Here is a 56,084-nt window from a genome sequence, read left to right on the forward strand (position 1 = left end):
CTAGATACCTTTAGTATAGGGCCTGGAGGTGTCTATGAAACCTGGGGCGATTCAAATTTCGATGTCGTGGATAGTGCGAATGCCCTTGCTTTGAGCATGCTTAATTGCTGATTCCGTGATCTTTCTCTTAAGTGAAAAATTTGTCATCCCGTTTGAGCCTCAGCGAAGGTGTTAGTCCCGGTGGACGCCTAAGCTTGGCGAAGTGGACGGCTCGTAGAGTCGTCCATTACAAATCCCAAATGCGCCAATATTGCGATTTTGGATTAGTAAATGCTGCGTCTGGTGTCCAACTCAAACATAGCGCTTCTATAGTGAGGCTTTCAAAAGATTATTAAGAACAATATCTTATAGCTGATAGGAGGTGGTGGGGCTTGGGCGCCTAAGGTAGCGCTAGCAGGATGGGGTTGCAAAGGTCGCAGGTTCGAATCCTGTCACTCCGACCAAACAGATAAAACGGTCACTTAGCTATTACAGCGGTGGCCGTTTTTTGGTTTTAAGCTTCATTCTGGATTAGCAATCATTAGCATAAGTTGTGAAGCTTACTGACATACTATGATTATTAATAGCCAAGCAGGTCTTTATAGGCCTAGCCTGCTAATAGACGCTGCGCGAGATAGCCTGTCGCAAAGGCGAGCCCGGCCGCAGCGCTACCCATGAAAAGAGTACGCAGGCCTGAGCGCCAAGCCGGTAGGCCGTAGACGGCGCTCTTGAGCATGCCAATAGCAAGGAATACGCCGCAAGCCAGCCCTAGACTGGCTAGAAACTGCGTCGTGGTTGCTATGCTAGGTATCGTATACGGAAGTAACGGTAGAGCGCCTACGATCAAAAAAGCACTAAAGGTAACTAACGCTGCTCGAAGAGGGTTAAGTCCAACAGATGAAAGCCCATGTTCTTCTTGTAACATAGTAGTCACCCATCTATCCGGTTCACGACATAGCGTTTCCACTACTTGTTCAAGTAGTTCTCCTTCGAAACCTTTAGCGTGAAAAAGTTGGCGAATCTCTTCGCGTTCGCCCTCAGGCACCAGGTCAATATGTTGCCGTTCGATACGCTCAGTACTGGCGATCTGAGCAAGCTGTGCCTGCCCGGCTTCGTAATTGCTTACTGCCATGCTGAAGCCGTCAGCGAGTAAGTTGGCGAAACCCAGTACAAGCGCCACCTGTGGTGAAAAACCTGCTCCAAATGCCCCTGATACAACCGCAAAAGTCGTCACGCAGCCATCGATACCGCCGAGCACAGCATCTGGAAGCGTTGATGCTTTTACTGGAGTCGCTAGCCGTTTACGCACTGCATCAGGGTGATGGTCGCTAAGTAGACTTTCACGGCTTGGGGTTGGCATATCAAGGCCTCGTACTTCCCTGGGGTAAGAGGGCCGTTGAATAATTGCTCACAGCCCTCAGGTTAGTCTAGCCACAGCTTACAGCTCACTCCATATCCGCTCGCGTATGTCTTCACTGAGTTCTGATACTTTGCGCATGCGGTTGAACGTTGCTTCTGTCATATCTTCTGCAGTGTTGTGGTAGCAAATTGCCATTGATGAGAGGGTTTGAGGCCCTTTAAAGCCGAGCATGCAGCAGGTTAGCTTGCTGTAGATTGGAGTCACCGCTGAAATAAAATCCAGTTCATGACGAAGTGCTTCATTGGCTGCTGCTAGCCAGATACGTTGTAGCTTGGCGGCCGAATGTGTGGTTTCCACCCAAGGCTGATACCAAAGCACCAGCATAGACTCGCTGCTGATGGACTTTGCTGTCAGATTAGGAAACAGTAACGTTGTCATTGTATTGGTTCCTCATGTGCCGTTTGAAATAGCATAGCCGTGCTTGGCATGGAGTTTGTTATTAATCGCGATTCATTTGACGCTGGTCATATTTTTTATTGACTGCAACAGTGTGATAATTCGATGTTATATTTTAAATGCATGTTTTTATTGATAAATAAATCAGTACTTTTTTATTAGATATTGTTTATTTAAATACTTAATTTGGATGAGTGAAAGCTAGTGCTAAAATATGATTCGTACTGTTATTGATGTCCTGTCTTCATGTTTTTTAATAAAGTTGACAAATGTCATAGAAGATAAATTTTGTTTCGAACTAAGATAGCGTTGTTCATAGTTCTATATACATTTAGCGCACAGAGAGAAACACGACATGGAAAAGATTGCATTTCCTAATTTTCTACCGTACGAGCAGCTCGATTTAGCGAATTCACATGAATCAATAGAACTTAATCGATATAGATGGTTGTCGCTTAGCTTTCTTACGGTTGACTCTTCTGTCAGCCGTTTAATGAGCTCAATTGGATTAGAGTGTGTACACCGTCTTAGTAAGCTGCATGAGGCTGCCTTGCAGTTAGGGCTAGGTGATTGTGTGATTGATTCTTCTACTTGGAAGCTCCCAAGCTTTTATAGAAATAACAGTCCTCACTTCTTTGTTATAGACAAACGTATGGGGAAGCATTTGCTTGAGTACGCTGAAGAGTCTGCTAGCGAGACTTGTGTTTTGTTTAATTACCTGTTGGAAACAAATTCTACCCCTGAACTGCATAAGACATTGTGGGATTGCGTTAAGCAAAAAAACAATGAGTTGAAGTTAATTAAAAAATACAAAAAATGTTGGAAATCTGACTCATTAGCACTGAATGCCGCCATATTAAATAAAATATAAGTTAATAAGTTTGTTTTTTATGAAGGGGGGAGGTCATGTTTTCATTTTGGAGTGCGTTAAGAACTATAAATCAGCTTGGTAGTGATGCTTTTATAACAATGGAGAATATGTTTGGTTTTTTCCCTAGACAAATGTTTTTCGTAAAAATTTTCGGGGAAAATAAGTTTATCATAATAGCAATAGACCCGTTTAAAAATGAAAAGTTAAGTTGCGAAGTTGAATATGAAAGTAAGCATCTTGGCCAGTTGTTTTCAAAGCCGGTTAGCGAAGAAGTAGTAGCAAGCTGTGCTCAATGTATAGAGGAGTGTACATCTGTTTGTTATGAACCGCCTGTTAAAAATATTTATGAGAAAAACCTGGAGGGAGGGAATCAGCTAATTTTAGTACCAATTTCTGATGCACAGGGTTCCCTGTCACATTTGCTTGGAATTATCTACGAAAAGAATCTGAAAAATACAGTAAATGAGCTAAATAAATATATTGAAAGTGAAGTGGAGAGGAAAGTCAAGGAACGGACTGCTAAATTAATGGCCACTAACGAGGAGCTTTTTTATCTAGCCAACCATGACTTTCTCACTGGCACATATAATCGCCGTTATCTTTTAGAGTTGGCTAGTGCTGAGTTTAAGCGTGTTCGCCGGTATGGACTATCTCTATGCCTAATGATGCTCGATCTTGATCATTTTAAGGTAATTAATGATAGCCAGGGCCACCCTGTTGGAGACAAAGCACTTAAAGAAGTCGCAAAAACTCTCCTTGAAACAGTACGGGATTGTGACCATGTAGGTCGATATGGTGGTGACGAATTTATAATTGTTTTACCAGAAACAGATGTTTCCGATGCTATGCTAATAGCCGAGCGATTGAGAGAGGTTTTAAATAGCGTTAAACTTACTATAAGTATTGGTGTTGCCAAGCTAGAGCGCGATGATGTGCATATTGAAACACTAATTCATCGTGCTGATCATTTGCTTCTGAAAGCTAAACGTAGCGGGCGTAATAGAATTGAGTCAATTGCAGTCAAGCATTCAGCTTAATTTTGGTCTTTTTTATATGCTTCGATGTGTTAGTTGATTATGCTTTTTCGGCTATGTCAGCTAATCCTCTAGGGTTTAATATCAAATACTCGTGGCCATTAGCCTCAAGTAGCCCCTCGTTTTCGAAGCGACTAACAATGCGGCTAACTGTTTCTGAAGCCATGCATAGATAATTTGCTATGTCTTGCCTCGACATGGGTAGCCTGAAAGAGTTAGGAGAATATCCTTGTTCACGAAATTTACTAGACATAGTAATGAAAAAATACGCTAATCTAGAGTCTGATGACTGACTTAGTGTGTGCCACAAGCGAGTGTGTTCATTACGCATCGTCTTACTTAAAATTTTTAATAACTGAATATGACTTGTCTTTGTTATTGGGAGATCTTCTATTTTTTTGAATTTTATTAATGATAGACCGGATGTTTCTATCGATGTGACAGAGCCATTATAATGTCCTTCACAAATTGAATCTAATCCTATCAGATCCCCCGGGAAGAAAAAAGATGTAATTATTTCATTTTCCGACGATTTTTTTAATTGGCTTTTTTTTAATAGTCCACTGTGGACAAGATATAAGCCTTTGAATTTTTCACCATCTATTATCAGTGTTGTTTTTTTACGTAGTGTAAATAAAGGTTGAGAGAACGTTAGAAGTAATTCTAGCTCACTAAGTGAAGGTGAAGCAAAAATGCTTTTATTGTGTGAAGAAGTAAAAGATGTATTCATTTTGGTAACCCCCCCTCTTTTTTTTGTAAAAATATATTATTATGTTGTAAATTGTTTTTGCAGGCTTGCTGGATTTTTTTTAATATAAATTAAAATAAGTAATTAGGTTTTTGATTTTTAATTATATAGGTAATATATTTTTAGGATTATTTTTTAATTTTATATTATTTTTTTAATATTTCAATATTTTGACCATTTCCTTTAGATTAATAGGAATTTTTCTTATTTGTTAGCTAAGCATGAAATATTGTTTAGCCATGTGATTTTTAATTTTTTTCTACTATAGATATGTTGTTTTCACAAATGTTGTGTAAGGCAATTTGCGAATCCGAGCTGATAACTAATCGCGTAGCATTATTTTCGATGTAGCAACATATTGATTGGCGAAAATAAATCAAAAAAACGTTACATTGAAAATATCTAATTTAAGGCACCGAAAATTTTTAGTTTAGCTAGATTGGCGTCTTTTTTGCGTTGCATCATCCTCTTGTTAGTTTATAGATACTAGTAGTGTTGCGGCGCAACAACCTGCGGTAAGCTGACCGTATAGTTAACAAGGGAGCTTATGGATGGAAAACCCTCAAATACCGGTGAAGCCTTCTCGAAAGTGGCATTGTGCCTCGATAGATCAAGCGCTGGCGTGGCAGGCCACTACTGCCGATGGCCTATCCACTGCAGAGGCTCTAGTGCGTATAGAGCGCTACGGGCCGAATCGTCTTCAGCAGGCTCAGGGACGTCCTTGGTATCGGCGTTTATTGGATCAGCTCAATAATATTTTAATTCTTATACTGCTGGTTGCTGCTATTGCCAGTTTCTTGCTTGGGCACGTCATTGATGCGGCGGCCATTGTGGGGGTGGTAGCCGTGATTGCGCTGATTGGTTTTATCCAGGAAGGAAAAGCTGAGCAAGCGCTTGATAGCATCCGCAATATGCTTTCTCCCCAGGCCAATGTCATACGTGACGGGAAGCGCACTACCATTCCTGCCGAAGCGTTAGTGCCAGGGGACATCGTGCTGGTGGAGAGTGGTGACCGGATACCTGCGGACGTGCGACTGATTGAAGCGCGGCGTTTTCGCACCGACGAGGCGGCTCTAACTGGGGAGTCGGTTCCTGTGGAGAAGCAGTCGCACCCAGTGGGCGCAGATGTGGATCTTGCGGAGCGAAGCAGTATGGCGTTTGCCAGTACAATTGTGGTGCAAGGCAATGCCCGTGGTTTGGTCGTTGAGACGGGGCGTTACACTGAAATCGGCAAAATTTCTGAACTTCTGCGTGGTGTGGAAAAAATTAAAACACCGCTGCTTCAGCAGCTTGATCGTGCGGGTAGGGTGCTGGCAATTTTTATCTTGGGTGCCGCCGCTATTACCGCGCTGTTAGGCACGCTTCTTCATGACCAGCCCGCTGCGGATATGTTTATGGCTGCTGTCGGTCTAGCGGTGGCCGCGATTCCTGAAGGTCTACCTGCCATTGTCACCATCGGGCTCGCGCTTGGCGTGCAAAGCATGGCGAAGCGCAACGCCATTATTCGTCGGCTTCCTGCTGTAGAAACGTTGGGCTCCATCTCGACTATTTTTTCCGATAAAACGGGCACATTGACGCGCAATGAAATGACGGCCCAAGCGATATGGCTGGGTGACGAGCAGTTCCTCATCGAGGGTATCGGGTTTTCACCCGAAGGATCTTTTTATCGAGTGAGTGCCAGCGGTGAACAAGAAACAGAATCTGTCGATATGAACCGTTCTTATTCGTTAAGCGATTTTTTACGTGCTGGCGTATTGTGTAACGACACTGAGCTGCATCAGCAAGCGGGACAATATCAGATTTATGGTGACCCGACAGAGGGCGCGTTAGTAGTTGCCGGGGAAAAAGCAGGAATAAAAACGTCAGAGGTGCGCCTGCAGTTTCCGCGGGTAGATGCGATCCCTTTCGAGTCAGACTTTAAGTATATGGCCACTCTACATGCAGAAGCTGATGGCCAGCGTGTCATCGTAAAGGGGGCGCCTGATCGTTTGATAGAAATGTGCGACAGCGTTGCTACCAAGCAAGGCACTGTCGCTATTGATCGTAATGAGTGGGAAAACCGTATTCACGAGCTTTCCTCGCGAGGTTTACGCGTACTAGCTATTGCGGATAAACCTGCCGCTGCAATCGATGAGCTTGATCATCACCATATTGAAGGTGGGTTGCGCTTACTGGGAATTATTGGCTTGCTGGACCCACCAAGAGAAGAGGCAATCGAGGCAGTTAAACGTTGCCAGCAAGCAGGTATTCGTCCCGTTATGATTACCGGTGATCATGCTTCGACAGCGCTGGCTATTGCTAAACAACTGGGTTTTGCGCAAACCCAGAAAGCGCTTACTGGGCGAGAAATTGAAGCGATGTCCGATCAGGCGTTAGAAAACATCATTCTTGAGATTGATGTCTTTGCTCGGGCGTCCCCTGAGCATAAGCTGCGCTTAGTAAAAGCGATGCAGGCGCGGGGCGGGGTTTGCTCCATGACTGGGGATGGCGTTAATGATGGGCCAGCCTTAAAACGTGCTGATGTCGGCGTTGCTATGGGAGTACAGGGGACTGAGGCGGCGAAAGATGCTTCTGAAATGGTACTGGCAGATGATAACTTCGCAACCATTGTCAGTGCTATTGAAGAAGGCCGCAAAGTCTACGATAACATCCGTAAAACGATCACCTTTATTCTGCCCACCAACGGTGCTCAAGGCTTGGCGATCATGCTAGCCGTACTATCCGGCTCGGTGCTACCGGTAACGCCGTTACAGGCATTATGGGTAAATATGGTGGTAGCGATTACGCTAGGTCTGGCATTAGCGTTTGAGACTGGGGAAAAAGACTTAATGGCGCGCCAGCCAAGAGATCCTAAAGCACCGCTGCTTGATCTGTTTTTATTATGGCGAGTGATTTTTGTGTCTGTGCTACTGCTTGTTGGCGTCTTCGGCATGTTCTCTTGGATACTCAACCAAGAGGGCAGCGAAGCGCTAGCGCGGGCAGGGGCGGTCAATATGCTGGTCACTGGCAGTGCCGCTTATTTAATCAATAGCCGCTTTTTAATTAATAGTACGCTGTCGTTTGCCGGCATTTTTGGCAGTCGGCCAGTATGGATCGCTATTATGATGGTGATGCTGCTGCAAATGGCGTTTACCTATCTACCCTTTATGCAGCTTATCTTCGGTAGCGAAGGGTTAAGCATTATGCATTGGCTAGCCATCATTTTAAGTAGCGGAATGATTTATCTGTTAATTGAGGCTGAGAAAATGGGCTGGCGCATACTCGAGGCTAAGCAGAAATAAGCCAATACCTATTTGTGAAAGATCAGCGCCACCTAGGGGGATAACAAATCATAGGTGGCGCTAATAATACTCACGTTAGCCTAGCACTCTATTTAGCCTTGTGAATGATGATCCGCAAGTGCAGCTGCAATGGCTTCTTCCCATTGGCCAGCGGTAATTTCCCAGTGCGCCATTTCGTCCTGATCCGGCACACCTTCTGAGGCGGCATTCAGCTCTTCAGGGGAGTAGCGTTCAAAGCAGTGCTTGGCGAATGCTTTGGTTTTTCCATCCCGAAGCTGATCGATCATTTCCATGCTGTTTATCCTTTCCTTGGTGGTGGTTTTCACCTTGCCATTAACGCCTAGGCAAGGAGTTGCGACTGCGTCATCAGTGTAGCGGTTTGACACTCTTTCTGCTCAGTGAGGCGGTCGTCATGGTTTAAAGTGCAGCATCCACAATAATTTTGACTGCAATGCCTGCTAGCAACAGCATGATGAGATTATCAAACCAACGGTGCGGTAGGCGTTTGCCGAGCTGTGCGCCGATGGGCATGGCGGCGAGAATGACGAATAGCGCTATGAAGCTGTAAAGCGTGCGTTCCAGTGTGAGTATTTCCGCACTCAGCAGCGCGGGTATTTGCACGCAGGTGATGGCAACAAAAAACACAGAGATAGAGCCGATAAACACGCGTCGCTCCAACTGCATTGCGTTTAGAAACGTTACAGACGCGGGTGCCGACATACCCGCCGCACCTTGCAGTACGCCAGCGAGCAAGCCAACAGGCAGTACGATGCGGTTGGCGGTCGCGAAAGGAAGAGCAAGCGTTCGCCTAGCTATTTTGATGACCAGATAGAGCACGATCGACGCGGCCACGCCGAGCGATAAAAGAGTGGGTGATAACACGACTAATCCCCATGTGCCCAACACAATGCCTAACCCACCTGATAAAGAGAAGGCAGCGAGAAAACGCAGTGGCAACAAATGATGCCGGTATTGCCAAACCTGTAAAACATTGCTGAACAAATTGGGGGCGATTAATACGGCAATGGCTAGCTTCACGTCGTAGAGCATGGTGAGAACAGGTACGACTATGACTGGCACGCCAGAACCGATGGCACCTTTGATGATGCCTGCTGCAATCAGCGTTAAAAGAGCAATAATCACGGTGAGTTTCCTGATGTATCAGGCGCAGCGCGGCTGGGTTGCGCCTGATAAAGACTGTGCTTGCTAAATTAGTTACTTGAGAACATAGCAGGGTGTATATGCTTGTCCATCAAGTTTCATGCGTCCTTGGGCGACAAATGAGGTTAATAGCTCGTCTAAGCGCTGCATGAGTTCTGGTTCAGCGGTTAACTCAAAAGGTCCATGGGCTTCAATTGCTCGAATCCCCGGCTCTTTAACGTTACCCGCCACAATGCCAGAAAAAGCACGACGCAAGTTGGCCGCTAGTTCATGAGTAGGCTGCTGACGGTGAAGCGCTAGACCGCGCATAGCTTCATGGGTTGGCTCGAAGGGGGCCTGAAAGTCACGTGCAATGGTAAGACGCCAGTTGTAGTAAAAAGCGTCCTGATGCTTGCGGCGGAAGTCTGCAATCTCGTCAATTTCTTCACGCATTTTGCGTGCGACAGCCACAGGATTACCGGTAATAATCGTGTAGTAGCGGCGGATATCCTCGCCCAGCGTATAAACTAAGAATTCATCGATTTTCTGGAAGTACTCGGCAGAATCAGCTGGGCCAGTAAACACGAGTGGGTAGGGAATATCGTGATTGCTTGGATGCAGCAGGATTCCCAGCAGGTAAAGAATTTCTTCTGCAGTACCCACCCCTCCGGGGAAAACAATAATACCGTGCCCTAAACGCACGAATGCTTCGAGCCGTTTTTCGATGTCTGGCATGACAACTAGCTCGTTAACGATAGGGTTAGGCGCTTCGGCTGCAATGATACCTGGCTCAGAAATACCTAAATAGCGGCCATCTTTAAGACGCTGTTTTGCATGGGCAACGTTAGCTCCTTTCATGGGGCCTTTCATGGCGCCAGGGCCGCAGCCGGTGCAGATGTCTAGATCCCGCAAGCCAAGGTGATAACCAACGTCCTTGGTATACTCATACTCTTCTCTGGAAATCGAGTGGCCACCCCAGCACACCACCAAACTTGGGTCGCGCCCAGGCTTCAGCGTGCCCGCCTTGCGCAGGATATGAAACACGGCGTTAGTTGTGCCTTCACCCGTGGTTAAGTCAAACCGCTTGTGGTGTTGGATTTCGTTGTAAACATAAACAATGTCGCGAAGAATGGATGATAAATGTTCACGTATACCACGAATCATTCGTCCGTCGACAAAGGCTTCGGCGGGAGCATTGGTTAGCTTCAGGCGGATGCCTCGGTCTTGCTGTAAAACTTCAATATCAAAGTCTTTGTAGGCTTCCATGATGGCCAAACTATCATCCGTTGGGCTGCCGCAGTTAAGCACCGCGAGTGCACAGCGGCGTAGCAGGTCATGCAGGCCACTTTTAGAGGTGCTTTTTAAACGGTTGACCTCATGCTGGGAAAGCACTTCGAGGCTCCCTTCCGGGGAAATAATGCTGGAAATGGTGGCGCGCGGCACTGGGAGTTGCGTCATTAGTCTGGCTGTCCCTAATCATATTGTTAACGAAACCACATACTATCATGGCCTTTACTAACTGAATTCAAGCAATAAGGGTAGTGCTGGTCCTTAGCGTCCGTTTAAGAGTCGGATTGTGCTACTCTGTGCTCTCGTTAAGAGCACACGGTGGCTAGTTAAGATGGCGCTTTATTATGTTTAATGCCCAGTATTTTCGGACGTTTATAACGTTAGTGGAAACGGGGAGTTTCACACGAACTGCGCGCCGTTTGGAGATGACGCAGCCTGGCGTCAGCCAGCATATCCGCAAGTTAGAAAGCTATTTAGATAAACCGCTGATAGAGAGAAAGGGCAGAAGTTTTACGCTAACGGAGTCTGGACGAAGGGCTTATGATTATGCGTTGAAGCTATTTGCCGAGCATGAGCAGTTTCGCCATGGTTTAGATGACGACTCGCTGGATAGCGGTGAATGCCGGATTGCATCCCCAGGAAGTGTTGGGTTGATGTTTTATCCTTTTATTCTTGGCCAGCAGCAGATGCACCCCAACTTAACGGTCAATTACAGTTTTGCTTTTAATCACGAAATCGTTAATGACCTGCTTGAAGGCCGCTACGATATTGGCATCGTGACTGAGCAGGTCAACCATACCGAATTGACCTGCACGGTATGGCACAAAGAGCCATTATGTTTAGTCGTGCCTGCTGATTTCGCTGGTAGCACGCTAACCGACCTGATGGGCATAGGCTTTCTTAATTACTACGACGGCATTAATCACGCCAACGCACTGCTGCGCGCCAATTATCCAGACGAATTTCGTTCAATGACGCACTTTCGACATCAGGGATTTACTAATGAAGTGAGCATGGTGCTGGATGCGGTCGCGCGAGGGCTAGGTTTTACCGTTGTCTCACGCCTGGTGTTAGAAACCTCCCCTTGGCAGCGCCAAGTAAAAGCGTTGGCGTTACCTCAAGGGATTAATGAAGTGCTTTATCTATTGCGCCGGCGAGATTCGGTCTTGCCGAAACGTTATGAAAAGCTACTGGAGGGGTTTCATCACCAACGCCTGCAAGAAAAAACGCCCCTGGTGCCCGAATAACGAGCGCCAAGGGCGTTTAAGAGACAGGGATGTCTTGTCGTCTAATAGCGTATGCGTTGAGTATTAACGGCGGTATTCGTCAATGCTAGGGCAAGTGCAGATAAGTTGCCGATCACCGAATACGTTATCAACGCGGTTAACCGCAGGCCAATACTTTGACGCAGCTACAGCCTCTGTTGGGAAGGCGCCCAGCTTACGGTCATAAGGGCGTTGCCACTCGCTATCCATCAAATCTGCTTGGGTATGAGGGGCATTCACCAACGGGTTATTATCCAGCGGCCAATCACCCTTTTCGACGCGCGCAATCTCTTCTCGAATCGCGATCATGGCATCACAGAAGCGATCAATTTCGTAGAGTGACTCAGACTCTGTAGGCTCGATCATCAGTGTGCCTGGTACAGGGAACGACATGGTCGGTGCATGGAAACCGTAGTCCATCAGACGCTTGGCAATATCTTCTTCACTGATACCAGAAGCACTCTTGAGCGGGCGAATATCGATGATGCATTCGTGGGCGACATTGCCGTTCTGGCCACGGTAGAGAATCGGATAAGCACTCTCTAATCGCTTGGCAATATAATTGGCATTAAGAATAGCCAGCTCAGTTGCTTCGCGAAGCCCACGTGCGCCCATCATCTTAATGTAAGCCCAAGAGATTGGCAGAATTGACGCGCTGCCAAATGCTGCAGCGGAAACCGCACTGTTTTCTGGGTTAACACCATTAATAGGCGTAACCACGTGATTGGAAACGAAGGGGGCAAGGTGAGCTTTGACACCAATCGGGCCCATGCCCGGGCCACCGCCACCGTGGGGTATACAAAATGTTTTGTGCAGATTGAGGTGCGAGACATCACCACCGAAGTCACCGGGCCGCGTCAAACCCACCTGAGCATTCATGTTGGCACCATCCACATACACTTGGCCGCCATGCTGATGTACTACCTCGCAAACCTTGCGAACATGGGACTCAAATACACCGTGAGTAGAGGGATACGTGATCATTACGGCAGATAGGCGATCACTGTGCTGCTCGGCTTTGCGCGTCAGGTCATCCAAGTCAATGTTGCCGTTGGCATCACACTCAACTACGACAACGTCCATGCTTAGCATGGCTGCAGACGCTGGGTTAGTGCCGTGGGCAGAGCTGGGGATTAAGCACACATCACGATGGGATTCTCCTTGTGCTGCCTGATAGCGACGAATGGCTAGCAGCCCCGCATATTCACCCTGGGCACCTGAGTTGGGCTGCATGGAGATATGGTCATAACCCGTCACTTCCACTAAGAAAGCGGCTAGCTCATCAATCATTTGATGATAGCCGGCCACTTGGTCGCGGGGGGCGAACGGGTGGAGGTGCGCAAACGCAGGCCAGGAGATCGGAATCATTTCACTGGTAGCGTTTAGCTTCATCGTGCACGAACCCAGCGGGATCATGGCATGAGCCAAGGAAAGGTCTTTGTTCTCGAGACGTTTCAAATAACGCAGCATCTCGGTTTCGCTGCGATAACGGGTAAACGTGGGGTGTTCCAAAAAGCTGCTTTCACGCCGATACAGTGGAGGAATGCCGCTGAGTTCGTCACTAATAACCTGTCCATCCAGCGCTGCGACGGACAAGCCGTGCTCATCGCCTAACAGCACATCAAACAGCGTCGCGACGTCGTGAGCTGTCGTAGTTTCATCCAGGCTAATGCCCACATCGCCATTGGCGAAGTAATGAAGGTTGATATCATGCGTCATGGCGCGGCCATGAATTTTTCCAGCATCTACTTGGGTCAGGCGGAGCGTATCAAACCAGCTGTCGTTCGCTAACATGACCCCACCTTGCTTAAGACCTTCCGCTAGCAAGGTGGTGAGGCGATGCACGCGGCCTGCAATTTTGCGTAGGCCTTCTGCACCATGGTAGGTAGCGTAGAAGCCAGCAATATTTGCTAGTAGTGCCTGAGCAGTACAAATATTGGAAGTCGCTTTCTCGCGGCGGATATGTTGCTCGCGGGTTTGCATGGCCATGCGTAATGCAGTGTTACCGCGGCTATCTTTGGATACACCAATAATGCGGCCAGGAATCGAGCGCTTTAGCTTGTCGGATGTGGCGAAGAAAGCCGCATGCGGGCCACCAAAGCCCATGGGGACACCAAAACGCTGGGAGTTACCGACGACGATATCAGCGCCCATTGCGCCTGGTTCTTTAAGCAGCACTAGGCTCAATAGATCCGTGGCGACGCACGTCATGATGCCGCGTTCTTTGGCAGCACTTAGTAGAGGAGAAATGTCCGTGATGTTGCCGCTGGCGGAAGGATATTGCACCAGGGCACCAAACACATCGTGTTCTGCCAGCGTTTCTGCTGGGCCACTGATTAGCTCAAAGCCAAAAAACTCCGCGCGAGTTTTGATAACGTCTAATGTTTGCGGAAATAGATCATCGGCAACAAAGAAAGCCGTTGACTTACTTTTCTTGTTGCTACGCTTGCATAGCGCCATCGCTTCTGCTGCGGCGGTCGCCTCATCCAGCAATGAAGCATTGGCAAGCTCCATACCGGTTAAATCCATAATGACCTGCTGAAAGTTGAGCAGGCCCTCTAGTCGGCCTTGAGAGATCTCAGGTTGATAAGGCGTGTAAGCGGTGTACCAGCCCGGATTTTCCAGCACATTGCGCTGAATGACTGCCGGCATGTGGGTGCCGTAGTAACCTTGCCCGATGTAGCTTTTGGCTACTCGATTTTGGCGCGCCAGCTGGCTTAAATAGTCTAAAGCTTCTGCTTCACTGCGTGGGTCGTCCAGGGCTAACTCACGGCCAAGGCGGATATCGCTTGGCACGGTTTGCTCAATAAGATCTTCCATGCGCTGCAAATTGAGCGCTTTTAACATGGTGTCGACATCAGCGGGGCTAGGCCCATTGTGGCGTTTGATAAAAGCATCATGGTCGGCCAGTTCGGCCAAACGGCGTGTTTCAAATGGCATGGGAGGGTTCCGAACGTAATGAGAAAACCGCGCAGGGTGAAACTAGAAAGCCTGCTTTACGCAGGCTTTCCGACTAATTAATCGTCTGAACTAAGTGTTGCCTGGTAAGCATCTGCGTCTAGCAACCCTTCAAGGGCTGTGTCTGTCAGGCGCACCTTCATGATCCAACCACCTTCATAAGGCGCTTCATTGACTGTCTCCGGCGAATCTTCAAGTGCCTCATTCACTTCGATAACTTCACCGTTAACCGGCGAGTAAAGGTCAGAAGCCGCCTTAACAGACTCGATAACGCCAAACTCTTGGCCTTTGTTGAGTGCCTGACCGACTTCTGGCAGTTCAACGAAAACAACGTCACCCAACGCTTCTTGGGCATGATCAGTAATGCCGATCGTGACGGTACCGTCTTGGTGGTCAAGTACCCATTCGTGGCTTTCGGCATAACGAAGATTGGCAGGAAGATTGCTCATGATGATTCCCTTTATGAAACAGTTGTCTGGACAGGAGCATACTAACGCCTGTCGTTCGCCTTGGCGACTATTGGCCAGTTCTAAGTCAGGCGATCTGTGCCATATGTTAACGTGTTTCCAATCGGAAACAAATTTCTTCAACACCCCATGGCGGCAAAAAAGCCACTTCGAGTTTCCTGATGCTTTACATCTGTTAGAATTTGTAAAAACAGATGCTTTCTCTGCTGAGTTGCGACATCACGATGGATGCGCACTAGGAAAATGGTGTAAAACATGCTGATCATGCGTTTTTTCAAAGCGTGAGACGCGCTATGGTGGAAATGTTTGATAACTCAGCAGCATTAAATAAGGCAGCTTGACTGCCCGGTACCCATAATAAACGAGCTAACGAACAGGGTAAGGAGAAGCGCGTGGAAATACTAACTAACCTCCTAGGGGCAATTAACGGTGTCGTTTGGGGCCCGATAATGTTGGTCCTACTGCTAGGTGTAGGGATTTACTTACAGATTGGCTTGAAACTGATGCCGATTAGAAAGCTCGGTGTGGGTTTCAAACTAATGTGGCAAGGCCGCGACCCTAAGCCTAGCAAAGCAGATGCTGACCAGGCGTCTGCTGACCAAGACGGTGAGATTTCGCCTTTTGATGCACTGATGACGGCGCTATCTGCCACGATTGGCACAGGTAATATCGCGGGTGTGGCAACGGCTATTGCGCTTGGTGGCCCAGGTGCGGTGTTCTGGATGTGGATCACTGCGTTAGTGGGGATGGCCACTAAATTTTCTGAAGCAGTTCTGGCTGTGCGTTATCGTGAAACCGATAGCACTGGCTACCATGTCGGTGGCCCGATGTTCTATATAAAGAATGGCCTCGGTAAGAAATGGCTCTGGCTGGGGGGGCTGTTCTCATTCTTTGGTGCGGTAGCAGCTTTCGGGATCGGTAACACCGTACAGTCCAACTCTGTAGCGGATGCTATGGATTCTACCTTTGGTGTTCCGCATTGGCTAACCGGCGTAATTATCATGGTGCTGGCGGGTGCTGTTATCCTCGGTGGCATTAAGCGCATTGCAAAAGTAGCCGGTAAACTAGTGCCCATCATGGGGATTGCTTACGTGATTGCCGGGCTGTTGGTATTGATCATTAATGCAAGCCAAATTGGTGAAGCGTTTGGTTTGATTTTCTATTACGCCTTTAATCCGATGGCAGCAGCGGGTGGCTTTGCCGGTGCGGCAGTAATGGCAGCTATCCGGTTTGGTGTAGCACGCGGTATTTTCTCTAACGAAGCAGGTTTAGGTAGTGCACCAATTGCACACGCAGCAGCGCAGACCAAAAACCCGGTTCGCCAAGGCCTCATCGCCATGCTGGGCACCTTTATCGATACCATCGTCGTTTGCACCATTACGGCACTGGTTATTTTGACCTCCACGGTATGGATTGATGGTGAGGCGGGTGCATCACTGACGGCGCTTTCGTTCGATGCTGCCTTGCCCGGTTTTGGTAACCAGATTGTTGCGATTGCCCTAGCTGTGTTTGCATTCACCACCATTCTTGGCTGGTCTTTCTACGGCGAAAAGTGCTGTCAGTTCCTGTTCGGTACACGTTCGATTATGCTGTATCGCGTGCTGTTCGTTCTGGCAATCCCGCTGGGTGCTATCGCGCAGCTTGGTTTTATTTGGCTGATGGCTGATACCTTTAACGCTATGATGGCCATTCCTAACTTGATCGCGCTGGCGCTACTTTCGCCAGTGGTATTCAAACTTACCCGTGATTACTTTGCAGGCAAAGATGTGCTGCCAGGTGAAGCGCTGGATCATGATAAGTAAGCCCTATTCAACGTAATATGGGCCGATAAGATGTAATAGAGCCGGGAAGCCAGTCATGGCTTCCCGTTTCTCTTTCTCGACCGAGGAAATCCCATGACCGACCTTAAACAGACGCCACTCCATGAATTGCATCTTTCGCTAGGAGCCAAAATGGTTCCCTTTGCGGGTTATGACATGCCGGTGCAATACCCATTGGGTGTCAAAAAAGAGCATGAGCACACACGTCAGCAATGTGGGCTGTTTGATGTTTCTCACATGGGCCAAATAGCGGTTTCTGGTGACAATGTTGCCGAAGCGCTTGAGTCACTCATCCCAGCAGACCTAGTGGGGTTAAGCAAAGGTGAACAGCGCTACGGACTATTTACCGGGACTGATGGCGGTATTATCGATGATCTAATGGCCGTCAATGCAGGTGATCATTTTTATCTGGTCGTCAATGCTGCTTGCAAAGAGCAGGATATTGCCCATCTGCGTACGAATCTTGCTGCTACTCATCACATTGAGGTACTCGACCGCGGGCTACTGGCTCTGCAAGGCCCGCAAGCACGCGATGTCATGGAACGTCTGTGCCCCCAAGCGTGTGAGCTAACGTTTATGCAGCATGGCCGCTTCACGATGGCGGGGCAGGAAGTCTGGATTAGTCGTAGCGGTTACACCGGTGAAGATGGCTTTGAAATATCAGTAGCTTCTGATGCATGCCAGGCATTTGCAGAGCAGCTGTTAGCTGAGCCCGAAGTTGAAGCGATTGGTTTGGGTGCACGCGACTCGCTTCGCCTAGAAGCAGGGCTGTGCTTGTACGGGCACGATATGGATATGACGACGACGCCTGTAGAAGCTGGGCTTATTTGGGCGATTGGTAAGCCTCGCCGACATGGTGGGGAGCGTCCGGCAGGTTTCCCAGGAGCGGATCTTATTCTGCACCAAGTAGCCGCCAAAGATCATACGCGTAAGCGGGTAGGGTTAGTGGCAGAAGGGCGTGCACCAGTAAGAGAGGGCGCGCTTTTAGTTGATGCAAATGGCAATGAAATTGGTGTTGTGACTTCCGGTGGCTTTGGGCCAAGTGTTGGTAAGCCAATTGCCATGGGGTACGTGGGGCGTGAATGGGAAGCGCCTGAGACCACTGTTTATGCGTTGGTGAGAGGTAAACAGCTGCCGATGGTGGTGACACCTACTCCGTTTGTGAAGCCAGGCTATTATCGCGGCTAATACCGCCATTGTTCATGAAAAAAGCCCCTGAAATTCAGGGGCTTTTTTACGTCATCTTAATACTTGTCGAGGATCAATCGGTTTGCCACCTTGACGCAGGTCGAAAAGCAAGTCGTAGCGCTGTGTCGCACTGCTTTGGCCGACATCACATAGCGGGTCGCCTGTACTCACTTGCTGGCCGACACGGACTAAAATGCGTTCGCACAGCGCGTAGACGGTTTGTAAGTTATCCGCATGATGAATAATGACAACTTCGCCAAGCTGGCGCATTCCATCTGCAAAACGCACTTCACCTGGCGCGACTGCTTGGGCTTTGGCACCTGCTTGGGTGGCCAGTAGCATAGGTTGAAGCGTACCACGGCTATCGGCACCAAAACGGCGCACAATCCGGTAATCCTCTAAGGGCCAAGGCCAACGACGTGCAGATGCAGGTAGGCTTGCGTTTGGCGTCGGTGCCGCCGCTGGCCGGCTTACGCTAGAACTGCTGGCGCTGCTTGAGGTGGTGCTGCTACTAAGCGGTACACTGACAATTTGGCCAACTCTGAGCGCTGTGGGAGAGGCGCCAGGATTGGCACTCTGTATACGCCCTGATGTGGTGCCAAAATGGCGCGCGATACTTGAGTAGGTATCGCCCGGCCGAATTTGGTAGCGATAGGGCCCGCCAGAGGGCGCTCGCTCTTGCTGGGTAGGTATTAATAAACGCTGTCCAACGTTTAAGCGTTGAGCATTTGTTCCAGGGTTGAAGCGTTCAAGACGTTCTAGTGGAACATTTGCTCGGTTCGCAAGTTTTCCCAGCGTATCGCCGCGCTGTACCTTTACCCATTCACCATTTATTTGACCGGCAGTACTACTGGGGACAGGGTTATTTTGATCATTTGAAGAGGGAGAGCCAGCACATCCCACTAACAACGTTGCTAGCACACAGACCGCTAACCACCGAGCTAGTCGTGGTTGGTTTGCTTGGCTAACAAGGCGTCTTTTTCCTGCCAGAGTGAATTGATCCATGCGTGGAACCGTTCCTTGTGCTGCTGTTCTTCGTGATAGTTGGCTTCGTTCATCCATTGGGGAATAGCGAGTTGCCTTGCGTTAAGTGTAATGCAAGCCTCTTTTCCGCATAGAAAACCCCAGAAAGTTGGCGTTGGATTTTCATAGCTGATGGTTACATCCAAAATGCCATCCAGTTTGTCACCAAGCAGGCTAAGCACTTGAGAGACACCGCCAGCTTTGGGTCTCAGTAAGTGCCGAAATGGGCTTTGCTGTTTTTCCCGTTTTGCTACGGTAAAGCGTGTCCCCTCGACAAAATTAAATATTGCAATGGGGGCATTTCTAGCTTGCCGGCAAACGCGCTCAGTTGATTCACGGTCGATAGTGGCGAGTTTAGGGTTTTTTGCAAGTTGCTCACGACTGAAGCGCCGCATAAAAGGGAATTCTAACGCCCAAAATGCCAGCCCGACGATAGGAATCCAAATTAACTGATGTTTCAAAAAGAACCGAGGCATTGGAATGCGGCGATGCAATGCCATAAACAGAATGAAGATATCTGTCCAACTGCGGTGGTTTGAAATAACCAGCCACCATTGATGTGGACTGAGTGAGTCCGGAATGCTGATATTGACATCAGGCTTGATCCACCGGCGCATCCACCACAGATTTGCGCCAATCCAATTGAGCGCAACGCTGCACAGGCCATCAAGAATTCTCTGTTTTTGATGTCGTCCTGGGGTGATGACTTTTAACAGCGTTAACAAAATGAGTGGCACGCCCCAAAACAGCGTCGTTAGCGTCAGCAACAACAGGCTGACGACTCCTTTGGCAGTAGACATACCACAGTTCCTTTTACGTATGATGACACCAGTGGTGCAATTCTAGCGATAGGTGACCAATTTAAAGGCAACCCCGCGTAAATGCTAAAGGATCACGCCCCCGCTGCCCAGTATATTACCAAACCTTAGCATGCTTAACGGATGTGCTAGGGCGTCAGTGTCGGTGTGTTGATACCTTCGATTAGCACTTTACTCAGTGCCTGTGCCGCGACAGATAACTCATGATGCGTCAGTATCCCAACTCGGCAGGCAATGCCTGGTGAGGTTAAGGGAACGCAACGAGCGCCGAGTTGGTGCATTTGCTGAATACACATTGAAGGCACGGCACTTACACCTAAGCCATCTGCCACCATTCTACCAACGGTTGAGAGCTGATGGCTTTCAAAAGCGACCGGTAAGTCAATGTGTTGTTTGGCAAGTCCCTGCTCTAACAATCTACGCACCATTGATGGGCGTTGAAGGGTAATAAAATCCTGTTGTAACAATGTGGCCCAGCTCAGTGTGTTGGCCTGGGCCAAGCCTGATTCGGGGGGGACAACAGCGATAAACTGATCTTCAAAGAGTGGCGTAAACGTTAAGCTGCCGGTTCCTTCGGGTAAAAAGGCAATGCCGATTTCCACTTGGCGAGAGCGCACCATGTCGATGACTTCTTCGTTGATAACATCATGGACAGTAATATTAATTTTAGGATATTGCCGACGAAAGGTAACCAGAGCGCTGGGAAGCAAATTACACGCAAAAGAGGGCATGGCTGCTACGCTTAAACGGCCAAGTTGGAGAGTGAAGCGTTGGCGTAGTCGCTCTTCAGTATTATCCCATTGAGCAAGTAAGTGCTTCGCCAGTGGGATAAGGGTTTCACCTTCAGGTGTGAGTCGAACGCTACGGGTACTGCGTATCAGCAGTTTTCCCCCCAGCGAATCTTCAAGCCCTTTGATGGCCAAGCTGAGTGCTGGCTGAGACAAGTGCAGGCGCTCACAGGCTTGGGTAAAGCTCAGAGTTTGGGCTACCGCCAGAAAAGCGCGAAGTTGCTTAACGGTCATACAGACCCTTTAATAAGTTTTTTATATAAATTGATAAGAAAAACAAACTTAACAAATATATCATCTGGTACAACACTGGCTATACAGATCCAACCGCATCATAACGACGCGTGCAACGTACCACCGATAATAATGCGAGGCATAACAATGGCAGGATTTGATAAGCGTGTATCTTCCTATGAGGAAGCGATGGAAGGTATCGAAAGCGGCATGACCGTTATTGCTGGCGGTTTTGGCCTTTGCGGCATTCCTGAGAATTTGATCGCTGAGATTAAACGTCGGGCTGTCACTGACCTCACGGTAGTATCTAATAATTGCGGTGTTGATGGTTTCGGGCTAGGTGTGCTGCTCGAAGATCGTCAGATTCGTAAAATTCTCGCTTCTTATGTTGGCGAGAACGCAATGTTTGAACAGCAAATGCTTAACGACGAAATTGAAGTTGTGCTAACACCCCAAGGCACGCTGGCCGAGAAAATGCGCGCCGGTGGTGCGGGTATCCCCGCATTTTATACCGCCACAGGTTACGGAACACCTATTGGTGAAGGTAAAGAGGTGCGTGAATTTAACGGCCGCCACTATATTTTAGAAGAAGCCATTACCGGTGATTTCGCGATTGTTAAAGGCTGGAAAGCGGATCGCTACGGCAACGTCATGTATCGGCATACGGCACAGAACTTCAATCCCATGGCAGCCACCGCTGGAAAAATAACGGTTGTAGAAGTTGAGGAAATTGTTGAACCAGGCGAATTGGAGCCAAGCCAGATCCATACCCCCGGTATCTATGTGGATCGCATTATTCAAGGCTCATTCGAGAAGCGCATCGAAAAACGCACGGTACGTAGCTGATCGCTCTCTGGTTTAGACATTTTCACTCAATAAGAGGTATACACCATGGCTTTAACACGTGAGCAAATGGCACAGCGCGTTGCGCGTGAACTTGAAGATGGCTTTTACGTCAATTTAGGCATCGGCATACCCACGTTGGTTGCCAACTATGTGCCTGACGGCATTGATGTCATGCTGCAGTCCGAAAATGGTCTGCTGGGTATGGGGCGTTTTCCCACTGAGGAAGAAGTTGATGCTGATATGATCAACGCCGGTAAGCAGACGGTCACCGCTCGTCCTGGGGCTGCTATTTTCTCTTCAGCAGAATCATTTGCTATGATTCGTGGCGGTCATGTGGATCTGACCGTGCTGGGTGCTTTTGAAGTGGACCAAGAGGGAAATATTGCGTCATGGATGGTGCCAGGCAAGCTCATCAAAGGGATGGGCGGCGCGATGGATTTGGTTGCTGGCGCAGAAAACATTATCTGTACCATGACGCACGCCTCGAAACACGGTGAGTCCAAGTTACTAGAAAAGTGCACGCTTCCTCTAACAGGGGCAGGTTGCATTAATCGTGTATTGACCGACCTCGCTTATTTGGAAATTAAAGACGGTGCTTTTATTCTCAAAGAGCGTGCACCGGGTGTCAGTGTTGAAGAAATTATTGAAAAAACAGCTGGCAAACTGATTGTGCCCGACCACGTTCCTGAAATGACGTTTGACGCGGAATAACCCTTAGTCGACTACTTTTAGCAGGCGTGAGCTGATCAGCTCACGCCATTTCACAGCGGGTGTGGAAAGGTAGCAGGATTTCAGCAATACGCTCATGGTCGTCGCCGACATGTTTTTGCACGAGTGCTAGTCCCCCCAGACAAAGGCGATGCTCATCGCCTGAGCTGAAAACGGTCTTTAATGGCATTGCAGGATAAAATCGATGCTCAATTAGCGGTGACACGGCAAATACGCCGTTTTGTTGCCCCTCAAAACTGGGCATGCCGCATGCTTCAAGCTGACTATGCAAGGTGTCTAGGGGCTCGCCAATCGTTGAGCAGTCGAAACCTGCGTGATGCAGTCTAGGGCCCATGATCGCTAGCCAGGCAGCGAGGGGGTGTGCCTGTTGTAATTGCTGATAAAGTGCCCAAGAGGGCATTGGCCATGGGCGTCCTCGGCATAGTAAATTTTGCCCTTGGCAATCGGCCGGATGACTTTGTAGCACGAGCTGCGTTAGTGCTTCGCGGGGTGCTTTTGAAAGCGCACCCAGCTGCAATTCTGCTAATACCAGCCAACTGCTACTGTCATTAGGTGCAAGTAAATGCACCAAAAGGCCCTTATCAGCCATAGCGTAATGGCCAACTGATCGGTAGCCCATATGTGCAAGGCTGGTGTTGAGCTCGCTAGCAGCAAAGGGGCCATAATTTAGCGTCACCAAGGTCAAATACTCGGCTGACGTACTTAGCGGCCACAATCTTAGTCCGCCAAGGTCTGGGTGTGTATGCACGTAGTCCAGCCAAAGCTGTTGAACAAACTCCTCTCGCTGCATTGGGATACCCTCGCCGCCTAATCGAACGCCACATGAACTGTCATATAAACTGTGATACTTCAGTATAGGCAAGCGAAGATTTGGTTGTTCAACGGGTGTAAACGTCAGTTTTAACGCCTGGGTTAAGAAGCCAGCAGCTGCTGTTGGCGCACAAAATGGTCGAACTCAGTAAAACCACCGATGTGCTGTTGGTCAACAAACACTTGGGGAACGGTATGAATAGGTTTGCCAGCCGTTTTTGCAATATCTTCCTTGGTAACGCCTTCTGAAGGCATATCAACGTAGCGGTAGCCTTCTATCTTTCCGTTACTTTCTAAATGCTCTGCGAGATGCTTTGCGCGTACGCAGAAAGGGCATGACATGCGGCCAAAAATTACCACAAACATCGTAGAAACTCCTTTAGGATAAAGATCTATTAGAAATGGGTTGCCTATTGTGGCGTAGCTCATGCAGTTTGGCTAATAGCGCTACACTACACGCTTCATTAAGCTGTGTTATGGGCGAATGTTTAATAATTTGGAAGAACGTATGCGAACCTTAGCTGCCCAAGAATACGCGCGCTTAGCTGAATTAGCGTTGCATTATCGAGATGCGCATCTGCGCTCAATGAAGCAGGCGGATCATTATAACCCTCGTCTTGGAGTTGATGCACTGTGCTTCCAGCCTTGGGAAGAGGAGCATGCGTCACTACTGGTCGGTGCGTTAATAACACCTTGTGCGATGTGGCTAGTTGCTGTGCCATGCCTGAATCAGCATGGTCCCCTGGGAAATGCATTGCGTCTCAACCTTCCTTCTGGCCACTATTCGCTCTCATGTGAACAGTTACCCAACGGCAGCGAGCTTTATAAGCGCGTCATTCTGGAGGATCTAAGTGATCTGGAAAGTATGCAGGAAGCTGCGCGACTAGCCCAACGCATGATGATGCAGCTAATGGTGTCTGATAAATCTTCTTCAGAGGTTGGTTAGGCAGAAACGTCTACCTCTATCTACACTGTTGTTTTTACATTTTTACTCTGAATAATCTCAGCAAAAGGAACGTTTATGTCCTCTGAAAAAGCTGTCACACCCCGTGTTGCTGTGGTCACTGGCACTAGCAGCGGTATTGGTGAAGCGGTGGTGAAACATTTCTGTGAGCAGGGTTTTCAAGTGTTAGCAGTAGACTTTAACCCGGCTGGAAAAGAAGTGGCTGACGCGGCTGGCGCAGCGTTTTATCAGGGGGATTTAACCGACCCCGACGCGTGCCGTGGAGCGATTGCTGATGCGGTTAAACGCTTTGGTGGCGTCGATATTTTGGTTAATAATGCAGGTATTCAGCACGTCGCTTCTATTGAGACGTTCCCTGAAGAGAAGTGGCGTCAAATCATTGATTTAATGCTGACAGCGCCGTTTTTGCTTACCCAGGCAGCATGGCCACATATGCGTAAAAAAGGCTGGGGACGTGTGATTAATATTGCGTCTGTTCATGCGCAGGTGGCTTCGCCTGGCAAAGCCGCTTATATCAGTGCCAAGCACGGCATGATCGGGCTAACGAAAACCGCCGCTTTAGAAGGTGGCGAGCAGGGGATTACCGCCAATACTATTTGCCCTGCCTATGTGAAAACACCGCTGGTAGATAATCAGATCGCCGACCAAGCCAAGCTACATGGGATGGATGAGCAAGAGGTGATTGAAAAAATCATGCTGAAAAACGCAGCGGTTAAGCGCTTGATCGAGCCTTCCGAGGTTGCTCAACTAGTTGCTTACTTAGCTTCCGATGCGGCAGGCGCTGTAACGGGCGCAAGTTGGAACATTGATCTAGGATGGACCGCCCAATAACATTAAGTTGACGCCCACTCTTTGCGTCGTTGTTGCGCAAAGAGTGGGGGGATTACCGACGTACCGGGCGCTTCTGTAATTTGCGTTGTAATGTGCGCCGATGCATGCCGAGTGCCCTAGCCGTGGCTGAAATGTTGCCATCATGCTCTTGCAACACCTTTTGAATGTGCTCCCACGTTATACGGTTGATAGAGGGAGGATTGTCGGCTAGTTCAATATTTGGATCGCCATCCTGATGGTCAAAAGCTGCAATAACATCGTCGGCATCTGCTGGTTTACACAGATAGTTAACGGCGCCAAGTTTGATGGCTTCTACCGCTGTGGCGATGCTGGAATACCCCGTTAATACCACAATGCGGCAATTCGGTGCGCTTGCCAGCATGTCGGGCAGTAGCTTAAGTCCGGAGCTATGCTCAAGTTTTAGATCTAGTGTTGCCATCGTTGGCATGAACTGCGTGATCAGTGTCATTGCTTGATCAGCATCGTGGGCAACTTGCACTTCAAAACCACGACGCGAAAGCGCTCTGCTTAGTACGTGACAAAACATTTCATCATCGTCGACGATTAAAAGGCGTTGGTCTTGCGTCTGCATGATGTCCTCGATTTTCTGGCGAATGCTCTGCGTCGCTGTTACTTATCAGGGGCGGAACAAAGCGGCAGAGTCACTTCCGTTAACGTACCGCCTTCAGGATGATTGTACAGGCTTACTCCACCACCGAAACGATTAATGGTGGCATGGGTTAAAAACAGCCCGATCCCCATGCCTTTGCTTTTGGTGGAAATAAACGTATCGCCTAGCTGGTCAGCAATCGACATGGCGATGCCGGGGCCGTGGTCGCGTATATCAATAACAACGCTTTCATCTTGCCAATCCAAGCGAATAGCAATGTGCTCTGGATTAGCGTCGGCAGCGTTATTCAGCAAATTGGTTAGCGCTTGATCTAATGTGGCATCGACGGCCAACCAGGGACGGCCGCGTTTCTCGGCAACATCAAAAAAGTGGCTAACATCTGGCCTGATAACGAGCCAACGTTGCACAACGGTGGCTAACCACAGTTCAGCATCTAGTATCTCTGGTTCTGCCATGCGCCGACGATCAGCCGTCGTGACAAGGTGTTGTAAGCGTGATTTGCACACGTCTACCTGCTGGCGAAGAATGGCTATATCTTGTTGCAAGGGGGAGTCATTAGGCGCGTCTTGGTACATTTCATTTAGCAGTACGGCCATGGTTGAAAGCGGCGTGCCAAGCTCATGAGCCGTACCAGCGGCCTGAGTAGCAACGGCTAATACCTGTTCATTGCGCAGGGCCGCTTCTCGCGTGCGAGATAGTGCTTTATCTCGATTACGCAGTGCGTGGGCCATTTTGTAGATAAAGAACGTGACAAGCCCGGCTGATAAGCCGAAATTAAGCCACATACCCAATACGTGCAGGCTTAGTGGGCCGTCGCTGTTAATGTGGCCCAGCTGAGGTATCGGGTGATAAAAGAACATCAGGTAGGTGTAACCTGCCATTGAACACGCGGCGATGATCCAAGCATGCCGCCAGGGAAGAGTTGCGGCGGCAATAGTGACAGGCACTAAATAGTAAGTAATAAAGGGATTTGTTGAGCCGCCTGAAAAATAAAATAGCAGCGTTAAGCCTGCAATATCGGCCAATAAGTGGGCAAGATATTCGAAATGATTAACCGCTTTTGGTCTGCCTAAGCGCCACCATGTGACGATATTCAGTATCCCCATGGCAATCACAACACTGACGACTGCGGTCACTGGCAAGTCGAAAGCGAGTAGCTCTATGCCAACAATAATGGCCAGTAAAAAACCGGTCCAGGTGATACCTCTGACGATCGTTAATCGAACGAGGTTACGGTTTGGCGTCGAAAGCGGGAGAGGTAGGGCGGTAGGCATAGCGTGCTTATTTGCTCGATGCTTTCACGTTGTGAATAACATATTTTATAAATAACGTCATAACGAACGTCAGCCATCCCGCCGAAGCAAGCAAGTTGAATAGCAGCATTTTAGGAGGTAGCCAGGCACTGCCCAGTACAGCCTCTAACATGATATGGAAAAACATAGCGAGCAAGAGTGGCAGTGCTAGCGTATGAATCCACATGTCAGTACGGCGCTTACGTACGTGATAGCGTTTCAACAGGTAGCGCAATGGACGGTGCGCCCAACCGAATAGCACGAGTGCACCAACAACGAATAGGACAGCCAGCGTCGGTTCGGTACTCCCAAAATACATTGAAAAGGATATCGACCAGGCAAGACCAAGCCATAATAATCCTTCAATACTGGCGATAATGTCCGCATAGCGACGCACATTCTGCATAAAAAACTGAGTCCTTGATCTTACAAAGTGTCGCCATGATACGACACTTGGGAACGACTGTGGGATGGATAGGGGAGATTTATCCCTTACCCGTATTGGGTATACTGTTCTGACCCTTTTACTTAATTCATTTCTGCACAGGACTTGCCGTGGACGCTATTACGTTGACTCGCCCCGATGATTGGCATCTTCATTTACGTGATGATGAGGCGCTAAGCGCTGTGGTAGGTCATACCGCCGCCCAAATGGGGCGTGCGATTATAATGCCTAATCTAAAGCCGCCGATAACCACTACCGCACAAGCACTAGCGTATCGGCAGAGAATTTTAGCAGCGTTGCCCGAAGGGAGTTCTTTTGAACCTTTGATGACGCTCTATTTAACAGACACGACGCCCCCTGAAGAAATTGAGCGTGCTGCTGAAAGTGGTGTCGTGAAAGCCGTGAAGCTCTATCCCGCGGGCGCTACCACTAACTCTGCATCGGGCGTCACCGACATTGCGCACTGCGATGACACTATTGCGATGCTAGCAAACGTTGGTATGCCGCTGTTGGTGCATGGTGAAGTTACCGATCATGAAATTGATATTTTTGATCGAGAAGCGGTGTTTATTGAGCAGGTTATGAAACCGCTTTTGGCTAGACACCCTAATCTTAAGGTAGTGTTTGAGCATATTACGACCCAGCAGGCTGCCGAGTTTGTCGCTGCTGCGCCTGATAATATTGCTGCCACGATCACAGCCCATCATCTGCTGTTTAACCGCAACAAAATGCTGGCAGGTGGTATTCGTCCGCATTATTACTGCTTGCCCATACTAAAGCGTGAGCAGCACCGTCAGGCGTTGTTAAAAGCGGCGACCAGCGGCAGCCCTAAATTCTTTTTGGGCACCGATAGTGCGCCTCATGCCCAGGGTGACAAAGAGTCTAGCTGCGGCTGTGCAGGGGCATATACAGCGCCTGCTGCCATTGAGCTCTATGCAGCTGCCTTCGAGGAAATGGGTGCCTTGGACAAGTTAGAAGCGTTTGCCAGCCTCAATGGACCACGTTTTTATGGATTACCGGCTAATGCTGATAGCGTGACGTTGGAGCGTCGTTCATGGAGTCTGCCAGCGCATTATCCCTATACGGCTGGTCAGCATATTATTCCATTAATGGCGGGTGAGAGCTTGGCATGGAAGCTGAAAGCGTAGTTCGTATAGCTGGATAGCAAATCATAAAAACGGAGCCAACTGGCTCCGTTTCTTTAACGCTTTAAGCACTCTTTTTTAACGTCTATTTCTTGTTCTTACCAAGCTCGATCAGCATCTGATCCACCATCCGTGATGAATGGTCAGCCGCGATGTCTAAAAATTGCTCGAATGACAGGTGGTTGTCACCGCCGCCGGGTATATCAGACAGCGCGCGAATGACCACAAATGGGCAGCCATAAAGATGACATGTTTGTGCAATAGCGGCGCCTTCCATCTCGACGGCTAGCATGGTTGGAAACTGTTCACGGGTAGTCGCGACACGAACAGGATCGGCCATAAAGGCATCGCCTGTGGCGATGAGCCCCTCACGTACATTGACTTCACCTAATGAGGCAATGGCGTTGCGGGCAATATCACGAAGTTGTTTGTCTGCTTGGTAGGCTGCCGGCATTCCAGGTACCTGACCAAGCTCATAGCCAAAGACCACTGCGTCAACATCATGATGGCGAACTTCATCCGAAATAATCACATCACCAATAGCAAGGTCGCTTGCAAAGCCGCCTGCGGAACCGGTGTTAATGATCGCATCAGGCTGGTGTCGCTCAAGTAAAATCGCGGTGCCTACCGCCGCATTGACCTTGCCTATCCCCGACTGCAGCACAATAATTTCCAAGCCGTGACGTGTGCCCGTATAAAAAACGAAGCCAGCATGCTCGTAGCGTTCAGCGCCTTCTAGCTGTCCTGCCAGTATGTTCACTTCCTGCGCCATCGCGCCGATGATTCCAATACGTTGCACTCGTGATTACTCCTTAAGAAATCGTTAACGGCAGTGGTGTGTGTAACACTACTGCTCTAGGCCTTTGTCGTGCCGTTCAGCGGCTTCTAGCGTGTTTTCAAGTAGCGTGGCAACGGTCATCGGCCCAACGCCGCCAGGCACGGGTGTAATGAAACTGGCACGCTCTGCCGCGGCTTTAAAATCAACGTCACCAGTGAGCGTGCCGTCGTCTTGGCGATTAATGCCAACATCAATCACGATGGCGCCTGGCTTGATCCATTCCCCTTTGACAATACCGGGTTTGCCGACAGCGACAACAAGCAAGTCAGCGCGGCGCACATGAGACTCAAGCTGTAGCGTGAAGCGGTGGCATACCGTGGTGGTGCAACCTGCCAGCATCAACTCCAACGCCATCGGCCGACCGACAATGTTGGACGCGCCGACTACAGTGGCATCTAACCCTCGTACGGAAATGCCGCTATGGGCAAGCATGGTCATAATACCTTTAGGTGTGCAGGGCCTGAGCGAGGGCATACGTTGCGCCAGACGACCAATATTGTATGGGTGAAAGCCGTCGACATCCTTGTCTGGGCGAATGCGCTCAAGAATAGGACGAGAGTCTAAATGCTCTGGCAATGGCAGTTGAACAAGAATGCCGTCAACCGTTGCATCGTTGTTTAACTGATCGACCAGTGCTTCAAGTTCATGCTGCTGCGTATCAGCGGGTAGCGCATGTTGGAAAGAGTGGATGCCTGCCTGCTCACAGGCGCGGTGTTTGTTGCTGACATAAACATGGGAGGCTGGGTCTTCCCCGACCACAACAACAGCTAGTCCAGGTGCCCGCGCGCCAGCTTGCTGGCGCGCGCTGATTTTCTCGGCAACTTGCTGGCGGACATTAGCGGCGATGGCCTTGCCATCGATAAGTTGGGCGGTCATGTAATAGAATCCCTGTGAAGGTTAGAAACGAAGCTGAGTGACTATGTCTAGGCCGTGGCGTTTAAAGTATGGGAGGGCGGCGCGTGAGCATCGTACCCGAACCTCTGTTGAACACCGATACTTAAACCTCGCTATCTATAACTCAGCACCTAGAATTGTGTGGCTGAGCGCAGGAGGTCACTGGCTTTCGAGAAGGGCTGATTTTCGCATGCTAGGGCGACAAGGCAAAGCTTCTAACGAATCAATCACTTTAGGTGTTGACTTTAAACTCAGAAATAGTAATATATGCCTCGCTTGAGACGGGACATGCAGCAGCGTCTAAGGTAAGAAATCGGGATGTAGCGCAGTCTGGTAGCGCGCCTGCTTTGGGAGCAGGATGTCGGGGGTTCGAATCCCTCCATCCCGACCACATACCTAGCGCGGAAGGTGGTAACTTGCTTTTCCGAACATTGGTTGTGGTCAAGTGCTCATCAGTATTCAGTCTCTTAGAATGCTTTATGTGCGCCCATAGCTCAACCGGATAGAGCAACGGCCTTCTAAGCCGTAGGTTGCGGGTTCGAGTCCTGCTGGGCGTGCCATTAAAGCTTTTTAGTGGACGCATTCGGTAAGACATGTAAGTCAGTACTTCATCAATGGTGGATGTAGCTCAGTGGTAGAGCCCCGGATTGTGGCTCCGGTGGTCGTGGGTTCGATCCCCATCATCCACCCCATTTGATGACACGTATTAATTATATGCAATTCTAGTTTTAGGTTGTGGTGGATGTAGCTCAGTGGTAGAGCCCCGGATTGTGGCTCCGGTGGTCGTGGGTTCGATCCCCATCATCCACCCCATTAACCTTGATATTTATCCTCAAAAAATCCTCTCCCATTGTCATTGCTTTTCCCCTTTATTAATTATTTTGTTTGAAACCAAGCTGACCTATGTTCGGTTTTTTTGCGTTTTTGGTCGCTCGTGTTTTAAGCCTCTTTACCTTATTTGCTACGCAATGCCTTTCCTAGGTTTTGTCCTTTGATTCATTTCTGGCCCGAAAAATTACTCTCTATCTGAAATTGCTGCGAAATTTCCCTAGGCTTCTTATCGCGATGCCGCCTTAGTAGAGGAGCAGGCCTGCGCTTGATGAACCGCTTAAAAAGGTCTTTAGTAAGAAGCGCTGGTGCATTTTGATGGCTTTGGCGATACGTGTAGTGAAGTCATCTATATTATTTTTTGATGCGATATTTGTTGCTGCTTTTTGGTCTAAAAACAGTTTTTTAAGCTATGTTAATGCTGTTTGGTTAGTGATATTTTTTAATGAGTTGTTTGTTGAAAATAATCATTTGAACTGTAGGCAGTATTTTCTTTTACGGAGTGCAACGCAATGGCGCGTCAAACGGTGGTGTTAGGGGCAGGTATGGTCGGTGTCAGCATTGCATGGCACCTGCAGCAGCGTGGTCATCAAGTAACGCTGGTTGATCGTCGCCAACCTGGTCGTGAAACCTCTTTCGGCAATGCTGGCATTATCCAGCGCGAAGCGGTTCGTCCTTATGCTTTCCCGCGGGATATGAAAACCATCCTGAGCGTGCTGCCAAACAAGCGTGTTGATATTCGTTATCGGCCTGCAGGCATGATTAATGCTGCTTCGCCGCTGTTGAGCTACTGGCATAACTCTTCTAGCCGACACTATAAAAAAATAGTGCCTGAGTATGCGTCATTAATACAGCTCTGCTTGAAGACTCACGGCCCCATGATTGAAGCGGCAAATGCTGATCATTTGGTTCGCCGGGAAGGCTGGTTGGAAATTTATCGCACGCCTGAAGAGCTAGCAAAACGCGTAAAAGAAGCGCAAGACGCCCGTGACAATTTTGGTGTTCAGTTTGACGTTTTGGACCGCGCTGCATTAGAGGCTAAAGAGCCAGATTTAGGTAGCGATATTATTGGTGCTATTCACTGGCTTGACCCTTGGACAGTTGCCGACCCAGGTGGGCTGGTTGCCGCTTATGCCGATGCTTTTGTCCAGCAGGGCGGACGTATCTTGCAAACTGATATTGAGGGGTTGAAGCAACAAGGAGAGCGCTGGCAAGTCGATACGGCTGCTGAGTGCTTAGAAGCAGATGAGGTTGTCGTTGCACTAGGTCCATGGGCAGGTAGCTGGCTGAAAGGCTTAGGCTATCATTTCCCGACCTTTGTTAAGCGTGGCTATCACATGCACTACGCCACACAGCCCTCTAAAAAGCTTCATTACTGGTTAATGGATGCGGAGGTGGGTTACTTGCTTGCGCCTATGAATGCAGGCGTCCGGTTAACCACCGGGGCTGAGCTTGACCGGCTTGAGTCGCCAGCAGATGAGCAGCAGTTAGCTGCTGCAGAAAAAGTTGCACGCACGATATTTCCCCTCGCTGAGCGTCGCGACGCCTCTGCTTGGAAAGGCGCGCGACCATGTTTGCCTGACATGAAGCCTGTTATAGGGCCGGCTCCCAAGCATCGTGGTCTGTGGTTAGCTTTTGGACATGGGCATCAGGGATTTACCCTAGGTCCTGCTACCGGGCAATTACTGGCGGATATGATAGAAGGTAAGCCGACAGAGATTGATATGGCGCCTTTCAGAGCTGACCGTTTCTAAATCAGTGGGTAGCTGTTGGCTTAGTACTGTTGGATAAGTACTGTTGGATAAGTACTGTTGGATAAGTACTTAATGGGAAAGGCTGCTTGGTAGTAAAGCATGATGTTTGCTATCTTGGTGCAACATATCGCAATCGTGAGGTGAAAGATGGATGTTGCCGTAAGCAACGCAGTGAGCACCGCACTCTATATGAATCAAGCACAATCTGCTGAACAAGCACAGATGCAGCTTTTTAAGCAGTCTCTTGATATGCAAGCACAGCAAGTGTCGGAAGTACTTGCCTCTGCCAACATGGGGGCTCAGCCAGACCTTGCCCAAGATGGCAACGTGGGGACTCAGGTCAATACTTACGCCTAGCCAAATAAACGTCAGTACGAAAAAAGCGCCGACAAGTTCGGCGCTTTTTTTCAATTTCCCTTTACTACCCTTTTAGCGGTTGCTCTAGCTCCTCTTTTTACGACGCTAGTGCCTATATTCTTGATTCCCCCTTTGCTATCCATGGTATGCCGCAGCCGCCTAGTTGCGTTACCATATATCCATGTAAACGCCGATATTTAAGGCGCCATCCCAGTCATAACGTTGCACCATTTTTAGAGAACTCCATGTCTGACGCCAAATTAGCGCGCGAAGCAGAACTACGCCGTACGTTTGCGATTATTTCGCACCCCGACGCTGGTAAAACAACTATCACCGAAAAAATGCTGTTATTCGGAAATGCTATTCAGTTAGCTGGCTCTGTTAAGAGCAAGCGTAATGATCGCCATGCCACATCAGACTGGATGAAGATGGAGCAAGAGCGCGGGATCTCGGTCACGACGTCGGTGATGCAGTTCCCTTATGGTGGGCGTATCGTGAACTTGCTGGATACGCCGGGGCACGAAGACTTTTCTGAAGATACTTACCGTACATTAACCGCGGTGGATTCCGCGTTAATGGTGATTGATGGTGCGAAAGGTGTTGAGGATCGTACTATCAAGCTGATGGAAGTCTGCCGTTTGCGCACCACGCCTATTTTAACGTTCATCAACAAGATGGACCGCGATATCCGCGACCCCATCGAAGTCATGGATGAGGTAGAGACCGTACTGAATATCCAGTGTGCGCCGATGACATGGCCGATTGGCATGGGGCGGCACTTTAAGGGCGTGTATCACCTCTATAATGACGTTATTCATCTGTATACCCAGGGGCAAGGCAGCCGTATTCCAGATGACAAGCGAATTGAGGGTTTAGATAACCCGGAAGTTGACGCTGTACTTGGCGAAGAGCAGGCCGAAGAGTTGCGCATGGAAGTCGAGTTGGTGCGCGGTGCTTCCCATGAGTTTGATCTTGATGCCTATCGCCGTGGTGAGCTGTCGCCCGTGTACTTTGGTACCGCAATGGGTAACTTCGGCGTACGAGAGATGATGGATGGGTTTGTTGAGTACGCGCCTCCGCCCCAGCCACGCGAGACAGACATCCGCGAAGTAACCGCTCAAGATGATCGCTTTACTGGATTCGTGTTTAAAATTCAGGCGAATATGGATCCGAACCATCGTGACCGTATTGCCTTTTTACGCGTCTGTTCCGGTAAGTACGAAAAGAATATGAAGATGCGCCACGTGCGGATAGGCAAGGATGTGAAAATTGCCGACGCTCTAACGTTTATGGCGTCAGACCGTTCTCAGGTAGAAGAGGCTTGGCCAGGCGATATTATCGGCTTGCACAATCACGGCACGATTCAGATTGGTGATACCTTCACCGTTGGTGAAGATATGCGCTTTACCGGCATTCCTCACTTTGCGCCAGAGTTGTTTAAGCGTGTTCGTTTAAAAGACCCGTTGAAAATGAAAGCGCTGCAAAAAGGGCTCCAGCAGCTCTCTGAGGAAGGCGCTACGCAAGTCTTTATTCCGATGGATAACAACGACCTGATTCTTGGTGCTGTCGGTACGCTGCAGTTTGACGTTGTTGCTCACCGTTTGAAGGAAGAGTACAAAGTTGACTGTCTATATGAAGGGGTCAATGTACAAACCGCACGTTGGGTCTATTGCGAAGACGCCAAGATGTTGGAAGAGTTTAAGCGTAAAGCGAGCTCCAACCTTGCTATCGATGGTGGCGGCTACCTGACATATATCGCACCAACGCGGGTCAACCTGCAGATGACCCAAGAGCGCTGGCCGGATATTCGCTTCCAGCCCACTCGCGAGCACTGATCGAGCCATCCTTGCTATGTTGATTGATGCCCACTGCCACCTGGATTTTGAGGCGTTTGACGATGATCGCGATGCGGTCATCGAAAATGCCAAGGCGGTGGGTGTCGAACACTTTGTAGTGCCAGCAACGACGCGTTCCCTATGGCCTAATGTGCTGGTGCTTAGTGCGCGTAAGGAGATAAGTATTTGTGTTGGCCTTCACCCTTACTTCATCGATCAACACGCTAACCACGATTTAGTCTCCTTGGAGCAGCTTTTAGCTGAGCAGAAAGTCGAAGCCGAAAAACGCGTTGTAGCAATAGGTGAGTGCGGTATCGATGGCCGTTTTACTGAGTCGCTAGATAAACAGTGGGCCTTTTTCGATGCGCAGCTAAGTTTAGCAAAACAGTTCGCTTTACCTGTTGTGGTGCACTGCGTAAAAGCGAATGATCAGATAAGCAAACGTCTACGCCAGCTGGCGCTTCCCAGTGGTGGGCTTATCCATGCGTTCTCAGGCTCTTATGAGCAGGCCGCTAAGTTTCTCGATCTAGGCTATACCCTGGGGTTGGGTGGAGCGATTACCTACGAGCGCGCACAACGACTTCGTAACGTGGTGTCACGCTTACCTGACGATGGCTTTGTGTTAGAGACTGACAGCCCCGATATGCCGCTTAGCGGCTATCAGGGGCAACGTAATGAACCATGCAGGGTAGCAAAGGTAGCTGGCGTGGTGGCAGCACTCCGGCATCAGTCATTTGAAACAATAGCGGCACTAAGCAGTGCAAATGCTATTCGGTTATTTCAGCTGCCACATTTCAACGCCCGTTAGCCATTTAGGCTGCTGGACAGCTGTTCAGGATCCAGGCGCTCAACGGTATAGGGCAGGTCGCAGAGAGCTATCGGATGTCCTTGCCAATAAAGGGGCGAGAGCGCTTCAATCGCTTTAGTATTTGCAACGGCGAGCATCTCAATTTGCTGGTCGCCACTAAATGCGCTGCTAACGATTTCACCTACGGTTTTATCCTGCCCATCCACTAGCGTGTCACCGACCTGGGGTAAGCTGTTAACACTGGCAGTAATGCGCACTAAGCGTTTTTTCACTTGGCCCCGGAAATGCGCCCGTGCGACGACTTCTTGTCCTGTATAGCAACCTTTTTTAAAGCTAATTCCCCCCAGCGCTTCCCAGTTCAACATTTGTGGGAGGAAGTGATCTTGCTGTGGGGCTGTTAACCACGCCAAACCACTGCGGATATCTGCTAATTGCCACGTATTAAACGCCTCTTCATCATCATTTATTTCAATGGCATTCTGTTCAGCAGAATTTTCTATACTGATTAGCCAACGCCCGTGATCTGGCTGGCATAGGGCTGTCGCTTGGTTATTGCTGTGATGGGTATAAGGTTGATCAGGAAGCGCTAAACCAAACGCTTGAGCAATCTTGTTGGCACTTTCGCTGGCGCCTACGATAAGCATCGATGTCTGAGCCTGCAATTCGACGCGATAAAAAGCGGCAAATTTGGCTAAATGACTGGCGAGCATATCGATCAATGAGGTGCTCAACAGTAGCCTATAATGGTCGTTGCTGATTTTCAGTAATTGAGCATTGGCCAGCATTCTTCCCTTTGGTGTGCAAAAGCAGGTAAGAGGCGCAAAAAAACCATTGGCTAAACTAACTTGTGCGCTTGTTTGCCCTTGTAGGAATTTCTCAGCATCTGGACCTTTGACATCTAAGGCGGCGAGGTGAGGCAAACGGACGCAGCCATTCATCTTGAGTAACGAAGAGACAGTCGCCATATAGACTCCATAAGGGAAGATAGGGTAAACGTAACGTAATCGCATTTGTATCAAAGGTGCGGGCACTGCGGGTAGATTGCAAGGGCTCTGGCGCGTGCTAGACTTCTTTGCCTGTATCAGTTTTGCATAGTTTTCAATAGCGTACTCACTTCAATTCAGCGTAGAAAAGGGCAAGGAATGGCATATCAATCATTAACGTTCCAAGGTGTCACAACAGTAGATCAGGTGAATAAGATTACCACGGCGCTGATGATGCTGGATGGCGTCGATAGTGCTGAGGTAGGGCGCCACGGAGCAGAAGTAGAAGGGCGAGCTAAGCGTGAAGCGCTTATAAAAGCGGTCGAGAAGTTAAACCTCGGTATAAAGGTTTCCTGATGCATAAGCCAATCACGATTATTAGTGAGCGTAACCATACATTTCGTCAGCGTATTGAAGTCGATGGTTTGGAAGACCTCTATGGGGACGTACCGCCGGTAGTCGGAGGAGACGGTAGTGCACCAGACCCGCATGACTACTTCGATATTGCCCTAGGTACCTGTAAAGCCATTACTGTGCAAATGTATGCTAGGCGCAAAGAGTGGCCGCTGGAAGGCATCACCGTTAAGGTCCAGCGCGATGATAGTGAGGAACGAAAAGGTGTCTATAAGTTAGCTGTGACGATGACTTTCCACGGCATTGATGATCCTGAACAGCGGGCAAAGCTAGAAGACATTAGCCATCGCTGCCCGATACAGCGGTTGATGACCCAGGCGACGGTAGAAATTTCCACGTTTACCGAGTAGTACACTGCCTTTTTAAGGAGTAATGATGAGCAAGGAATTCCGGCTGCAGTCCAAATTTAAGCCCGCTGGTGATCAGCCCGCCGCGATACGCAGTCTGATTAGTGGGCTTGAGTCGGGGCTTGCCCATCAGACCTTGTTAGGGGTGACTGGCTCGGGTAAAACGTTCACTATGGCAAATGTTGTGCAGCAGCAGCAGCGCCCAACGATTGTAATGGCGCCCAATAAGACGCTAGCTGCCCAGCTATATGGTGAGTTCAAATCGTTTTTTCCGGATAACGCTGTCGAGTATTTTGTCTCTTACTACGATTATTATCAGCCGGAAGCCTATGTCCCTTCCTCAGATACCTTTATTGAGAAAGATGCCTCGATAAATGACCATATCGAGCAAATGCGCTTATCTGCTACGAAAGCGCTGCTGGAACGCCGTGATGCGCTTATCGTTGTCTCGGTATCGGCAATCTATGGTCTCGGTGATCCGGATCAGTATCTCAAGATGCGGCTGCACTTTACCCGTGGTGAGCTAATTGACCAGCGTGCCTTTTTACGCCGCTTAGCCGAGCTGCAATATACCCGCAACGATATGGATTTTCGTCGAGGCACCTACCGGGTACGGGGCGATGTGATCGATATTTTCCCTGCGGACTCTGACGAGGAAGCGGTGAGGGTCGAGTTGTTTGACAACGAAGTTGATTCTATTCGCCTATTTGACCCATTAACTGGCGAGGTGCGTACCCATGTGCCTCGCATGACCATCTATCCTAAATCTCACTATGTTACTCCGCGAGAAACTATTTTAGGTGCTATTGATGCGATCAAGGCAGAGCTTAAGGAGCGTCTTGAGTGGATGCGTAAGCACGAGCGTTTAGTTGAAGCGCAGCGCTTAGAACAACGAACCCTTTACGATATTGAAATGATGCTAGAGCTTGGCTACTGCAACGGCATTGAGAACTACTCGCGCTATCTTTCAGGCCGCGCGCCTGGCGAGCCACCCCCGACGTTCTTCGACTATCTGCCGGATGACGCGTTACTGTTTATTGATGAATCTCATGTGAGCGTACCCCAGGTTGGCGGTATGTATAAGGGCGACCGTTCTAGAAAAGAGACCCTGGTTGAATATGGCTTTCGGCTACCCTCAGCGCTAGATAACCGCCCAATGAAATTTGAAGAGTGGGAGTCTATTTCGCCACAAACCATCTTTGTGTCGGCAACGCCAGGCAAGTATGAAGCAGAGCATGCCAGTCAAATTGTCGAACAGGTGGTGCGCCCAACGGGATTGTTAGACCCAGAAATAGAGGTTCGCCCCGCCAGCACTCAGGTTGATGACCTGCTCTCAGAAATTGGCTTACGCACCGCCGTAGGTGAGCGTGTTCTGGTGACGACGTTGACTAAACGCATGGCGGAAGATCTGACCGAATACTTTGATGAGCACGGTATCCGCGTGCGCTATTTACATTCGGATATTGATACCGTTGAGCGGGTTGAAATTATTCGCGACCTGCGTCTTGGTAAGTTCGATGTTTTAGTCGGTATCAACTTACTTCGAGAAGGCTTAGATATTCCCGAAGTGTCGCTTGTTGCTATCCTGGACGCGGATAAAGAGGGCTTTTTACGCGCTGAACGCTCACTGATTCAAACCATTGGCCGTGCAGCCCGTAACGCCCATGGTAAAGCTATTTTATACGGTGACAAAATCACCGATTCAATGCGCAAAGCCATCGATGAAACCGAACGTCGCCGCGCCAAGCAGACCGCTCATAACGAAGAGCATGGCATCACGCCAACCACCGTGACGCGCTCCGTGGCGGATATTCTTGAAGCCGCCCAGGCACCAGGCAAGAAGAGCAGTCGTCGGCGTGGCAACGAGCGCAAAGTGGCAGAGAGTGCTGCTGAATATGATGTGGCCACGATGAGCAAACACGATCTGCTCGAGGCTATTAGTAAGCTAGAGGACGCCATGTTTGAAGCCGCGCAGAACCTGGAGTTTGAAGAGGCGGCAAGGCTTCGTGATCAACTTCATCAAATGCAAGAAAAACAGCTGGCGCTGGGGTAAACGATGCCTGAAGGCCCTGAAATCCGCCGTGCAGCAGATAAAATTGAGAAGCAGATAGGTGGCAAACATCTTGATGATGTGTGGTTTGCATTTCCTGAACTCGCCGTGCAAGCGGATTCATTGATTGGTCAACGGGTTCAGGCAGTTGATACGTGGGGCAAGGCCATGCTAATCCGTTTTGCAGACCATCGTGTGCTGTATTCCCACAATCAGCTTTATGGCGTATGGAAGCTACATAGCGAGAGTAGGCCGCCAAGCACGAAAAGGTCATTACGAGTTCGGCTGGTTGCTGAGGGCAAGGTGGCTAGTCTTTATAGCGCGTCTGATATTTCGCTCTGGCATGAGAGTGAGTTGAGCCATCACCCTTTCTTGTCTCGCTTGGGGCCTGATTTATTAAGTCAAAACGTATCGGCTGATGATGTGAAACAACGCCTGACTGATCCAGCGTTTATGCGCAGAAGCCTGGGTGCATTGTTACTTGATCAAGGGCTTGTCGCTGGGTTAGGAAATTACTTGCGCTCTGAAATTCTTTTTTTATCTAACGTTCACCCTAAGAAGCGCCCATGTGACTTAACTGAAAATCAGTTAGACCTGCTCGCCACTATGATTGTGGAAACGACGCGTCAGGCGTATTTGGAAGCGGGTGTTACTAATCGTGAGGGATGGATTAAACAGGCCATTGCCTCCGGTGAGCCACGCCGACAATGGCGTTTTAGTGTGTTTGAACGCGCTGGCCTTTCCTGTCATCGCTGTGGCTCAGTTATCGAACGCATAATGGTTGGCTCTCGCCGTTTATATTTATGTCCAACGTGCCAGCACCTATAATTTTATACCGTTATCTTGTATGTTCTAATGAACGTCAAACTAATGCCCTAGTTATCATACGTAGGTTAACCGTAGTTGTGGCTGCCGCATAAAGGTCAATACGGTATACTTACCGATACATCTAGACGGCCATTAAAAAGGCCGCAGCCAAGACGATAACCGAGGAGCTGTTAGTCCATGACCGTGATTCGCCAGGACGACGTCATTCAGAGCGTTGCCGATGCTCTACAGTACATCTCTTACTACCATCCTAAAGATTTCATTGATGCAATGTCAGCTGCTTACGAGCGTGAAGAGAACCCCGCTGCGAAAGATGCGATTGCACAAATCTTAATTAACTCAAGAATGTGTGCTACGGGACATCGTCCAATTTGCCAGGATACGGGCATTGTGACGGTATTCGTTCACGTGGGTATGAACGTCACTTGGGACGCCGAGCTAAGCCTCGATGACATGATTAACGAAGGCGTGCGCCGTGCGTATCAATTGCCTGATAACGTGCTGCGTGCTTCTGTTCTCGCTGATCCCGACGGTAAGCGAGCCAATACCAAAGACAATACACCCGCGATTATTCACCATTCGATTGTGCCGGGTGATAAGGTCGATATCCACGTCGCCGCGAAGGGCGGTGGCAGCGAAGCCAAATCTAAGTTTGCGATGCTAAACCCATCCGATAGCGTTGTGGACTGGGTGATGGAGCAGTTGCCTAAAATGGGCGCAGGCTGGTGTCCGCCGGGTATGTTGGGAATTGGTATTGGCGGCACCGCTGAAAAGGCGATGATGATTGCCAAAGAAGCGCTGCTCGACCCTATCGATATTCAAGATTTGCAGGCCCGTGGGCCTAGCAACCGCGCTGAAGAGCTGCGTCTGGAACTGTTCGACAAAGTGAATAAGAGCGGTATCGGTGCTCAAGGCTTAGGTGGTTTAACCACCGTGCTGGATATTAAAGTTAAAGACTATCCAACCCATGCGGCCAATAAGCCTGTGGCAATCATCCCCAACTGCGCAGCCACGCGTCATGCGCATTTCACGCTTGATGGCAGTGGCCCAGTAGCGCTTCCTGCTCCTAAACTTGAAGACTGGCCAGAAATTACCCGCGAAGCAGGCGATAACGTCAAGCGCGTTAATCTGGATAGCGTCACTCCTGAAGAAGTCAAAACGTGGCAGCCGGGTGATACGCTGCTGTTGAATGGTAAGCTATTAACTGGCCGTGATGCGGCGCATAAACGCATGGTCGATATGATTGCCAAAGGCGAGCCATTACCGGTTGATATGAAAGGCCGCTTTATTTACTACGTGGGTCCTGTTGATCCGGTAGGTGACGAAGTCGTTGGCCCCGCTGGTCCGACCACCGCTACTCGAATGGACAAGTTCACCCGCACCATGCTTGAAGAGACCGGCCTGCTTGGCATGGTTGGTAAAGCGGAACGCGGTCAGACCGCCATTGATGCCATTCGCGATAACCAGGCGGTTTATTTGATGGCTGTTGGCGGCTCTGCTTACCTTGTTGCCCAAGCAATTAAAAAGTCACGCGTTGTTGGTTTTGAAGATCTAGGAATGGAAGCCATCTACGAATTTGAAGTTGAAGATATGCCGGTCACGGTTGCTGTCGACAGCCAAGGAACTTCCGTCCACCAGACAGGCCCGGCCAAATGGAAGGAGATCATCGCCCAAAAGGCGTAGCATACTGATGGCGTAGAACTGCAATCAGTGACAAATAAGCCCCGTCTCACGCGGGGCTTTTGTGCATTAGCAGTGAAATAATCTGATAAACAGCTCACTTCATAGCGAGGAATAGGCAATGACCTCATGGTTGCTAGGGACCGGCATTATGTTGATACATCTATTAGGTATCGTGTCAGCGGTCATGGCGCTTATGTCGAGCAGAACGTCTCAGGGGGCTATCGCCTGGATTATTTCACTATTAACGTTTCCTTATGTTGCGCTGCCTGCGTATTGGTTTTTCGGTCGCCCGCGTTTCTATGGCTATGTAACAGCAAGAGGGGAACGAGATAACGTATTACGTCGAGTGTTGGTACGTTATCGCCATAACATTAAGCCGCACCTTTCATCGCCGACTAGCATCGATATTCAGGCAGTTGAACAGTTGGCAATGATGCCGCTGACTAAAGGTAATAGTGCCGACTTGTTGATCGATGGTGAAGCCACCTTCACAAGCCTTTTTGAGGGTATTGATCAGGCAAAAGAGTATCTTCTGCTGCAGTTTTTCATTGTGCGTAACGATGCTTTAGGCAAACGATTGCAGGATCATTTAATCAAAGCTGCACAGCGGGGGGTGCGTGTTTATTTTCTATACGATGAAGTGGGTAGTCGGAAACTAAACGATGGCTTTTTAAATGAGATGATCAAAGAAGGTATCGAAGTAAAAGCTTTTCGTTCTTCTCGCGGATTCAAACATCGCTTTCAGCTTAATTTTCGCAACCATCGTAAAATAGCAGTCGTGGATGGTAAGCAGGGCTGGGTAGGTGGTTTTAATGTTGGTGTAGAATACCTTGGGCAAAATCCACAGCATGGCCCCTGGCGTGATACCCATTTAGCCCTCGGTGGACCGTGTGTGCTGGGTTTGCAGGAAGCTTTTTGGGAAGATTGGCACTGGGCAACAGGGGAAGTCATTACCTTAAACTGGCATGCCGAGAGTCATCCGCAAGATGATCATCATGTGGTTATTGTGCCATCTGGCCCAGCCGATAAACAGGACACGGCTAGCCTTTTAATTCAACAGTTAATTCATAGTGCTAATGAAAGGCTCTGGGTAACTAGCCCATATTTCGTACCAGATCAAGGAGTACAGGATGCGCTTAGGTTAGCAGCAATGCGAGGCGTAGATGTGCGGGTTATGATTCCCGAGCGCCCCGATCATTTGCTGGTGTTTCTATCTGCATTTTCATTTTTGCCTGATATGTTAAGAGCGGGTGTGAAAATATACCGTTATCTTCCTGGGTTTTTACACCAAAAGGTCATGCTCATTGACAACAACGCAGCGACTGTCGGCACAATAAACCTGGATAATCGGTCTTTTCGGCTCAACTTTGAAATAACAGCTTTTATACCCAGCACAGCGTTTGCCAGTAAAGTACACGCCATGTTAGAGCAAGATTTTGCTCAGTGTCGACGCGTTACAATTGACGAAATTAGCCAGCGCCCAATGTGGAAGAAAGTAGTTTCTCGTGCGGCATATTTAACCGCACCTATTCAGTAATCAATAATAACCCTGCACGCCGCTAACAACGATTAGGCAAAAGGAGTTTTGGGTGAATTTAGAAACAAAATGGCTCGAGGATTTCGTTGCATTAGCCAATACACGAAGTTTTTCGGCATCTGCCAGGCAGCGCCATGTTACTCAGCCTGCTTTCAGTCGCCGTATTCGTGCGCTAGAACAAGCGGTAGGGGTCATCTTAGTAGATCGTTCGACAACACCGATTGGCCTGACCTCAGAGGGCCAATTGTTTTTGATCACCGCACGCAACCTAGTGGAGCAATTGAACGAGTCATTGAGCCATCTCCGGGGAGTTTCTATTGCGAATGAAGCGCTTGATATCGTCGCGGCACACTCACTGGCATTAAGCTTCTTCCCACCTTGGATTTCTCGTTTACAAAAAGGCTTGGGTGAACTGCCTACACGATTAGTCGCTATGAACGTTGGAGAGGCGATCCATGTTCTGCGCGAAGGTAACTGTGATCTGATGCTGGCATATTATGACCCCTTTGCCACTATGCAGCTGGACGCAGAAGTCTTTCCCTCTTTCTCGATTGGCCAAGTGAAAATGTTGCCTGTTTCACTACCAGATGAAGAGGGCAAACCGCTTTTCTCGATTCAAAATGACAGTTCAATTCCCTATTTAGCTTATACGCAGGGCGCATTTCTGGGGCGGAGCGTACGCATGCTGCTCAAAAACGATCCATTACGACTGAAGCTGCGTACGGTTTATGAAACGGCCATGGCAGAAGGATTGAAAGGCATGGTACTTCAGGGAGTGGGAGTTGCTTGGATTCCTGATTTTTGTATTCGTGAAGAGCTCAAAACCGGCAAATTAGTAAGAGCTGGCGATGAAAATTGGGATATCCCTCTAGAAATTAGACTTTACCGCTGTTCGTTAGTCCATAAACCTGGCGTTGAGCGTCTCTGGCGCCAAATGATGAAATTGCCACGTGATTTTCTGCAGGCTTAGCCTGCAGAACGACTAGAAAAATACCTTAGATTTTAAAATGTGCCTAAATCTGCCGGCAATCCAAGAAAATTTTGAATAATGAAGAAGTGATCTTCAAACAAGCTTTCGGGTTCTAGATCAGCAAGGGCGACCCAGCGAGCATGATCGCCGCCCTTGACTGGCTTTAAACGGGGCAACTGCTGATCAGGTCTAAGAGCAAAATAGAAAGCTTCAGCTAACGTTCGTCCACGCCAACTGCGATGAGGTTCATCAAACAAGCGTTGTCCGCGTAGCGAGCCCTTTAAAACGGGTTCGGGCACTTTAAGCCTTAAGCGTTCACGGAGCTCCCTTAAACAGGCATCTAGTAAACGCTCATGGGGATTGATGAAGCCTCCGGGTAATGCAAGAAGTCCTTTACCCGGCGCAGCCATTCGCTTTACCAACAAAATATGGCCTGATTGGACGACAACCGCATTAACAGTCACAAAAATGGGCGGATAGGGGGCTTGTGCCCAGGCTTGTTTGTATTGATCGAGTAGCTGCTGCTCTTCCAGTAGGCCGTGGTAGGCAATACCTTTGCAAAACTTGTCAACGCTTTTGACGACTTCTGGTGGTAAGTCGTGGTATGCACCTGTACTCAAATAGTCATCGGTAGAACCAGGCGAGCGAAACAACCGCTCACGTATTTGACTCGCTGAAATACCTTCAACGAGTGGAACACTGATAGACTCCCATTGAGGAAAAAGCGATAAATAGTAGCTTGATTGTCCTCTGCTTGCGCCAATCAAACCAATACGGGGTAAGCGAGCGTTAGCAGGGGAAGTCAAATCACGCACTTTACGCTGCACATCACGTACCCACACATCATCGTTGTAAAGCGCGTCAAGTAGGGGAGTAATTTCCAGGCGTTGATTGTCTTGTTCATCAAACCCAGAACGAATCATTGCCTGTCGCTCATCGAACGTCCACGGGTTGCGTAAAGAGCGTGCCTGCCAAGCAGAGCCCACTAATACGATGACTTGGCGTGCCTGTTTTAACGCCTCTCGGATAATGGCAAGGTGGCCAAGGTGGGGAGGCTGAAAACGACCAATAAACACCAAGCAATCAAAGTCGTAAGCCGTAGTAGATTTAACAGCATCCGAATTCATAACGCTTCCTTGGTCGTGGGTGAGAAAGTAGCAGAGAAAAGAGAGCCATTATGAAGTGGGCAGTTAAGGTGCGCAATGCGCCTCCGCCTGCGCTCAACGTTTTAGTTCGGTATGATTGTTAGATGTATCTTGCGCTAGTGCTTGATAGGGACACTCTTTTGTTAAGGGAATGAATATGCTGAAAAAAACGATCATTTTTTGGTGGAACGTGGTTCAAGATGCAACGGCGTTATGGCTTGAACGAAATGCCTTCAGCTATGCCGGATCATTAGCGTTCTACACACTTTTCTCCTTAGCGCCTACCGTTATTATCGCGGTAACAGTGATAGGCGTGGTGCTGGGTGAAGATGCTGCCCAAGGTCAAATAGTTGCTCAGCTTCAGGACACGTTAGGCGCTGACGCAGCACTTGCGATTGAGCAGGCCGTTGTCCAATCACGTATAGAAGAGTCAGGTATCTTACCAACAGTGCTTGGCTTTGTGGCCTTGTTAGTAGGGGCCACGACCGTGTTTGCACAGATGCAATTTTCGCTCAATACCATATGGGGCGTTACTGCAAAGCCCACCTCCAACAGCGCTCTTATCTTTATAAAAAATCGTTTACTTTCTTTAACGGTCGTACTGTCTATTGGCTTCATCCTACTAATATCGTTAGTGTTGGCGGTTGCCTTGCGAGGGATGCTCCACGGAGCTGGAAATTTATTGCCCTATGCCAGTTTATTAACGACATCGCTTGAGTCATTAATTTCACTTGCGATGGTGGCATTGTTATTCGCTACTATTTTCAAAGTATTGCCGGATGTTGTTCTCCGTTGGCAGGATGTGTTGATTGGCGCAGTAGTAACCGCCGTACTGTTTACAATTGGACGCAGCGTTATTGCTATTTATTTAACATATACCGCCACAGCGTCTACTTATGGCGCAGCGGGGTCTGTTGTGATGATTCTATTATGGGTATATTACAGTTCATTAATTCTACTGTTTGGCGCCGCTTTTACTCGTTCCTTGCTACTTCGTCGTGGGCGGCCATTGGTGCCACGTAATAGTGCAGTGCTGGTGAAGCGAGAGTTAGTGTAAGACAAGAATTGGTTTAAAAAAGGTGGGTAAAAAGAGCCCTATAGAGAGCTCGTTTGAAAAGAGTGGATATCAACAGACTTCAGCCTGTCGATTTACCAGGCTGAAGTCTATAAATGCTATTGTATAAACACTGAGAGGACAGTTTATGTCTACTTGTTGTGTACGCGCCTATGTAACAGGAAAAGTGCAGGGAGTATGGTTTCGGCGTTCAACACAGGAACAAGCGCTTCAACAAGGGCTAACGGGCTACGCCAAAAACTTACCCGATGGACGGGTAGAGGTAGTGCTATGCGGTAATTCCACTGCCGTGGCTTCTGTTACTGAATGGTTATGGCAGGGACCCAAAGGAGCGCAGGTAACCCATGTCACTATTGAAGTGCTGGATGGCCACCGCGCTCCTGATCATTTCGCAACCTACTAATTGGCGCTTAATCCACTCGCCTCAGTTTGCCATTGCTTAATATTATCAGCAGTGAGCGCCACAATGTTCTGGCGAGCCTCAGGGGTAATCCAGGCATTGTGAGGGGTCACTATCAAATTAAGTGCCTCTCCTTCTGCTAATGCTGTTAATAGAGGATGACCTTCTTTCGGCGGCTCAGTGGGGAGCACATCAACCGCTAACCCTCCAATCTTGCCAGCACGAAGCGCCTCAAGTGCCGCTTCTTCATCGATGATGCCGCCCCGGGCACAGTTGACTAATAGCAGTGATGACTTAGCGTTTGCCAAGCGTGTGCGATTAATAAGGTGCTTGGTTGTTTCGTTAAGCGGGCAATGCAAGCTAATAATATCTGCCGTCGGTAATAAATCGTCGAGAGAGGGCCGCTTGTCGTTTGATTCATTGCCAGGACGAGCAGCAAATGTAACCTTCATCCCAAACGCTTCAGCTAAACGTGCCACTTCTGAGCCAAGCTCACCTTGCCCCACCATCACCAGATGCTTATTGGAAAGCTGCAGCGTCGAGTGAGCTTGTAAGCAAAAGAAATCGCTGCGCTGCCATTCGCCTCGTGCGATGTCAGCTTGGTAACGTGGCAATCGGTTTGCCAGTGTCAGCATTAACATTAATGTGTGCTGAGAAACGCTAGCTGTTCCATAGGCGGTGACGTTCTTTACAATAATGTTTTGGGCTTTAGCTGTGTCGAGATCAATATTGTTAAGCCCAGTAGCCAACACACAAATAAGCTTGAGTTTAGGCAAAGTTGATAGTGTTTCTGCGTTCAGTACAACCTTGTTGACGATCGCTATGTCCGCATCTGACAAGCGCTCACTTGCCTGTTCGGCAGTGCTTTGCTGATACACCTCTAAATGACTAACAAGGTCTCTAATTGCTGTTAGATTGATATCCGCGCCTAAGCTCTCGGCATCCAGCATTACCGCATTGGGCATTTTTCTTTTCTCCATTATCTGCCGAAAGGCACTTGGCCTTGCTCAGCAGGGGGCACAAAAGGGTATAATGTGTCGCTCTATCAACCGCAGTCTTGGAATTTATCCCAGCAGGCCACATATTCTTTGCCTGGCAAGCGTTGGATTTGCCACTAGTTTATACAAACTTAGCCTGTCGGAGTTGAGCTTTTCAGGAGTTATCAACATGCCCATCTATGAGTACGAGTGCAAGGCCTGCGGTCATCGCATGGAAAAATTGCAGAAAATCAGCGCGGATCCGCTTAAGGATTGTCCCGCGTGCCAGCGAGCCAGTCTTGAACGCTTGGTCTCGGCGGCTGGTTTCCGCCTTGCTGGCGGCGGTTGGTATGAAACCGATTTTAAAACAGGAAGTAAGAAAAACTTGGCAGCAGAAGGCCAATCTACTTCTAGCACTGGTGCCACAAGCGATACCAGTAGCGCATCAACGAAAAAGGGCGCCGCGGCTTAGCCGCGGTTGTCAGGGTCAGAACGGCCCACGACAATCTCATTGCCACGCAACAGAACAGGATTAGACATGCGCAGCCATTATTGCGGCCAGCTTAACGAAACTTTGGTGGAACAAACGGTCACTGTCTGCGGTTGGGTTCATCGCCGCCGTGATCATGGTGGGGTCATCTTCCTGGATATGCGCGATCGCGATGGTATCGCTCAGTTCGTAGTCGACCCTGATACCGCCGAGGCATTTGCTAATGCTGACCGTGCTCGCAGTGAGTACGTGCTTCGTATTACTGGCCGTGTCCGGTTGCGCCCTGAAGGAACGCAAAATCCCAACATGCCAACAGGCATGATTGAGGTATTAGCTAAAGAGGTGGAGGTGCTCAACACAGCTGCCACACCACCTTTTCAGTTGGATGAACACAACAAAGTAGGCGAGGAGGTTCGCTTAAAGCATCGCTATATCGACCTTCGACGCCCGGATATGATTGAGAAGCTACGCTTGCGTTCGCGTATTTCTCATAACGTCCGCGCTTACTTGGAAAACCAAGGCTTCCTGGATATCGAGACGCCGGTATTGACTCGCGCAACGCCGGAAGGTGCCCGCGACTACCTCGTTCCTAGCCGGACACATGCAGGCAGCTTCTTTGCATTACCGCAGTCGCCACAGTTGTTTAAGCAGCTGTTAATGGTGGCTGGTTTTGATCGCTACTATCAGATCGCTAAATGCTTCCGTGATGAAGATCTGCGGGCTGATCGCCAGCCTGAATTCACGCAAATCGATATCGAAGCCTCTTTTGTGGAAGAAGACGATATCATGGGCATTACCGAAGCCATGATTCGTCAACTCTTCCAGGAAGTGCTGAGCGTTGAGCTGCCTGAGTTCCCACGGATGACTTGGCAAGAAGCAATGGATCGCTTTGGCTCTGATAAGCCTGACCTGCGCATTCCGCTAGAGTTGACCGATGTTGATGACCTGATGCAGCAGGTTGATTTCAAAGTCTTCTCGGGACCTGCAAGTGCGGAAGACGGCCGCGTAGCGGCATTGAAAGTACCGGGTGGCGCCAAATTGTCTCGTAAAGAGATCGACGAATATACTAAGTTCGTTGGTATTTACGGTGCGAAAGGGCTGGCGTGGATTAAGGTCAATGAGCGTGCCAAAGGGCTTGAAGGTCTTCAATCACCCATTGTTAAGTTCATGGAAAATGTGGTTGAAGAGCTGCTTGATCGCGTAGGCGCTGAAGATGGCGATATCATTTTCTTTGGTGCGGATAAAGCGCGCATCGTCAATGAGGCCATTGGTGCATTACGCGTCAAGTTGGGTGCCGACCTTGAGCTTTACACCCAGGCGTGGGCGCCGTTATGGGTTGTCGATTTCCCGATGTTTGAAGCGGACGACAACGGTCGCCTCAGCCCGTTACATCACCCGTTTACTGCACCTTCTTGCTCGCCAGAAGCGCTTAAAGCTGACCCAGCAAAGGCCTTGTCGCGTGCTTACGATATGGTGCTTAACGGAACCGAGCTCGGTGGTGGTTCTATTCGTATTCACGATCAAACCATGCAAAGCACTGTGTTTGAAATTTTGGGCATTGGCCAAGAGGAAGCGCAAGAAAAATTTGGCTTCCTGCTGGATGCTCTGCAATACGGTGCGCCTCCCCATGGCGGTCTAGCGTTCGGTTTAGATCGTTTAGTGATGCTGATGGCTGGAGCTAAGACAATTCGTGAAGTGATTGCCTTCCCGAAAACCCAAAGCGCCGGCTGTTTAATGACTGATGCACCAGGTGAAGTCAGCGCGGATCAGTTGAAAGACTTGAACATCCGTCTGCGCCAAAAAGCGAAAGCAGAGACCGCCAGCGAGTAATTGCTCAGCTCTGCTTTATAGCTCAGCAACGAGAAGTTCGCCAACTAGTAGTTCAGCACCGACGTTTAGGCGTCGGTGTTTTTGTTTGAACCGCTCGCTACCAATAGGACAGCTGCCATGGATGAAAAACAGCCCGCTCCCGCGATTAGGATTTTGGGTATCGACCCTGGTTCGCGTATCACGGGCTATGGTGTCATCGATTTAATAGGTGTTAAGCCTCATTATGTCGCCAGTGGCTGCATTAGAACGACCGATGGCCCTTTAGAGCAGCGTTTGGCGCAAATTTATGCAGGTTTAAGCGATGTAGTGGGGCTGCATCGGCCCAATGCCGTCGCCGTTGAGCGAGTCTTTATGGCTAAAAATCCCGATTCAGCATTGAAGCTTGGCCAAGCACGGGGCACGGCTCTCGTCTGCATCGCGAATCACGGTCTGAACATTGCAGAATACGCAGCACGGCAGATCAAACAAGCCGTTACTGGCCAAGGCGGGGCGGAGAAAAGCCAGGTGCAACATATGGTCACCGCTATTCTGCAGCTCTCCTCAACGCCACAGGCGGACGCCGCGGATGCGCTAGCTATCGCGCTTACCCATGCGTATGCAGGACATGGCTTACTTGTTGCACCCTCTAAGGGCAGTCGTCGGCGCAGCACAGGGCGGTGGCGGCTTTAGTTGCTTACTGGTCATTTGTACAGAGTGTCTTTATAGTAAATGACTGCTTTTTATTATTGCGAGCATACCTATGATCGGTCGTATTAATGGTTTTTTGTTAGAAAAGCACCCCCCTTGGATTGTGGTTGATGTGCATGGTGTCGGTTACGAGCTTGAAGCCTCTATGAATACCCTAGTGGCACTTCCAGCCGTAGGAGAGAGCGTATCCATGTATACGCATCTTACAATTCGTGATGATGCCCATTTGCTTTACGGCTTTGGCCGTGAACAAGAGCGCGCACTGTTTCGTGCCCTAATCAAAGTCAACGGCGTAGGGCCAAAGCTAGCACTAGCTATCCTTTCTGGAATGGACGAAGCCGCCTTTATGCGCTGCGTCCGTGACGACGATAGCAAAGCACTGACGAAGCTTCCGGGCGTTGGTAAAAAAACCGCCGAGCGGTTAATTATTGAAATGCGTGATCGTTTCCCTGAATGGGAGAACGCGGCGGATGCGCCCCTCGCGTTAGAAGCGGCGAATGGTGAACCTGCTCCCCGTGACTCGTTAGCAGATGCGGAAGCTGCCCTGGTGAGCTTGGGCTATAAGCTTACTGAAGCCTCAAAAATGCTGGCTGACATTAATCCCAAGCAGTCAACCGAGGCGATTATTAAAGCCGCGCTGACAAAACGCATGACTGGGTAACAACGTGGGTTATTTCATGGAACGACTGATAGTGCGCACTTTATGTTAGAACATGACCGATTAATTGCGGCTGAGCCCGAACAAGGGGAAGGGCGTATTGATCATGCTATTCGTCCCAAACACTTAAAGGACTATATTGGGCAACCGCGGGTACGCGAGCAGCTTGAAATTTTCATGGGGGCCGCAAAGCTACGGCAGGAAAGCCTAGATCATACCTTGGTATTTGGGCCCCCTGGGCTGGGTAAAACAACGCTTGCGAATATTATTGCTACCGAGATGGGGGTAGGGCTGAAGTCAACTTCTGGCCCAGTGCTTGAGCGTGCAGGTGATTTAGCCGCCATGCTGACGAACCTTGAGCCAGGTGATGTGCTGTTTATTGATGAAATTCACCGGCTGTCACCCGTGGTAGAAGAGGTGCTTTATCCGGCAATGGAAGATTTCCAACTGGATATTATGATCGGTGAAGGGCCCGCAGCCCGCTCAATCAAACTAGATTTGCCTCGCTTTACCTTAGTAGGTGCGACAACGCGCGCAGGCTTACTAACCTCTCCATTACGTGATCGCTTTGGCATTGTGCAGCGCCTAGAGTTTTACAACCTTGAAGAGCTGACGGAAATTGTAACTCGCTCAGCCCGCTTGCTAGGTGTTGAAACGAGCCATGAAGGCGCAGTGGAAGTTGCCAAGCGTTCCAGAGGCACCCCGCGTATTGCCAATAGGCTGCTGCGTCGCGTACGTGACTATGCAGAAATAAAGGGCAATGGCGTTGTTGATGTTACTCTCGCTGATGCGGCGCTTAATATGCTGAATGTCGATCACCATGGGCTGGATCATATGGACCGGCGGCTCTTGCTGGCAATGATTGATAAGTTTGATGGCGGACCTGTTGGGATTGACTCAATCTCAGCCGCTATTAGTGAAGAACGCGGTACCATTGAAGATGTCATCGAACCTTACTTAATACAGCAGGGGCTGATGATGCGCACGCCAAGGGGGCGCGTAGTGACGCGGCAAGCGTGGCTACACTTCAATAAAACGCCTCACGAACATGCTATTGATCCAGAAGGAGAGCGGCGCCCATGAGCAATGGGTTCACGATGCCGGTGCGCGTATATATGGAAGATACTGACGCCGGTGGAATTGTCTACTACGTTAACTACTTGAAGTTTATGGAGCGCGCTCGCAGCGAATGGTTACGTACGCTAGGTCTTAATCAGCAATCTTTGCTAGACGATGGCACCCAGCTAGTGGTATATCGCTTGGCCTGTCACTACAGCAAGCCGGCACGCTTGGATGACGCACTTATTGTCAGTACAAATATTGAGAATGTTGGTCGATGCCGGATGACTTTTTTGCAGCAAGTGCAGCGAGATGAGGAACTCTTATGCTCTGCTACAGTCGAGATAGCCTGCTTATGCGCGCATAAGATGCGGCCAAAAGCATGGCCAAAAACATTGCAAGCGCTTGGTTGATTAGTACATCGAAACACGCATAAACCTATGACATGTGTAAACCTATGGAGTAGATAGCGCGATGTAGCGTGCGTACTTCATGACCTTTATATACCACCACTGTTCGGAAATTCCGACATTAATAGCTTGATGAGGGTAACTGTGAACGATAACACCATGTCCATCCCCCACTTGATAATGAGTGCCAGCACGGTTGTTCAGCTGGTGATGTTACTGCTGGTGGTGGGGTCAATCCTCTCATGGGTGGTTATTTTCCAACGTAGCATTGCCCTGCGCAGGGCAAAACAGGAATACAACCAATTTGAAGAATCCTTTTGGTCGGGTGTCGATTTAAACGAGTTATACCGAGAAATTCCTGCTGACGACCCACGCTATGGAGCAGAGCATATTTTCCAGGCGGGCTTTCGCGAATTTAATCGTTTAATGCCAAAAACCCGTAACCCCGACACCATCTTAGAAGGAGTGCAGCGGAGTATGCGAGTCGCCTGGTCACGGGAAGAAGATCGCCTAACGCAGCATCTTGTATTTCTCGCAACGGTAGCATCCGCGAGCCCTTACATTGGCTTGTTCGGAACGGTTTGGGGGATTATGGGGTCTTTCCAGTCCCTTTCTATGACACAGCAAGCTACATTGGCAACCGTTGCACCTTGGATTGCTGAAGCATTAATTGCAACAGCCATGGGCCTGTTTGCAGCTATTCCTGCGGTAATTTTCTATAACCGTCTATCGAATGATGCCGCTCGTTTGTTGGGCAAGTACGAAGACTTTGCCGAGGAATTTCACGCTATCTTGCACCGTAATTTGCAAGGTCGTGAAAGTAAGTCCAGCGCTAGCTAAGGGAGTACGCTATGCAAGGCCCGTTTAATCGCAGCGGCAATAAAAAGCCGATGGCTGAAATCAACGTAGTCCCCTTTATTGACGTCATGCTGGTCTTGCTGGTGATCTTTATGATCACCGCACCAATGCTCACTCAAGGGGTGCAAGTCGACCTGCCTCAAGTCACATCAGAGCCTATCGAAAGCCAAGACGAAAGCGATCCGATTATTATCTCTGTCGATCAGGATGGAGGCTATTTCATCACGCTTGGCGAAGACTCAACGGCTGTCTCTCTTGAGCAAATGGCAGAGCGAGTAACAGCGATATTACAGCGAAGACCTGAGACGCCTGTCATGGTTCGCGGCGATCGCAACGTTCCATACGGACAAATAGTCTTATTGATGAGCACACTGCAACGCTCGGGTGTCGCTAATGTAGGTCTGTTATCTGAGCCGCCACAAGATGGTTAAACGTAGCGCGCAAATGGCAATCAAACCACCCCGCGACCCACAGGATGTTGGCTATACGTGGCCTACTGTCCTGGCGGTTGCGGTGCATCTATTAGTTGTGCTTTTTAGTTTGGTTAGTCTGCCAAGCTCTACGGCAGAGCCAGACTCATCCTCTATTGTGCAAGCGACGTTCGTCAGTACTGAAACATTCACTGATCAAGCACAGCAAACGACGGATCAGCAAGCAGCTCTCAATAGTTCAACCGACCCCGATGAGGCTGAGCCAGCACCTGAGCCTGATGCAAGTGAGCAAGAAGCATTGCAGCAGCAGGCAGACGAAGCCGCTGCGAGAGAAGAAGCTCAAGCGCGAGCAGAAGAGCAAGCTCGCGAGCTGCAGGAGGCTCGAGCTCAGGCCGAAGCCGAGGCGCAGCGACGAGAAGAAGAAGCACAGCGTCTAGCCGAACAGCAGGAATTAGAAGCTCAAGCCAGAGAAGAGGCTCAACGGGAAGCCGAGGCAGAAGCCCAGCGCCAGCGGGAAGCCGAGGCAGAAGCCCAGCGCCAGCGGGAAGCCGAGGCAGAAGCTCAGCGCCAACGGGAAGCCGAGGCAGAAGCCCAGCGCCAGCGGGAAGCCGAGGCAGAAGCTCAGCGCCAGCGGGAAGCCGATGCAGAAGCCCAGCGCCAGCGGGAAGCCGAGGCAGAAGCTCAGCGCCAACGGGAAGCCGAGGCAGAAGCCCAGCGCCAGCGGGAAGCCGAGGCAGAAGCTCAGCGCCAGCGGGAAGCCGAAGCAGAAGCACAGCGTCAGCGGGAAGCCGAGGCAGAAGCTCAGCGCCAGCGGGAAGCCGAGGCAGAAGCTCAGCGCCAGCGGGAAGCCGAGGCAGAAGCTCAGCGCCAGCGGGAAGCCGAAGCAGAAGCACAGCGCCAGCGGGAAGCCGAGGCAGAAGCTCAGCGCCAGCGGGAAGCCGAGGCAGAAGCTCAGCGCCAACGGGAAGCCGAGGCGGCCATGCAGCGTCAGCTAGAGGGAGAAGCCCAGGCTGCTGCTAACGCACAGCAGGCGCAGCAAGCTGCGAATGGTTTTATTAATATTGTGCGTCGAGCGGTAGAGCAGGCATGGTTAATTCCAGCAGGTGCCAGTGACGCAATGAGTGCTACGATTCAAGTAAGGCTTGGCCCATCAGGAGAGGTACTTTTAACCACTATCGCTTCATCCAGTGGTGATAGTGCCTTTGATCGGTCTGCAATGCAGGCTGTTGAACACGCTGCTCCGTTCAGCGAGCTGAGGGATTTGCCCGCAGAGCAGCAGCGTAACTTACGTCAATTTAATCTGCGATTTACCCCGGGGGATGTTCGCTGATGCAAACCATAAGCAAAGTGTGGCTGTTTTGTGTGCTGCTATTCGTTAGTAGTTATGCAAATGCAAACCTAACTATCGAAATAACACGTGGGAGCGACCAAGCCTTACCGATTGGTATCGTTCCCTTTGCAGGCGGCGATAACATGCCTGAAGACGTGGCTCAAATCATCCAGGACAATCTCGAACGCAGCGGCT

General features: G+C 49.4%; 55 protein-coding genes and 4 tRNA genes (1 of these 59 running past the window's edge). 38 read left to right on the forward strand and 21 right to left on the reverse strand.

The features are described from left to right. Positions 1 to 586: 586 nt before the first annotated feature. The gene (locus tag JFC11_RS12705) at positions 587 to 1,339 is read right to left on the reverse strand and encodes a VIT1/CCC1 transporter family protein (RefSeq protein ID WP_198349693.1); all 753 of its coding nucleotides are present in this window, start codon (positions 1,337 to 1,339) and stop codon (positions 587 to 589) included. A gap of 78 nt (positions 1,340 to 1,417) precedes the next feature. Beyond that, positions 1,418 to 1,777, reverse strand: coding sequence for a hypothetical protein (locus JFC11_RS12710; RefSeq protein ID WP_198349694.1), 360 nt, complete (start codon positions 1,775 to 1,777; stop codon positions 1,418 to 1,420). A gap of 373 nt (positions 1,778 to 2,150) precedes the next feature. On the opposite strand from JFC11_RS12710, the gene JFC11_RS12715 reads away from it, so the two are divergent. Together JFC11_RS12715 and JFC11_RS12720 are read left to right on the forward strand one after the other, a co-directional pair. After that, positions 2,151 to 2,666, forward strand: a complete 516-nt coding sequence (locus JFC11_RS12715) for a hypothetical protein (RefSeq protein ID WP_120386918.1) — start codon at positions 2,151 to 2,153, stop codon at positions 2,664 to 2,666. A gap of 35 nt (positions 2,667 to 2,701) precedes the next feature. Further along, entirely contained in the window at positions 2,702 to 3,703 is a 1,002-nt protein-coding gene (locus tag JFC11_RS12720) for a GGDEF domain-containing protein (RefSeq protein WP_198349695.1), read from the forward strand. A 37-nt stretch (positions 3,704 to 3,740) separates the two neighbouring features. On the opposite strand, the gene JFC11_RS12725 is transcribed toward JFC11_RS12720, so the two are convergent. Continuing rightward, complete coding sequence (locus tag JFC11_RS12725) at positions 3,741 to 4,430, reverse strand: Crp/Fnr family transcriptional regulator (RefSeq protein ID WP_198349696.1); 690 nt, start codon at positions 4,428 to 4,430, stop codon at positions 3,741 to 3,743. 569 nt (positions 4,431 to 4,999) lie between these two features. Here JFC11_RS12725 and JFC11_RS12730 point away from each other — a divergent pair. Further along, complete coding sequence (locus tag JFC11_RS12730) at positions 5,000 to 7,729, forward strand: HAD-IC family P-type ATPase (protein WP_198349697.1); 2,730 nt, start codon at positions 5,000 to 5,002, stop codon at positions 7,727 to 7,729. Positions 7,730 to 7,821: 92 nt separating this feature from the next. Here JFC11_RS12730 and JFC11_RS12735 read toward each other — a convergent pair whose 3' ends face one another. From JFC11_RS12735 to ppnN, 3 genes are all read right to left on the reverse strand, one after another. Continuing rightward, on the reverse strand, positions 7,822 to 8,022 hold the full coding sequence (locus tag JFC11_RS12735) for a hypothetical protein (protein WP_038484450.1): 201 nt from the start codon (positions 8,020 to 8,022) through the stop codon (positions 7,822 to 7,824). A gap of 124 nt (positions 8,023 to 8,146) precedes the next feature. After that, positions 8,147 to 8,872 (reverse strand): sulfite exporter TauE/SafE family protein, encoded by a 726-nt coding sequence (locus JFC11_RS12740; protein WP_038484447.1) that lies wholly within the window; start codon positions 8,870 to 8,872, stop codon positions 8,147 to 8,149. A 72-nt stretch (positions 8,873 to 8,944) separates the two neighbouring features. Further along, positions 8,945 to 10,327 (reverse strand): nucleotide 5'-monophosphate nucleosidase PpnN, encoded by a 1,383-nt coding sequence (ppnN, locus tag JFC11_RS12745; RefSeq protein ID WP_232482901.1) that lies wholly within the window; start codon positions 10,325 to 10,327, stop codon positions 8,945 to 8,947. Between the two features lie 176 nt (positions 10,328 to 10,503). On the opposite strand from ppnN, the gene JFC11_RS12750 reads away from it, so the two are divergent. Further along, positions 10,504 to 11,406, forward strand: coding sequence for a LysR family transcriptional regulator (locus JFC11_RS12750; protein WP_038484441.1), 903 nt, complete (start codon positions 10,504 to 10,506; stop codon positions 11,404 to 11,406). A gap of 63 nt (positions 11,407 to 11,469) precedes the next feature. Here JFC11_RS12750 and gcvP read toward each other — a convergent pair whose 3' ends face one another. Both gcvP and gcvH read right to left on the reverse strand, forming a co-directional pair. Further along, the gene (gene gcvP, locus JFC11_RS12755; protein ID WP_038484438.1) at positions 11,470 to 14,364 is read right to left on the reverse strand and encodes an aminomethyl-transferring glycine dehydrogenase; all 2,895 of its coding nucleotides are present in this window, start codon (positions 14,362 to 14,364) and stop codon (positions 11,470 to 11,472) included. A gap of 77 nt (positions 14,365 to 14,441) precedes the next feature. Beyond that, on the reverse strand, positions 14,442 to 14,831 hold the full coding sequence (gene gcvH, locus JFC11_RS12760; protein WP_009724484.1) for a glycine cleavage system protein GcvH: 390 nt from the start codon (positions 14,829 to 14,831) through the stop codon (positions 14,442 to 14,444). 410 nt (positions 14,832 to 15,241) lie between these two features. On the opposite strand from gcvH, the gene JFC11_RS12765 reads away from it, so the two are divergent. Beyond that, positions 15,242 to 16,651, forward strand: a complete 1,410-nt coding sequence (locus JFC11_RS12765; RefSeq protein ID WP_038484435.1) for an alanine/glycine:cation symporter family protein — start codon at positions 15,242 to 15,244, stop codon at positions 16,649 to 16,651. Positions 16,652 to 16,744: 93 nt separating this feature from the next. Next, positions 16,745 to 17,857 carry a glycine cleavage system aminomethyltransferase GcvT gene (gcvT, locus tag JFC11_RS12770; protein ID WP_038484432.1) on the forward strand — a complete coding sequence of 371 codons (1,113 nt, stop codon included), beginning with the start codon at positions 16,745 to 16,747 and terminating at the stop codon, positions 17,855 to 17,857. A gap of 51 nt (positions 17,858 to 17,908) precedes the next feature. Here the strand turns inward: gcvT and JFC11_RS12775 are convergent, their stop codons facing one another. The 3 genes from JFC11_RS12775 to JFC11_RS12785 all read right to left on the reverse strand — a co-directional run bounded on the left by JFC11_RS12775 (position 17,909) and on the right by JFC11_RS12785 (position 20,720). Next, a complete protein-coding gene (locus JFC11_RS12775) occupies positions 17,909 to 18,862 on the reverse strand; it encodes a LysM peptidoglycan-binding domain-containing protein (protein WP_232482902.1) in 954 nt (317 codons plus the stop codon). Further along, a complete protein-coding gene (locus JFC11_RS12780) occupies positions 18,799 to 19,680 on the reverse strand; it encodes an acyltransferase (protein WP_038484427.1) in 882 nt (293 codons plus the stop codon). Before JFC11_RS12780 ends, JFC11_RS12775 begins: the two co-directional genes overlap by 64 nt. Before the next feature lie 146 nt (positions 19,681 to 19,826). Beyond that, complete coding sequence (locus JFC11_RS12785) at positions 19,827 to 20,720, reverse strand: LysR family transcriptional regulator (protein WP_038484424.1); 894 nt, start codon at positions 20,718 to 20,720, stop codon at positions 19,827 to 19,829. A gap of 147 nt (positions 20,721 to 20,867) precedes the next feature. Between JFC11_RS12785 and JFC11_RS12790 the strand changes: the two genes are divergently transcribed. Further along, positions 20,868 to 21,566, forward strand: a complete 699-nt coding sequence (locus tag JFC11_RS12790; protein WP_009724478.1) for a CoA transferase subunit A — start codon at positions 20,868 to 20,870, stop codon at positions 21,564 to 21,566. A gap of 45 nt (positions 21,567 to 21,611) precedes the next feature. Then, entirely contained in the window at positions 21,612 to 22,277 is a 666-nt protein-coding gene (locus JFC11_RS12795; RefSeq protein WP_038484421.1) for a CoA transferase subunit B, read from the forward strand. 40 nt (positions 22,278 to 22,317) lie between these two features. Here JFC11_RS12795 and JFC11_RS12800 read toward each other — a convergent pair whose 3' ends face one another. Both JFC11_RS12800 and JFC11_RS12805 read right to left on the reverse strand, forming a co-directional pair. Then, the gene (locus tag JFC11_RS12800) at positions 22,318 to 23,085 is read right to left on the reverse strand and encodes a VOC family protein (RefSeq protein ID WP_038484418.1); all 768 of its coding nucleotides are present in this window, start codon (positions 23,083 to 23,085) and stop codon (positions 22,318 to 22,320) included. A 122-nt stretch (positions 23,086 to 23,207) separates the two neighbouring features. Next, entirely contained in the window at positions 23,208 to 23,471 is a 264-nt protein-coding gene (locus JFC11_RS12805) for a GrxA family glutaredoxin (protein ID WP_038484415.1), read from the reverse strand. 142 nt (positions 23,472 to 23,613) lie between these two features. On the opposite strand from JFC11_RS12805, the gene hybE reads away from it, so the two are divergent. Further along, on the forward strand, positions 23,614 to 24,051 hold the full coding sequence (hybE, locus tag JFC11_RS12810; RefSeq protein WP_198349698.1) for a [NiFe]-hydrogenase assembly chaperone HybE: 438 nt from the start codon (positions 23,614 to 23,616) through the stop codon (positions 24,049 to 24,051). 75 nt (positions 24,052 to 24,126) lie between these two features. Continuing rightward, positions 24,127 to 24,900 (forward strand): 3-hydroxybutyrate dehydrogenase, encoded by a 774-nt coding sequence (locus JFC11_RS12815; protein WP_038484408.1) that lies wholly within the window; start codon positions 24,127 to 24,129, stop codon positions 24,898 to 24,900. A 52-nt stretch (positions 24,901 to 24,952) separates the two neighbouring features. Here JFC11_RS12815 and JFC11_RS12820 read toward each other — a convergent pair whose 3' ends face one another. Genes JFC11_RS12820 through JFC11_RS12830 form a run of 3 tightly spaced genes read right to left on the reverse strand, consistent with a single transcriptional unit; the run spans position 24,953 to position 27,229 of the window. After that, complete coding sequence (locus tag JFC11_RS12820) at positions 24,953 to 25,492, reverse strand: response regulator transcription factor (protein ID WP_038484404.1); 540 nt, start codon at positions 25,490 to 25,492, stop codon at positions 24,953 to 24,955. 38 nt (positions 25,493 to 25,530) lie between these two features. Then, complete coding sequence (locus tag JFC11_RS12825) at positions 25,531 to 26,805, reverse strand: ATP-binding protein (protein WP_198349699.1); 1,275 nt, start codon at positions 26,803 to 26,805, stop codon at positions 25,531 to 25,533. 7 nt (positions 26,806 to 26,812) lie between these two features. Then, on the reverse strand, positions 26,813 to 27,229 hold the full coding sequence (locus JFC11_RS12830; protein ID WP_038484398.1) for a hypothetical protein: 417 nt from the start codon (positions 27,227 to 27,229) through the stop codon (positions 26,813 to 26,815). Positions 27,230 to 27,378: 149 nt separating this feature from the next. Between JFC11_RS12830 and pyrC the strand changes: the two genes are divergently transcribed. Beyond that, positions 27,379 to 28,416 (forward strand): dihydroorotase, encoded by a 1,038-nt coding sequence (gene pyrC, locus JFC11_RS12835; protein ID WP_038484395.1) that lies wholly within the window; start codon positions 27,379 to 27,381, stop codon positions 28,414 to 28,416. 82 nt (positions 28,417 to 28,498) lie between these two features. Here the strand turns inward: pyrC and mtnN are convergent, their stop codons facing one another. Both mtnN and folD read right to left on the reverse strand, forming a co-directional pair. Next, positions 28,499 to 29,212, reverse strand: a complete 714-nt coding sequence (gene mtnN / locus JFC11_RS12840; protein ID WP_038484392.1) for a 5'-methylthioadenosine/S-adenosylhomocysteine nucleosidase — start codon at positions 29,210 to 29,212, stop codon at positions 28,499 to 28,501. Positions 29,213 to 29,260: 48 nt separating this feature from the next. Next, positions 29,261 to 30,127, reverse strand: coding sequence for a bifunctional methylenetetrahydrofolate dehydrogenase/methenyltetrahydrofolate cyclohydrolase FolD (folD, locus tag JFC11_RS12845; protein ID WP_193060370.1), 867 nt, complete (start codon positions 30,125 to 30,127; stop codon positions 29,261 to 29,263). A 332-nt stretch (positions 30,128 to 30,459) separates the two neighbouring features. Between folD and JFC11_RS12850 the strand changes: the two genes are divergently transcribed. The 8 genes from JFC11_RS12850 (at position 30,460) to JFC11_RS12885 (ending at position 35,727) form a co-directional block, all read left to right on the forward strand. Continuing rightward, positions 30,460 to 30,536, forward strand: a tRNA-Pro gene (locus JFC11_RS12850). 92 nt (positions 30,537 to 30,628) lie between these two features. Next, positions 30,629 to 30,705 (forward strand) — tRNA-Arg (locus tag JFC11_RS12855). A gap of 57 nt (positions 30,706 to 30,762) precedes the next feature. Beyond that, a tRNA-His gene (locus JFC11_RS12860) sits at positions 30,763 to 30,837 on the forward strand. Positions 30,838 to 30,883: 46 nt separating this feature from the next. Further along, positions 30,884 to 30,958 (forward strand) — tRNA-His (locus JFC11_RS12865). A gap of 527 nt (positions 30,959 to 31,485) precedes the next feature. Next, positions 31,486 to 32,727 (forward strand): NAD(P)/FAD-dependent oxidoreductase, encoded by a 1,242-nt coding sequence (locus tag JFC11_RS12870; protein WP_198349700.1) that lies wholly within the window; start codon positions 31,486 to 31,488, stop codon positions 32,725 to 32,727. A gap of 147 nt (positions 32,728 to 32,874) precedes the next feature. Then, the gene (locus tag JFC11_RS12875; protein ID WP_198349701.1) at positions 32,875 to 33,084 is read left to right on the forward strand and encodes a putative motility protein; all 210 of its coding nucleotides are present in this window, start codon (positions 32,875 to 32,877) and stop codon (positions 33,082 to 33,084) included. A gap of 245 nt (positions 33,085 to 33,329) precedes the next feature. Next, on the forward strand, positions 33,330 to 34,919 hold the full coding sequence (locus tag JFC11_RS12880; RefSeq protein ID WP_198349702.1) for a peptide chain release factor 3: 1,590 nt from the start codon (positions 33,330 to 33,332) through the stop codon (positions 34,917 to 34,919). A 16-nt stretch (positions 34,920 to 34,935) separates the two neighbouring features. After that, positions 34,936 to 35,727: a TatD family hydrolase gene (locus tag JFC11_RS12885; RefSeq protein ID WP_038484377.1), complete on the forward strand. Its 792-nt coding sequence runs from the start codon at positions 34,936 to 34,938 to the stop codon at positions 35,725 to 35,727. Here JFC11_RS12885 and ygfZ read toward each other — a convergent pair. Then, complete coding sequence (gene ygfZ / locus JFC11_RS12890) at positions 35,724 to 36,692, reverse strand: CAF17-like 4Fe-4S cluster assembly/insertion protein YgfZ (RefSeq protein WP_198349703.1); 969 nt, start codon at positions 36,690 to 36,692, stop codon at positions 35,724 to 35,726. The two genes, JFC11_RS12885 and ygfZ, sit on opposite strands and share 4 nt — an antisense overlap. Positions 36,693 to 36,869: 177 nt before the next feature. Here ygfZ and JFC11_RS12895 point away from each other — a divergent pair, with 177 nt between their 5' ends. The 7 genes from JFC11_RS12895 (at position 36,870) to JFC11_RS12925 (ending at position 44,539) form a co-directional block, all read left to right on the forward strand. Further along, entirely contained in the window at positions 36,870 to 37,067 is a 198-nt protein-coding gene (locus tag JFC11_RS12895; RefSeq protein ID WP_038484371.1) for a hypothetical protein, read from the forward strand. Next, positions 37,067 to 37,474 carry an OsmC family protein gene (locus JFC11_RS12900; protein WP_038484368.1) on the forward strand — a complete coding sequence of 136 codons (408 nt, stop codon included), beginning with the start codon at positions 37,067 to 37,069 and terminating at the stop codon, positions 37,472 to 37,474. The genes JFC11_RS12895 and JFC11_RS12900 overlap by 1 nt, the downstream gene beginning before the upstream one ends. A gap of 25 nt (positions 37,475 to 37,499) precedes the next feature. Beyond that, entirely contained in the window at positions 37,500 to 39,524 is a 2,025-nt protein-coding gene (gene uvrB / locus JFC11_RS12905; protein ID WP_038484365.1) for an excinuclease ABC subunit UvrB, read from the forward strand. 3 nt (positions 39,525 to 39,527) lie between these two features. Beyond that, entirely contained in the window at positions 39,528 to 40,349 is an 822-nt protein-coding gene (nei, locus tag JFC11_RS12910) for an endonuclease VIII (protein ID WP_198349704.1), read from the forward strand. Between the two features lie 177 nt (positions 40,350 to 40,526). Beyond that, the gene (locus tag JFC11_RS12915; RefSeq protein ID WP_038484359.1) at positions 40,527 to 42,032 is read left to right on the forward strand and encodes a fumarate hydratase; all 1,506 of its coding nucleotides are present in this window, start codon (positions 40,527 to 40,529) and stop codon (positions 42,030 to 42,032) included. 118 nt (positions 42,033 to 42,150) lie between these two features. Further along, positions 42,151 to 43,569 (forward strand): cardiolipin synthase, encoded by a 1,419-nt coding sequence (gene cls, locus JFC11_RS12920; RefSeq protein ID WP_198349705.1) that lies wholly within the window; start codon positions 42,151 to 42,153, stop codon positions 43,567 to 43,569. Positions 43,570 to 43,621: 52 nt separating this feature from the next. Then, positions 43,622 to 44,539: a LysR substrate-binding domain-containing protein gene (locus JFC11_RS12925; protein WP_038484353.1), complete on the forward strand. Its 918-nt coding sequence runs from the start codon at positions 43,622 to 43,624 to the stop codon at positions 44,537 to 44,539. 32 nt (positions 44,540 to 44,571) lie between these two features. Here the strand turns inward: JFC11_RS12925 and JFC11_RS12930 are convergent, their stop codons facing one another. Further along, positions 44,572 to 45,666, reverse strand: a complete 1,095-nt coding sequence (locus JFC11_RS12930; protein WP_038484350.1) for a bifunctional nicotinamide-nucleotide adenylyltransferase/Nudix hydroxylase — start codon at positions 45,664 to 45,666, stop codon at positions 44,572 to 44,574. Between the two features lie 175 nt (positions 45,667 to 45,841). Between JFC11_RS12930 and JFC11_RS12935 the strand changes: the two genes are divergently transcribed. Beyond that, positions 45,842 to 46,741, forward strand: a complete 900-nt coding sequence (locus JFC11_RS12935; protein ID WP_095602958.1) for a YihY/virulence factor BrkB family protein — start codon at positions 45,842 to 45,844, stop codon at positions 46,739 to 46,741. Between the two features lie 145 nt (positions 46,742 to 46,886). Then, positions 46,887 to 47,162: an acylphosphatase gene (gene yccX / locus JFC11_RS12940; RefSeq protein ID WP_120386934.1), complete on the forward strand. Its 276-nt coding sequence runs from the start codon at positions 46,887 to 46,889 to the stop codon at positions 47,160 to 47,162. On the opposite strand, the gene JFC11_RS12945 is transcribed toward yccX, so the two are convergent. Next, positions 47,159 to 48,124 carry a D-2-hydroxyacid dehydrogenase gene (locus JFC11_RS12945; RefSeq protein WP_038484341.1) on the reverse strand — a complete coding sequence of 322 codons (966 nt, stop codon included), beginning with the start codon at positions 48,122 to 48,124 and terminating at the stop codon, positions 47,159 to 47,161. The genes yccX and JFC11_RS12945 overlap by 4 nt on opposite strands. Before the next feature lie 202 nt (positions 48,125 to 48,326). On the opposite strand from JFC11_RS12945, the gene JFC11_RS12950 reads away from it, so the two are divergent. The 10 genes from JFC11_RS12950 to tolB form a co-directional block, all read left to right on the forward strand. Further along, the gene (locus tag JFC11_RS12950; RefSeq protein ID WP_038484338.1) at positions 48,327 to 48,608 is read left to right on the forward strand and encodes an FmdB family zinc ribbon protein; all 282 of its coding nucleotides are present in this window, start codon (positions 48,327 to 48,329) and stop codon (positions 48,606 to 48,608) included. Between the two features lie 66 nt (positions 48,609 to 48,674). Next, positions 48,675 to 50,456, forward strand: coding sequence for an aspartate--tRNA ligase (aspS, locus tag JFC11_RS12955; protein WP_038484334.1), 1,782 nt, complete (start codon positions 48,675 to 48,677; stop codon positions 50,454 to 50,456). A 117-nt stretch (positions 50,457 to 50,573) separates the two neighbouring features. Beyond that, positions 50,574 to 51,125 (forward strand): crossover junction endodeoxyribonuclease RuvC, encoded by a 552-nt coding sequence (gene ruvC, locus JFC11_RS12960; protein ID WP_198349706.1) that lies wholly within the window; start codon positions 50,574 to 50,576, stop codon positions 51,123 to 51,125. A 70-nt stretch (positions 51,126 to 51,195) separates the two neighbouring features. Then, positions 51,196 to 51,804: a Holliday junction branch migration protein RuvA gene (gene ruvA / locus JFC11_RS12965; RefSeq protein ID WP_089038396.1), complete on the forward strand. Its 609-nt coding sequence runs from the start codon at positions 51,196 to 51,198 to the stop codon at positions 51,802 to 51,804. A gap of 42 nt (positions 51,805 to 51,846) precedes the next feature. Next, positions 51,847 to 52,884, forward strand: coding sequence for a Holliday junction branch migration DNA helicase RuvB (ruvB, locus tag JFC11_RS12970; RefSeq protein WP_038484326.1), 1,038 nt, complete (start codon positions 51,847 to 51,849; stop codon positions 52,882 to 52,884). Continuing rightward, on the forward strand, positions 52,881 to 53,273 hold the full coding sequence (ybgC, locus tag JFC11_RS12975; RefSeq protein ID WP_038484323.1) for a tol-pal system-associated acyl-CoA thioesterase: 393 nt from the start codon (positions 52,881 to 52,883) through the stop codon (positions 53,271 to 53,273). Before ruvB ends, ybgC begins: the two co-directional genes overlap by 4 nt. Before the next feature lie 156 nt (positions 53,274 to 53,429). Beyond that, positions 53,430 to 54,110 carry a protein TolQ gene (tolQ, locus tag JFC11_RS12980; RefSeq protein ID WP_226912576.1) on the forward strand — a complete coding sequence of 227 codons (681 nt, stop codon included), beginning with the start codon at positions 53,430 to 53,432 and terminating at the stop codon, positions 54,108 to 54,110. A gap of 11 nt (positions 54,111 to 54,121) precedes the next feature. Next, complete coding sequence (gene tolR, locus JFC11_RS12985) at positions 54,122 to 54,559, forward strand: protein TolR (RefSeq protein WP_120386936.1); 438 nt, start codon at positions 54,122 to 54,124, stop codon at positions 54,557 to 54,559. Positions 54,560 to 54,572: 13 nt separating this feature from the next. Continuing rightward, complete coding sequence (gene tolA, locus JFC11_RS12990; protein WP_232482903.1) at positions 54,573 to 55,889, forward strand: cell envelope integrity protein TolA; 1,317 nt, start codon at positions 54,573 to 54,575, stop codon at positions 55,887 to 55,889. Continuing rightward, positions 55,889 to 56,084 carry the 5' portion of a Tol-Pal system beta propeller repeat protein TolB gene (tolB, locus tag JFC11_RS12995; protein WP_038484314.1) on the forward strand. 1,091 nt of this gene lie beyond the right edge of the window, so only the first 196 of its 1,287 coding nucleotides appear in the window; the start codon lies at positions 55,889 to 55,891; its stop codon lies beyond the right edge, outside the window. The genes tolA and tolB overlap by 1 nt, the downstream gene beginning before the upstream one ends.

The sequence above is a fragment of the Vreelandella alkaliphila genome, assembly GCF_016107625.1.
GTDB classification, from domain to species: Bacteria; Pseudomonadota; Gammaproteobacteria; order Pseudomonadales; family Halomonadaceae; genus Vreelandella; species Vreelandella alkaliphila.

What these genes read in the sequence shown, in the direction of transcription:
- JFC11_RS12705 (WP_198349693.1), bottom strand. Translation starts at nt 1,339, where the DNA reads ATGCCAACCCCAAGCCGTGAAAGTCTACTTAGCGACCATCACCCTGAT.
- JFC11_RS12710 (WP_198349694.1), bottom strand. Translation starts at nt 1,777, where the DNA reads ATGACAACGTTACTGTTTCCTAATCTGACAGCAAAGTCCATCAGCAGC.
- JFC11_RS12715 (WP_120386918.1), top strand. Translation starts at nt 2,151, where the DNA reads ATGGAAAAGATTGCATTTCCTAATTTTCTACCGTACGAGCAGCTCGAT.
- JFC11_RS12720 (WP_198349695.1), top strand. Translation starts at nt 2,702, where the DNA reads ATGTTTTCATTTTGGAGTGCGTTAAGAACTATAAATCAGCTTGGTAGT.
- JFC11_RS12725 (WP_198349696.1), bottom strand. Translation starts at nt 4,430, where the DNA reads ATGAATACATCTTTTACTTCTTCACACAATAAAAGCATTTTTGCTTCA.
- JFC11_RS12730 (WP_198349697.1), top strand. Translation starts at nt 5,000, where the DNA reads ATGGAAAACCCTCAAATACCGGTGAAGCCTTCTCGAAAGTGGCATTGT.
- JFC11_RS12735 (WP_038484450.1), bottom strand. Translation starts at nt 8,022, where the DNA reads ATGGAAATGATCGATCAGCTTCGGGATGGAAAAACCAAAGCATTCGCC.
- ppnN (WP_232482901.1), bottom strand. Translation starts at nt 10,327, where the DNA reads ATGACGCAACTCCCAGTGCCGCGCGCCACCATTTCCAGCATTATTTCC.
- JFC11_RS12750 (WP_038484441.1), top strand. Translation starts at nt 10,504, where the DNA reads ATGTTTAATGCCCAGTATTTTCGGACGTTTATAACGTTAGTGGAAACG.
- gcvP (WP_038484438.1), bottom strand. Translation starts at nt 14,364, where the DNA reads ATGCCATTTGAAACACGCCGTTTGGCCGAACTGGCCGACCATGATGCT.
- gcvH (WP_009724484.1), bottom strand. Translation starts at nt 14,831, where the DNA reads ATGAGCAATCTTCCTGCCAATCTTCGTTATGCCGAAAGCCACGAATGG.
- gcvT (WP_038484432.1), top strand. Translation starts at nt 16,745, where the DNA reads ATGACCGACCTTAAACAGACGCCACTCCATGAATTGCATCTTTCGCTA.
- JFC11_RS12775 (WP_232482902.1), bottom strand. Translation starts at nt 18,862, where the DNA reads ATGGATCAATTCACTCTGGCAGGAAAAAGACGCCTTGTTAGCCAAGCA.
- JFC11_RS12780 (WP_038484427.1), bottom strand. Translation starts at nt 19,680, where the DNA reads ATGTCTACTGCCAAAGGAGTCGTCAGCCTGTTGTTGCTGACGCTAACG.
- JFC11_RS12785 (WP_038484424.1), bottom strand. Translation starts at nt 20,720, where the DNA reads ATGACCGTTAAGCAACTTCGCGCTTTTCTGGCGGTAGCCCAAACTCTG.
- JFC11_RS12790 (WP_009724478.1), top strand. Translation starts at nt 20,868, where the DNA reads ATGGCAGGATTTGATAAGCGTGTATCTTCCTATGAGGAAGCGATGGAA.
- JFC11_RS12795 (WP_038484421.1), top strand. Translation starts at nt 21,612, where the DNA reads ATGGCTTTAACACGTGAGCAAATGGCACAGCGCGTTGCGCGTGAACTT.
- JFC11_RS12800 (WP_038484418.1), bottom strand. Translation starts at nt 23,085, where the DNA reads ATGCAGCGAGAGGAGTTTGTTCAACAGCTTTGGCTGGACTACGTGCAT.
- JFC11_RS12805 (WP_038484415.1), bottom strand. Translation starts at nt 23,471, where the DNA reads ATGTTTGTGGTAATTTTTGGCCGCATGTCATGCCCTTTCTGCGTACGC.
- hybE (WP_198349698.1), top strand. Translation starts at nt 23,614, where the DNA reads ATGCGAACCTTAGCTGCCCAAGAATACGCGCGCTTAGCTGAATTAGCG.
- JFC11_RS12815 (WP_038484408.1), top strand. Translation starts at nt 24,127, where the DNA reads ATGTCCTCTGAAAAAGCTGTCACACCCCGTGTTGCTGTGGTCACTGGC.
- JFC11_RS12820 (WP_038484404.1), bottom strand. Translation starts at nt 25,492, where the DNA reads ATGCAGACGCAAGACCAACGCCTTTTAATCGTCGACGATGATGAAATG.
- JFC11_RS12825 (WP_198349699.1), bottom strand. Translation starts at nt 26,805, where the DNA reads ATGCCTACCGCCCTACCTCTCCCGCTTTCGACGCCAAACCGTAACCTC.
- JFC11_RS12830 (WP_038484398.1), bottom strand. Translation starts at nt 27,229, where the DNA reads ATGCAGAATGTGCGTCGCTATGCGGACATTATCGCCAGTATTGAAGGA.
- folD (WP_193060370.1), bottom strand. Translation starts at nt 30,127, where the DNA reads ATGACCGCCCAACTTATCGATGGCAAGGCCATCGCCGCTAATGTCCGC.
- JFC11_RS12870 (WP_198349700.1), top strand. Translation starts at nt 31,486, where the DNA reads ATGGCGCGTCAAACGGTGGTGTTAGGGGCAGGTATGGTCGGTGTCAGC.
- JFC11_RS12875 (WP_198349701.1), top strand. Translation starts at nt 32,875, where the DNA reads ATGGATGTTGCCGTAAGCAACGCAGTGAGCACCGCACTCTATATGAAT.
- JFC11_RS12880 (WP_198349702.1), top strand. Translation starts at nt 33,330, where the DNA reads ATGTCTGACGCCAAATTAGCGCGCGAAGCAGAACTACGCCGTACGTTT.
- JFC11_RS12885 (WP_038484377.1), top strand. Translation starts at nt 34,936, where the DNA reads ATGTTGATTGATGCCCACTGCCACCTGGATTTTGAGGCGTTTGACGAT.
- ygfZ (WP_198349703.1), bottom strand. Translation starts at nt 36,692, where the DNA reads ATGGCGACTGTCTCTTCGTTACTCAAGATGAATGGCTGCGTCCGTTTG.
- JFC11_RS12895 (WP_038484371.1), top strand. Translation starts at nt 36,870, where the DNA reads ATGGCATATCAATCATTAACGTTCCAAGGTGTCACAACAGTAGATCAG.
- JFC11_RS12900 (WP_038484368.1), top strand. Translation starts at nt 37,067, where the DNA reads ATGCATAAGCCAATCACGATTATTAGTGAGCGTAACCATACATTTCGT.
- uvrB (WP_038484365.1), top strand. Translation starts at nt 37,500, where the DNA reads ATGAGCAAGGAATTCCGGCTGCAGTCCAAATTTAAGCCCGCTGGTGAT.
- nei (WP_198349704.1), top strand. Translation starts at nt 39,528, where the DNA reads ATGCCTGAAGGCCCTGAAATCCGCCGTGCAGCAGATAAAATTGAGAAG.
- JFC11_RS12915 (WP_038484359.1), top strand. Translation starts at nt 40,527, where the DNA reads ATGACCGTGATTCGCCAGGACGACGTCATTCAGAGCGTTGCCGATGCT.
- cls (WP_198349705.1), top strand. Translation starts at nt 42,151, where the DNA reads ATGACCTCATGGTTGCTAGGGACCGGCATTATGTTGATACATCTATTA.
- JFC11_RS12930 (WP_038484350.1), bottom strand. Translation starts at nt 45,666, where the DNA reads ATGAATTCGGATGCTGTTAAATCTACTACGGCTTACGACTTTGATTGC.
- JFC11_RS12935 (WP_095602958.1), top strand. Translation starts at nt 45,842, where the DNA reads ATGCTGAAAAAAACGATCATTTTTTGGTGGAACGTGGTTCAAGATGCA.
- yccX (WP_120386934.1), top strand. Translation starts at nt 46,887, where the DNA reads ATGTCTACTTGTTGTGTACGCGCCTATGTAACAGGAAAAGTGCAGGGA.
- JFC11_RS12945 (WP_038484341.1), bottom strand. Translation starts at nt 48,124, where the DNA reads ATGCCCAATGCGGTAATGCTGGATGCCGAGAGCTTAGGCGCGGATATC.
- JFC11_RS12950 (WP_038484338.1), top strand. Translation starts at nt 48,327, where the DNA reads ATGCCCATCTATGAGTACGAGTGCAAGGCCTGCGGTCATCGCATGGAA.
- aspS (WP_038484334.1), top strand. Translation starts at nt 48,675, where the DNA reads ATGCGCAGCCATTATTGCGGCCAGCTTAACGAAACTTTGGTGGAACAA.
- ruvC (WP_198349706.1), top strand. Translation starts at nt 50,574, where the DNA reads ATGGATGAAAAACAGCCCGCTCCCGCGATTAGGATTTTGGGTATCGAC.
- ruvA (WP_089038396.1), top strand. Translation starts at nt 51,196, where the DNA reads ATGATCGGTCGTATTAATGGTTTTTTGTTAGAAAAGCACCCCCCTTGG.
- ruvB (WP_038484326.1), top strand. Translation starts at nt 51,847, where the DNA reads ATGTTAGAACATGACCGATTAATTGCGGCTGAGCCCGAACAAGGGGAA.
- ybgC (WP_038484323.1), top strand. Translation starts at nt 52,881, where the DNA reads ATGAGCAATGGGTTCACGATGCCGGTGCGCGTATATATGGAAGATACT.
- tolQ (WP_226912576.1), top strand. Translation starts at nt 53,430, where the DNA reads ATGTCCATCCCCCACTTGATAATGAGTGCCAGCACGGTTGTTCAGCTG.
- tolR (WP_120386936.1), top strand. Translation starts at nt 54,122, where the DNA reads ATGCAAGGCCCGTTTAATCGCAGCGGCAATAAAAAGCCGATGGCTGAA.
- tolA (WP_232482903.1), top strand. Translation starts at nt 54,573, where the DNA reads ATGGCAATCAAACCACCCCGCGACCCACAGGATGTTGGCTATACGTGG.